The following is a 54684-nucleotide window of genomic DNA, read 5'->3' on the forward strand; positions in this document are numbered from 1 at the left end:
GGGCACTGCGTGTCGATGGCCAAGGCGGTGGAAGAGTTGCGGGTGCTGACCGGCGATTTCGTGTCGCCGGACGAGGCGGTGGCCAATGCCCTGTCTGCGGTGGCGCTGAGGCGCGGCTGCGCCGTGCTGTTCGATGAACAGGCCGGCGCCGATATCTTGCGGATGCCATAGGCGCAATGCCGCAAGCGCTTGGAAGGTCGTGCCTGCGGGGCGACCAATCGGCCGTATCCAGCATTCGACGCCTGCTCGATAAGTTACGCGACGACGGTCATGGTTCCGTTGGCTGCGACCTAAGTGTCACGGCCAATTGGGCCTAAGGTCTGATCAGTATAGGGCGTCAGTCGCGCAAAGGGCCGATCCGCGCCGTGATTTTCATATTCGTCTTATATTTCAATGATTTACAAAATCGTCTCCGGCCTTTTGCAGGCCGACTATCGCGTATCGCAACCACATTTGTCTAAAGTTTACCCAGTCGAATTAGCAAATTCTCATATGACGCTGCTATAGCCGAGTCGGCGGAGGTGGCTATCCCCTCGAGGAGGTATCATGACATCCCGAAAAACTCTTTTGGCGGCGGTTGCCGCGTTTGCACTCCTGGCCTCTCCGGCCTTGGCCGGTGCTGGTGGTAACGGCAACGGTGGTGGCCACGGCCATGGTGGTGGCAATGGCGGCGGCAACGGCAATAACGGCCAATCCGGCAACAGCGGCAAATCCGGCAACAGCGCGTCGCATGGCAAGTCGGCAGCGGCTCATGCCGGCAAGAAAGCTTCGACCGACGACCAGGCTGTCGATGACGTCGAAGTCGCCGCGACGCCCAAGGAAAAGAACATCCACGCCAAGCTTGGCCGGCTGAACTCGCTTCAACGCAACATCAACGCCTATTTGAACTCCAAGAGCAAGAAGTTCGCTGGCATCCAGGCTTTTGTGACGCAGTCGGCAGTAGCCAAGAACGCTCAAGCCGCGGTCGTAGCCGCTGATCAGGCGGTCCTCGACGCCCAGGCCGCGCTCGAAGCGCTAAAAGCGAAAGCGGCTGACCCGCTTACCCCGCCCGACGAGGTCCCGACCCAGGTCGATCTCGATGCCGCGCAGGCCGCGGTGGATGACGCCACTCAGGCGGCACTGGATGCCAAGGCTGCGGCCGTCCAAGCTGCCGCCGACATCCCATCGCTCGATGACGCACTCGCCGATATGGCCAACAAGCCGGTCGACGCCGAGGTCACCGACTGGGCCAACGGCGTGCTTGCCGAGAAGATCGACCAGATGGCCGCCACGCTGGCTCCTCCGGCAACGCCGTAAAGCCGATCGCGGTTAAAACGGCCAATCGAATGACCAAGCCGCTGGGGTTCGCCCCGGCGGCTTTTTTGACGGCACGAGGGAACTGCCAATATCAAGGGAAAAGCGTTACTAACCCCAAGTATGGCATGGAAAATCTTCACCCGCGGATGTAGCCTCTGCAATGCTTGGGTAAACGGCATCGGGGGAGAAACGACATGCCTAGGGTTTCAGAACTTTTTTTCAAAACCGCCATCGTGTTCCTCATATTGGGGATTGCGGCCGGCTTGCAGATGGCCATCTCCGGCGAGCACAGCGCTTTCCCGGCGCATGCGCATATCAACCTGCTGGGCTGGGTGACGAGCGCCATCTTCGGCGGCTACTACGCGCTCAATCCACAAAAGGCGGCGCGCCGCATCGCCATGATCCACTACTGGCTCTACACGATTGGCTTGGTGATCATGCTGCCGGCCCTCTACGTGATGTTGCAGGGAAACCCGGCGCTCGAACCTGTGGTTGCCGGCGGCTCGCTCATCGTCGCCGCTGCCGTTCTGGTCTTTGCTTTCGTGGTCTTCTCGCCCGAAACGGCGCGTTCTGCCGCAGCCGTACCGTCGGCCACTCGCTGACTTGTTCGCATAGGCGATCGCAGTCCGGCCCTCGTCGCCAACAGCGACGGGGGTAGGTCGGCCCGTTGGCCGCAGCCGGTGGTTGCGGGCGCGTGTCGCCGCCTCGGGCCGCCGGCCCTCCCGTATTATTTCGTGACCATTTTACGCTGGAACCTTCCCCAATACTGCGCGTTGCCGCGACTGTATTCGTGCTGCCTTATAAATAGGCAGTCATGGGTACAGCCAAGCGGGCAGAGGGCAAAACCAGGCATGGGTTGGGGGAGGAGCACTACACAATGTCGAAAAGAGAAATCGGAACGTCCGCCTCACTGGGCAGACGCATCGCCGATCTGAAAGCCAGGATGCGAAACGCTAGGATTACCGAATACGAGATGCAGACCTTCCAAAAGGTCGCGGCCATTATGGGGGGTAGCGAAGGGTCCCTACGCATCGATGCCGACGACCTGATCGCGGCGTCCTTCGTCACCGAGGCGCTGGGCGATCCCGCTTCGAACTAAAGGTCCGGTCGCGCGCCCGTCGGCACTCAAGCGCCGGCGGTTGCCGGGCGCCGGCTCGCCGGCCGCCGTCGGAGCGCGCACGCGCGCGCTCAGCGTCGGGCGATTGCTTGTGCGCGCTTGAAGAGGCCGGATGAGCGATCTCAATGGCGCTTGAAATACTGGACTTCGCGTTCGTGTTTCTCGGCCGCCTCGCGGCTGTCGAAGGTGCCGAGGTTGCGTCGCCGTCCGGTCTTTTCATCGACCTTGCGCGAATAGAGGCGATATTTCCCTGATTTGAGTTTTCTGATCATCGGTCTCTCCGTGATCACCAGAGCGCCGCTGAAGCCAAGCCGCCAGGGCGCACTGGCGTGACGAACGAAGGCCCGGCCGCAGCCGGACCCTTCGAAATATCAGTCGCGATGCTCCGGCATCGCCTTGAGCTGGTCCTTGGTCCAGCTGGTGACGGCGTGGACGTCGCCGTCATCGTCGCGCATGAAATCCAGCTGGCTGGTGGCGACCGCAACCGGCTTGGCGCCGATGCCAAGGAAGCCGCCGACGTCGATGACAACCTCGCTGCCATGCAGATGATCGACCGAACCGATCTTCTCATCGTCGGGGCCATAGATGGTCGCGCCTTCGAGTATCTCAGGCGTCAATTCCGTGCTGGCAAGTCGTGCGTGATTGGTGTGATCCATGTCTGGTCTCCTTCGGGGTTGGATGATTTCCTAACCAGCGAACAGACGAAGAGTTCCGGCAAACACCACCAAAGTCCGCGTAGACTGCTTCGAGCCTACACCTCGTCGAAAGGGCCACCGCGCCTCGCGGGGTCGCGACCAATGGCGGCTTCCTCGGCATCGTCGGGCAAGGCTTCGTCGCTGTCCTGATAGGGGTTGTCATCATCTTCCTCGGGCAGGTCGCCTTCCTTCTCGACACCGGTGGTGTCCGGCAGGCTCTCGTCGTCTGCCCCGTCGGGCAGGATCCTTGCGCCACGCAACGCAGCCCAGTCCTGCTGGTGTGGCGTCGGGGCTTCCACTTCGTCGCTTGGTTTTCTACGCGGGTCCATAATTTTCTCCCTGGGTTGGTGCCTTGCGTCGAGAAGGTGGAACTCGCCGCCGGCAAGCAGGTTCCCGAAACCGGTCCACCTTGCTCGGAAACCACTTTGGGAGGACCACGTGAGGGACCACTTGGGGAACCAATTGCTGCTGGGCTGCATTTGCCAAAAGAAGACGATTCCAGACCGGAGACCGGATCATGAAGATCTTTGTTTTCTTGCCGTGCGCGCTGCTGGCACTTGCCGGCGCTGCCGCCGCGCAAGACAGCGGCGAGGGCTCCCCTCCCGCGCCTTGCCAGGCGCAGCCCCAGGATGGCGGCCAGCAGCCGCCCCCCACCGATGACGGCAATGGTAATTCGGCCGACAAGCTCGGTTCCTGCGACGGCGTCCTGCAGCCGCCGCCCAGCGGTGACCAGGGCATGACGCAGCCGCCGCCGGATCAGGGCAAGACGCCGGTGATCAAGCCCGGCGAGGTGCCTGTGCAGCCACCGAAGCAATGATTTCGTTTGAGGTCCCTACAGTGTGGGCCGGCCAGTTCCTGCCTTGGCCAGCCGTAGCGCCGTGACCGGATCAATGCCGGTCCAGGCAATGCCGGTCGCCTCGGCAAAGGCTGCGAAAGCCCGCCGCGCCTGGTCCTTGGTCAAGTGTCCGGCCCGGGCCATTTCGCAGGCCCTCAGCGCCGTTTCGTAAATCTTGCCCCGCCTGGCGTGCGGCCATTCCTGAAGAAAATTCTGCATCTCGGCCAGCGTCGCGATGTCGCGTTTGAAGCCGGCGCCGACGGCAATCGCCACCGGATTTTGCAGCCGCATATCGTCCATTTTGAAGGTCTCCTGAGGGATCGTCCTTCAATGCGAATCATGCCGGTGCGGTTCCGGCAACAATGGCTGGTCGGGCCGATCAATTAGTCTCCACTTACGGAACAAGACCGTACCGGAGGCGTTTGCCTCCAGGAGCCCGCCATCTCGATTTGTGCTGTTTTCGCCTCGTGCGGGAACACGGCGGAGCTCGCCAACAACGACAGGAGACGAAGATGAAAACCGTCCTTATTCCCGCCGTCGCCGGGCTCGCCATGATCGCTGGCCTAGGCGTTGCCGCCGCCGACGAAGTCATCGTCACGCAGCCGGCGCAGCAGCAGGTGATCATCACCCCCGAACAGCGCACGGTCGTGCACCAATACGTGAAGAAACATCCGCTTGCCTCGATCAATCTCCTCGGCGTCGAGCTGAATGTCGGCTCCGCCTTGCCCGACACTGTCGAGCTGCAGGAGGTTCCTGACGTTCAGTACAGATACGCTGTTGTCGACAACCATACAGTGTTGGTCGATCCCAGCACGCGCCGGATTGTCGAGGTGGTCGAGTAACGCTCGACAACCGACCTAACCATTCATCGGTGATACGGCCCTGTCGTTCTTCTCAACAAGGGCGGCAGGGCCGAATGACGAAAGGAGCATTGCCATGTTGCCGCATGTTGAGACCAATGTGGCGGCGTGTTGCGACAAGCTGTTGGCTGAGCGCAGCACCGCGCTGTTGTCGATGAAGGAAGCGATCGATCTGCTGCGGGAACGCACCGGCACGGATCGTTCGGATGCCGACCTGGCCGCGCTGATCACCAAGAAAGCGGCGCTGCTCGGCGTCGCGGTCGTTTCCGATCCGCATTGAAAGCACACTCAAGACGCCGGCTCAAATTTCGGCTAAGGTTTTCGTGGAATCTGGACCAACCGATCGGACCCAACCACGGAGGCTTAAGTGACGGACGACAGACAGGACCGCATTCGCCAGCGGGCACACGAGATCTGGGAACGGGCTGGCCGGCCGGAAGGCGCGCATCAGGAGCATTGGGAACAGGCCACGGCCGAAATCGACGGCGCGGCCGCCAAGCCGAAAAAGGCGGCCAAGAAGGCCGACGCCAAGCCCGTCAAAGCTGCCGCCAAGCCAAAGGCAGCAAAGCCGGCGGCCGCAAAGTCCGGCAAGGCCAAGTCGAAATAGGGCAAGGCTGAACTCGCGCGGCGGAGCCGTCCCTGGCACCCGCCGTTCAGGCGCGCCCAAGCCTCTCAACCTGACGAATTGCGCCGGCAACAGGCAGCGCAATTCGTTGTGTTGACGACAGGGCGAACCGCCCTCATGCCTCCCAGGCATAACTCGACAGCGCAAAGCGGATGCCGGCTTCTGTCATCGTCATCTCGCATTCGGTGATCTGGCGCAGGTGCCGCAGATAGCGCGCCACCGTCTGCGGCAGCCAGCTGGCGCAGGCCTCGACATAGGCGCGGCTGTGAACGAGCGCGCCGGTCGACAACCTCTCGTCCTTCTCGGCAATCACCTTCAGATACTGGCGGATGAAAATGTCGTCGGCGATGTCCTGGCTGGCCATGCGCCAGGCTCCGGCAACGCGTTCGCGCTGGTCGAGCGACAAGGGCGGGGGCGACAGCAGGGGAGGTGACGGCAGCGGGCGGGAGAGATCGGCAAAAGCGGAATGGCTCGCTGTGCTCAAGAAAGTCCCCTCGGTGAAACGACAATCGTACTTTATGTACGAAGTACAGTCAAGTGATTGTTCGTACAATTTGAACGAGTTGAACTTCCGAAACGAGGCGGCCTATGAGGCGCTGGCCAACGGCTCTGTCGACTTCACGCTGGAGGTCTCGACCTGGGAAGGCGTCGATGCCGAATTGAAGGGCATCAGGCAACGCGGCTTCCGCTATGCCGATTATGGTGTGCCCGACGAGCATACCACCGTCATTGCCTCAAGCGATGCCTATCTCCAGGCAAACCCGAAAGCGGCGTCGGCCTTCGTCGAGGCGACGCGGCGCGGCTATCAGTTTGCCGTCGATCATCCGCAAGAAGCCGGCGACCTGCTGATCGCGTCCAACAAGGACGCGCTGACCGACCCGGCGCTGATCCACGCCTCGCTGAAGATGCTGGTCGAGGGGCACTTCCTCAGAAGCGAGGCCGGCGTTATCGGCACAATCGACAAGGCCAAGATCGAGGCGATGGGAGATTATCTCTTCAACGCCGGCATATTGCTCGACGCCGACGGCAAGGCGCTGAAGGAGCGACCGGATTTTGGAGCGTATTTCACGAACGAGTTTCTGGCGTAAGGGCTCGAACTGCTGATCTCCCCCCTTGCGGGGGAGATGGCCGGTAGGCCAGAGGGGGGTGCGAAGGAACGCGACCTTCCTTTCTGGCACCTACTTCCCGCCGAGGCTTGCCGCCGTCTTCCGGTCGGCCTCGGCGCGTTCGCGGTTCCCCTTCGCCTTCCAGGAGGCGCTTCGGGCGTTGTAGAAATCGGCGGATTTCTGATTGAGCGCGATTGCCTGGTCGTAGTCGACGATGGCCTGGTCGTGGTCGCCCTTGTGCGCCCAGGCGAGGCCCAGCGCGTAGTAGGCATCGGCCAACTTCGGGTCGAGGTCCACGGCCTTGTCGTAGTCGGCGATGGCGCGGTCGTCGTCGCCCTTGTTTGACCAGGCTAGACCCCGGCCGTAGTAGGCGTAGGCGCGTTTCGGATCGAGGCCGATAGCCACGTTGAAATCGGCGATGGCGCGGTTGTAGTCGCCTTTGCCGCCCCAGCTCAGGCCACGGTTTTCATAGACCCCGATGAGTGTCGGATCGAGGGCAAAGGCCCGGTTGTAGTCGGCGATGGCGTGATCGAAGGCGCCCTCCGCCGCCCATGCGCCGCCCCGGTTGAGGTATGCGGATGCGTTCTTGGGATCGGCGATGATCGCCAGGTTGTAATCCGCGATGGCCCGGCCATTGTCGCCCTTGTACGACCAGGCAAGGCCTCGGTTGTTGTAGGCAGGGCTGCTTTTCGGGTCGAAGGCGATCGCCTGACCATAATCGGCAATGGCCCGGTCGTAATCGCCTTTCGTGGCCCAGTCGTAGCCTCGGTTATAGTAAGCAGATGCGTATTCAGGATTGAGGCCTATCGCCTGGTCGCTATCGGCGATGGCGCGGTCGAGATCACCTTCCATGGACCAGGCGTAGGCGCGCTTGAAGTAGGCTGTCGCACGCCTGTCAGGAGCGTCGGCCTGGTTATCGATGATTTGCGTGCAGGCTTCGATCCGCCGGCTGGGGTTGGCCGCATTGCCGATGCAGGCCGCATAGGTGAGATTGGCGGCGATCCACATCGCGCCGCGGACGTCCACCGCGACGAGGCCGGTCAGCAGCAGCAACAGCGGCAGGCGCCATTTTCGCACCAGCCGTATCAGCCGGCTTTCGCCCCCGCCTTCCCGGTTCGTCATTTCGCCGGTTCTCCCCCGAAAACCATTGACCTCGGCCGACACCGACGGCTGCTTGCCATGCAAGCAGAAATTGCGGCGTCGAGAAAGAGCAACGTTCAGATTTCGAGGCCGAAGGCAAAGCGGTGCCGCGGCTGTAGCCCCTCACATATCGATCATCGAGCGCTTCACCCGGCCGATGATGGTGATGGCGCCTTCGAGCGCCGGGGGCGGGATGTCCATGTAGGAGGCCGGCTGGAAGGGCGGGTTCTCGTTGGGGCGGTAGCGCTTGTAGGTGGCCTGGCCGCTTTCGTCCGAAATGACGTAGCAGCCATTGGTCACCAGCCGCTTGTCGCGCAGATTGACGAAGATGATCGAATCCGGCGGCGAGATCTTGTTCATCGACGGGCCGTCGACGCGCAGCGCGATCCACTGGCCCTGCTCGAGATCGGTGGTGGGGATGGTCGGATAGTCGCTGAGATTGACCACCATGTCCTGGCTGCCGAGTTCGCCGGCGCTGATCCACGAGACGATGGGCACGTCGACGGTGGCCAGCGACGGCATCGGGATCTGCCGGCCCGCCTCGTCGAAGCCGAAATGGCCGCCTGAAAGGCTGCCGCCCTCGCCATTGAACAAGAGCCAGCCGGGATCGACACCGAACAGGCGGCCATATTTCTCCGCCGCCTTGCGCGACAGCGGCCGGTTGCCGTTCTCGTGGCTGATCAGCGTGTTCTTGTTGATGTCGCGCAATGCCCGCGCGGCGTCGCTCGGCGAGGCATAACCCGCCTCCGCCCGTGCCTGCTGCAATCTGTGCCTCGGTTCCTGCATCGTACAAATTGCCTGAAATTTATCGTCCAATACGTACGATTTCGCTTGCGTACGTTTCGTACATATCGTACGCTTAGCGCATGATCGAACAAACCGCAAGCGTTTCCGCAGGCATCGTCAGCTTTCTCCAATCGTCCGGGCTGTCCTCCTCCCCGGTCCGGACGCAAACCGGGGCTTTTGCCCCGGCTCCGGTCGAACTCCCCCTGTCGACCGGAACGGCCGGAGCCGTTCCTCTCCCGGCTCCGGCCGCCTCTTCGCCTCATGCCGCCGGCTCGCCAGCGGCGGCAACCAGCGGACAGGGCCTCTCCTGCATCCGTACTGAAGACGGCACCGTCATCCTGTTCGACCGGCTGACGGGCAGGGCGGTTTCCGCCCTCACCAAGGCGGCAGCGGAAGCCGCATTGCGGCATCTCGCCGGCTCCTTGCCGGCGGCCCGCACCGCCTGACAACACCGAACCCGACGCTCTGAACCTTTGCCTTGGCCCTCAGGCCGAGCGCCTGCCTTTGCGCGCAAATCAATGGATCCCGACATGACTGCCTATACCGAGACCGAATTGCAGGAGATTGCCGTCTGGCTCAGGGATGGTCTGTCGGCCACCTGTATCGCTGTCCGCTTTACGGCGCTGCGTGGCAGCCCGGTCTCGCGCAACGCCATCATCGGCATCGTCCACCGCAACGCCGGCCTGAAGACCATCGGCTTCGCCAATCCCAAGGGTGGCCGATCCGGTGGGAGACCCAGGAAGAATGCGGGGAAGAGCGCAGCAAGACCGCTCGCAGCCAATGAAAATACAGCCCATGACACGGCCGCGAAGAATCAACCGGGAAAGCCCGCAAGGCCGGCCGGAGTTTCGAAGCCGGCGGAAGCGGTCAGACCAGCCACCAAGCCGGCAACGCAGGCACCGGCCAAGCCGCTGTCACCGATCCGGCCAGTACGCTCGATCCAGGCCGAGGGACGGCTGGTGGTGGATGGCGAGATCTACCGCTTCAAGCTGCCGGCACCGCGCCCCGCCACCATCGGGCGCCAGCCGCATGTCGCCGCCATGCGTTTCATCGACTGCCTGTTCAACCGCTGCCGCGCGCCGCTCGACCTGACATTGGAGGAAGACCCGGAGAAAGACGCGCCCGGCAGCCGACCGGGGCTGGAGATGCTGTGCTGCGGTCTGCGCACAAGGGCGCTGAAAAGCTACTGCGGATATCATCAGGCGCGTTTCCATCGGCCGGTGGCTGAGGTGGTGTGAGCGGCGGCTTTTCAACGCGCAAGCGCCGGTGAACTGCGGTTCTGAGACGACCTCGCAGAACTTGGGTTCCTCGCCCCCGTAACGCGGGGGAGAGGTGGCTCGGCGAAGCCGAGACGGAGAGGGGGACGCCATTCGCGAAGCCAAAACCGGTGAGGGATGATGCCCTTCACTCCAAGTTCATTGAAGAATTCACAACCGCCGCGCTGCCCCTCTCCGTCTCGGCTTCGCCGAGCCACCTCTCCCCACTCCGTGGGGCGAGGAACCCAAGTCTTGCGAAGGCAACAACCCCCACAAGGATCACCCGATGAGCAAGAAAATCGCGCAGAAAGCCAAGCCGCCAAAGGTCCCCAGAGACGAGGCCGAGCAGGTGCGCATACGCCGCGAGATCGGTCATGATTTCGCGTTGAAGGATGATCGCTTCGGCCGCAAGCGGCTCAGCACCGGCACCGAGGAAGCGCGGCGCGTCTACGAGGTTTCCAATGGCGGGTACACCGCGACCGGCGGCGTCGTGCGGCTGCGCAATGTCGATCCGCTCGTCGGCATCACCTCGCTGACGCGCCAGCAGCGCGAGGCCGGCCAACGCTTTCGCGACGATTTCGAGCGTGCTTCGCGCGAGGGGCTGCGGCCGATGCCGTGGGAAGAACGCGTCGACGGCGGCCGCATCAATGGCGGTATCCCCGACCGCGTGCTTAACGCCGGCCGCGCCCATGCCGGCGCTCGTGCCGCATTGGCGCATTGGGAAGTGGCCGACGCGGTGCGCCAGATCTGCCTCGAAGGCCAGTCGGTGAAGTCGCTCGCCGAGCGCATCGGCGAGGGCCGCGACGTGGTGGTGAAGCTGCTGAAGGTCGGGCTCGATCTGCTCGCGGTGCATTATGGGATGATGGGGCGGAAGGCGGGGTAAGGCGACAGTCCGCCAAGGGCAAAGCGGCCGGCCGGCAGATCCCGGCCGGACCGGTTCACGCGATCAGGATCACCGTTCGCAAACGCGGATTTCCTCAACGATCCTGTGATGATGGCGCCAATGCTTGACCAACTCTATGTGGCAGCGGCGATGATGCCTGTGGTACCTGTGGTACCGGTGATACCTGTAGCTGTTATCGTAGGTATCATACTGATAATAGGGCCGAGGAGCGTAGCGGTCGCCGTAGTAATCGCGATATCCGTCGTTGTAGTAATCGTCATAGTAGCCGTTACCGATGCCGATCACGACGCGCCCGCCGGCATTCGCCGGGGCAATCATCGCTGCCGCTGCGGAGATGGCGATAATCGAAGCAAGCAGGAGCTTTCTCATGGCTGCCTCCTGTTCAAGGTTGACCTAATATAACCCCCGGGGCGCGACCTCGTTCCATAGTTTTGCAAGATGTGAACAACCTTGCGCGAGCATTGCGGGATGAGGGTAAGCCAGCGTCACCGCCTGTAGCCATCATCCTCCCTTTTTTGATCCGTTCGCCACCCCAGCCACCAACCCGGCATCTGAACCAGCAAGAGAACGTATAGAAACAGGCACTTGGGGCGGTTCAGTGAATCAATCTCTGAAACTGCTCTACCCGCCTTTCTTCTCCAACTTCGCCGCCTCGCCAACCTCCGGCGCCTTCTCCCACCCGAACACACTGCGCCCGCCAAGCAGATGCGACTGGTCGAACTCGCCGGCGACGATCTCTTTCAAGCTCGGCCCGGTGACGTAGCGCTCCAGCCGCCGCGCTTCGCCATCCAGCCGCTGCAGCGCGCCGAGTTCTTCCTCGCGGCCGAGCTTTGCCTTGCCGACGGCCGATTTCAGCACCGCGATCGTCTCGTCATAGACCTTCAGCGGCACCGGAAAGGGGTGCCGGTCCTTGCCGCCATGGGCGAGCGAGAAGCGCGCCGGATCGGAGAAGCGGCAAGGCGCGCCATGCACCACTTCCGCCACCATGGCCAGGGCCCGCACGGTGCGGGCGCCGACGCCGGGCACCAGCAGCAGTTCGGGAAAATCGGCCGGCCCGCTTTCGATGGCGGCGGAAATGTTGCCGTGCAGCCGATGCATGACGATGTCGCTCTCGCGCACGTCGTGATGCGCCGGCATCACCAGATTGGGCAGCATCGGTTGCGCCGCGGGTTTCGCAGGTGGTGCTTTCGACGGCGGCTCCAGCACGGCAAGCTCGTCCAGAATTCGTTCCGGGCTCATGGTCTTCAGCAAATCGAGCTGTCCAGTTCGCGACGGCTCGGCGCGATGGTCGGTCAGGTTGACGATCTCGCCCTGGGCCTCGCCCTCGATCGCCGCATGCGGCTGGTCGACGAAGCTGGTCAATCCTTCCGACAGCCAGTGGTAGCGGCGCGCCTGGCGGCTGTCGCCGTTCATGCCTTGTTGCACCACCACCCAGCGGCTGTCGTCGGTAACGATGAAGCCGTGCAGGTAGAGGTCGAAGCCATCCTGCACGGCCGCGCTGTCCACCTTGGCGACCAGGCGGCTGGCGGTGGCGAGTGCGGCGCCATCGATGCCGACGCGTTCGCCGATGGCGGTCAGCTCTTGCGGCGTCTTGCGCGAATGCGCGCCGCGCCCGCCGCAGACATGGATGCCGAGCTCGCCCGACATCGGGTTCAGCCCGCGCTTCAGCGCGCCGACAACCGAGGTGGTGATGCCCGAGGAGTGCCAGTCCATGCCCATCACGGCGCCGAAGGACTGGAACCAGAACGGATGCGCCAGCCGCCGCAACAGCTCGTCGCGGCCATAGTGATGGATGATCGCCTCGCACAAAACCGCGCCCAGCCGCGTCATGCGCTCGCCCAGCCATTTCGGAACCCGCCCGCCGTGCAGCGGCAGGTCCGCACTGCCGCTTCGCTGCGTCAAAGTCTTGTTCTCCGTGGCCAGGTGCGCACCGGCTGCGCGCCTGAGATCTAGATGGCATTTGGGTGGAGATTTGCAAGCGTGGTGGGTGCAGCGGCTTTCGCTCGGCTGTCCCGGCTGGCACCCATCCTTGCGATCCCACCAAAACCATTTGAATATGCGCGTCGCCGCCTGGGGGAGCACACGTGGCGCACATCGCTGTGGTCACGCATGAATATGACCGGTTCCAGACGCCATGGCGCCTGCTGCGCCGGCGCGACAGCCCGTACATGCTGTTCGACATCCTGGCCGAGCTCGAGCGGCGCGGCCACCGGGTGAGGCGGCTTTGCGGCCTGTCGCAACCGCCCGATGCCGATCTCGCCATCCTGCATGTCGACGCCACCATCGTGCCGCAAGCCTATGTCGACTATGCCGCCCGCTTTCCGTTCTGTCTGAACCTTGCTGTCTCGGACATTTCCAAGCGCCGTATCAGCCAGGCGCTGCTGCGCGACGGTGACGGCTGGAGCGGGCCGGTCATCGTCAAGAGCAATCTCAATCACCACGGCCTGCCCGAAGCGCGTTTCAATCTGCGCGCCGCGCGCCACGGTCGCCCGATGCCTTTTCCAGGTGCGCGTGAAATGCCTCGCTACGCGGTTTTCGCCGCGCGCGGCGACGTGCCTCCAGAGCTTCTCGAAAGGCCCGATCTGGTGGTGGATAAATTCATGCCGGAAATCGTCGCCGATGGTTTCGGCACCCGTATCTGGGTGTTCTGCGGGACGCGCGAACGCTGTGCGCGCTATGTCTCGCCCAACGCCGTGGTGAAAGCCTCCGAGACGATAAGGCGCGAGCCGGTGCCGGTGCCCGACGAGATGCGCCTTCTGCGCCAAAAACTCGGCTTCGACTACGGCAAGTTCGACTTCGTCATCCACCAGGGCCAGCCAGTGCTGCTCGACGCCAACCCGACGCCCGGCCGCCCGAAAAGCGTGCGCTCGATGCTGGTGGAGGCGGCGGCGAATCTGGCTGATGGGTTCGAGGGGATGATGGGGCGTTGTGTTGTCCCATGGCGCGGATGAGACGACCCGCCGTTTACCGCAGCACTCGAGACGGGCGACCCGCAGATGCTTTTTCGTGTTATGATGCGCTTGCAGTGCACGCAAGCTCGACCTCGGCAAAATGGCAGAGGTCGAAAGTATTTTTGTCTTGGCGCCCCGGCACGGGCTCAACTCCGAAACGCTGGGTGTGCTTATCCGGGGCGAGGAGGTTGTCCATGTCCACGAGTAGTGTCGACCGCCCACTGCAGCCGGGCGACCGGGCGCCGAATATTGTGCTCGATGCGATCTCCCGCGAAGGCAAAATCGCGCTGGACGATTTTCGAGGCCGAAGCCCGTTGTTGATCGGTTTGTTTCGAGGCCTGCACTGTGCCTTCTGTCGGCGCAATGTCGCGGCAATGGCGCAACTCGAGCCGGCCCTGCGTGAGAGAGGCGTCGAATGCCTGGCGGTGGTCAATACGCCGGTCGAGCGGGCGCGGCTCTATTTCCGTTACCATCCGGCACCCGATCTTCTCGCCGCGTCCGACCCAGAGCGGGCCTCACACCGTGCTTTCGGCTTGCGCGAGGTCGGAATGGACAAGGTCATGGGGCTCCGGATCCATCTCCCAGACGAGTTGCCCGAGCCTATGGACCCCATGGCAATGGATGAGTTTCTCAACAAGAAGGAGGGGTATGAGATTACGGAAGCCGATCAGCAAATGATGGCTTCCGCTAAGGAGCTGCTTGTCGGTCAGTTCCTAATCGACCGAGGGGGCATTGTACGCTGGAGCTTCACTGAAGGTCTGGAGGATGGCCCCGATATTACGTTCAAGACACCGAACCCCGAGGAACTGATGTCGGCGGCTTCCCAAGTTGCACATTAACAGGCTGTCAGAGGCTGACGTTCGCGCCTTAGGAACGGCGCCTGCGCTATCCGATCGCGCGAAGGTCGCCTGCGCGAAAACACTCCGCGCATGCCCCCAAACATGACCCATCGAACGCACGTCGAAAAACACTATATGATCGCGCCCTAGGCCAATTTGCCGACGAGCTCCGATGCCGATTTTTTCAGTCAAGCACACGACCGTCTATCGCTATCGCCAGCCCGTGAGCTTTGGCGAGCATCGGGTGATGTGTCGGCCGCGCGACAGTTTCGATCAGCGGCTGCTGGACCATGCTTTGTCCGTGGACCCCGAACCGAAGGCGGTTGGCTGGATCCATGACGTTTTTGGCAACTGCGTTGCAGTGATCGATTTCGAGGGTTCGGCCAAGGAACTCCGTTTCGCCACAGACATCCGGCTCGATCACACGCCGCAGCATGCGCCCGATTTCCGCATCGATGAGACCGCGCTGATTTATCCATTCTCCTACGATCCCGACGAGGCGGCCGACCTCGCTCAGACCATGGAGCGCCATCATCTCGACGACGGCGATGAGGTCGGCAAATGGGCGCGACAGTTCGTCAGTGCCACGGGACACACCGAGACCGGCAAATTGCTGATGACGCTCTGCTACGCCATCCACGAGAGCTTCGTCTATTCCCGGCGGGTCGAAACCGGGACGCAGCCGCCGCTGATGACCTTGCATATGCGCAAAGGCACATGCCGGGACTTTGCGCTTTTCATGATGGAGGCGGTTCGCTCGCTCGGCTTTGCTGCCCGCTTCGTGACCGGCTACGTCTATGTGCCGAGCCGCGACAGTACCGAAATCCGCGGCGGAGGGTCGACGCATGCCTGGTGCCAAGTCTACCTGCCTGGCGCCGGCTGGGTCGAGTTCGATCCCACCAATGGCATTGTCGGCAACCGGGATTTGATCAGGGTGGCCGTGGCCAGGCATCCTCAACAAGCCATACCGCTTTCTGGAAGCTACTCCGGCACCGCCTCGAGTTTCCTGGGGATGACCGTTGAGGTGAAGGTGACGAAGGAAACCGGCGCATAGGCTCCCTCGGCGTGGCCGGCCTGGCGTTCGGCCGCCGACAACGCTGGAGCCGGGTGAGAGGTGTTCCAGCCTGGAGAGCACCTCTCACCCGCATTTGCTCGATCCGGGAGGGGACGGATCGGAGCAATGTGACCTCTCTCTTATGCAGAAAGGTCAGGCTGCCAGCGCCCCCGCTGTTCTCATCTCACCCCCTAAAACAGCGCCTTCTCCACCGCCGGCTCCAGCGTCTCCGCAAACGGTGTCGCCAGATGGTGCTGGTCGCGGTAGGCGATCTTGCCGTTGATGACGACGTGGCAGGTCTTGGCGTTGCAGAACTGGCTGGTCAGGTCGATGTAGCTGGCGCCCGGAATGGCGCGCACGATGTTGCGCTCCATGGCGGCGGCAGCGTCGTTGGCGGCGTCGCTGCGCTTCTGGTCGCACCGCGACGGCTTGTCGCCCCGCCACAGCGCACGCGCCACGCAGGTGTCGACATGATCGTCGTTGAACGGCACGTCGCGGATGACGGCAACCTTCAGCCCGGCCCGGCTGAACGCGGTGAGCGTCGCGTGCAGGCCGGCGCGCCCGTCGGCGTCCTGGCTTTTGGGCGCCTGCATGCCGGCTGACATCTTGTCCAGGCTGGCCAGCGCGATCTCCGAGATCACCACCAGGTTCGGCCGCGCGGCGATGATCTGCCGGACCGATTGCGCGCGCCATTGATCGCATTCGGTGTAGTTCCGCTTCAGCTTTGTCGCCCAGACCGTCAGCCGCGAGGCGCGGCAGCCGGATTTGAGCCAGGTGACGACCTTGGTGTCGTTCTTCTCGGCCGCCTCGATCAGCGGCGTCGACCAGTGGTCGGCATGCGAATCGCCGAACAGCGCAATCGAGCGCCCGGCGTCCTTGTTGCCGAACACGCAGGCCTTCGGCGTCACTGTCTCATAGGAAAGAATACAGCCGGCCGCACGTGCGGTGGAAGGCTGCGCGGCGCTGATGGCAATGCTGCGCTGCTGCGGATCGAGATCGTGGACTACCAGCCTGGCATTGGCATACGCGGCTGCGACGCCGGTGCCGGTTAGGAGGATGGCCGGCACCAGCGCCCGCGCCGCATTGGCCATCAGCCAGCCGTTGCGACGGATCGGGTTTTCGATGAAGTGGTAGGTGAACAGCGACAGGGCCAGCGTCAGCACCATGCAGCCGAGCCGCTGCAGCGGCGAAAGCTCGGGCACCAGCATCGCGGCGTAGACGATCACCGGCCAGTGCCAGAGATAGAGCGAGTAGGAGAGTTTGCCGACCCACTGCAGGGGCGGCAGCGCCAGGACGGCACTGGGGCCATTCCTGACGCCGGCCGCTCCCGCCAGCAGCAACAGCAGGGTGCCAGTCACCGGCATCAACGCCATGAAGCCGGGGAAGGGGGCTTCCTCGCTAAAGCTGAGATAGGCGCCGGCAATCAGCGCCAGGCCGAGCCATGCCATCGGCGCAGTGAGCCGCGGGCGGTCCTGCCAGACTTTTTGCGGCACCATGGTCGCCAACCCGCCGGCGGCGAATTCCCAGGCGCGTAGCGGCGAGAAATAGAAGGCCCAGGGCTGCGAGACCGTGGTGAGCCACGCGCAGGCAGCGAACGACACCAGCCCGGCCAGCCCGACCACCAGGATCGCGCCGCGCCTGCCCGGGCGCAGCCATGCCGCCAGCACAAGCAGCGCCGGCCAGGCGAGATAAAACTGTTCCTCCACCGACAGCGACCAGAAATGGACAAACGGGTTGCTGGCCGCATCGGCCGCGAAATAATCGAACGACCAGCGGATCAGCCACAGATTGATCATGTAGGCCGAGGCGAACATGGCGCCCCTGGAATAGAGCGACTGTTCCTCCGGCGACAGGATGAAGGCGCCGGCCACCAGCGTGGCGAGAATGACGAACAGCGACGCCGGCAACAGCCGCCGGGCGCGCCTGGCATAGAAGCGCCACAGGTTCAGCCGCCCGGTCTCGGCGATTTCGGCGAGCAGATGGCGGGTGATCAGATAGCCCGAAATGACGAAGAAGATGTCGACGCCTATGAAGCCGCCGGGCAGTCCGCGGAGGCCGAAATGGAAGGTGACCACGCCCGCCACCGCCAGTGCACGCAACCCTTCGATATCAGGCCGGAACGATGCTGACACGATCGAAACCTCGTGTAGTTCGTTTAAAACCCACCCTGGCAAAGGGTCGGCCCCATGCGCCGATATCGCAATGCAACAAATCTAACGCAGTGCAACATAAGTCGAGATTCTCCTTCTCCCCGTTCACGGGGAGAAGGTGCCGGCAGGCGGATGAGGGGCAGCGCCGACGCTGTTCCACTATGGCCTGCGCCCTATTTATCCCTTGCGGAATTGGCAGGATGACGAGCGTTCGCGCCGCCCCTCATCTGGCTGCCGCCATCTTCTCCCCGTGAACGGGGAGAAGGATGCTCTCATCGCTACCTTCGCCAATCTCCGACATTTGCGGTCGGCCCTTGCGTTGCTCCTGTCATGCGCATCGGCTATCCAACCGGCAGCCAATGCAGTTCAAACGGAGCCTCCCATGACCAACACCACCATCCTCAAATTCGGCGCCGTCGAGCATGCCGAGGGCGGCGATCTGCCGGGCTGGGTCGTGGTCGAGGGCAGACCGACCATGCAGACCGCCGTGCAGCACACCACCGCCGACGGCAAGGTGATGTCGGGCACCTGGCGGGCCTCGCCCGGCACTTATCATGCCACCTACACCGATTACGAGTTCGTACACATGATCGCAGGCCGCATAATCATCACGCCGGATGGCGGCGAGCCTGTCGAGGTTGGCCCCGGCGATGCCTTTGTGGTCGAAGCTGATTTCAAGGGCACGTGGAAGATCCTCGAGCCAGTGACCAAGCACTTCGTCGTCAAGGTCGCCTGATCCGACGGTTGGCGACGGCTGGACGTTGTGCGCGTCTTGCATCGTATCGCTCCGGCAGGGCGGGAGTACGATGCACAAACGCTTCTTGCGGAACATTAACGCGTCATTCCGCTTGCGGTGGAACCGATCACCGTCCTCGACTGTTGTGTCGCAGGAAGGCGGCCCCATGCCCCTCACGGTTCGGACCACACTCTGCGAAATCCGCGACGACCTCCACGCCTTGCGCAGGACGGTGGCTGCGCGCGGCCAGATTGAAACCATCCAGGCCATTGATGCGCTGATCGGCGTCGCCGAAGGGGAGGCGATACGCGCCATCCGGCGCATCGATCTCGCGGCCTGATTTTTAACGCACACATTTCAACGCACACGATTATCGACGGGAAGAACGATGGACATCAGGGAGATGACGCAGCAGGAATGCACCGCCATGCTGAAGTCGGCCAGGCTCGGCCGCCTGGCCTGCGTCCGGGACAACAGGCCCTACGTGGTGCCGATCCATTTTGCCTTTGGCGACAATTTCATCTTCAGTTTCTCGCTGCCGGGCAAGAAGGTCGAATGGATGCGGGAGAACCCGCATGTCTGCTTGCAGGTCGACGATGTCGGCAGCGTCCATGGCTGGAAGAGCGTCGTTGTCGACGGCCTGTTCGAGGACCTGCCCAAGTCGCCTTCACTCGACGCCACGATTCCCGCCAGAGATCAACAGATCCCTGCGTCCAAACATGACCGGGAATTTGCCTGGTCGCTGCTGCAGAAGCACGCCAATTGGTGGGAGCCGGGAGCATTGAAACCCGGCGAGCAGGCCGGTTCGGGCAGCCATCTGTTCTACCAGATCAGGATCGAGACGATGTCGGGGCGGCAGGCGTCTCGCTAGAGCGTTTCACCGTTTCACGGAAACGGCGAACCGCTATCTCTTTGTTTTTACGCAATTCCCAAGGGAAAGCGCTACGCGCTTTTCCCGGGAAAACCGATCACACTTTTCCTGGAATTGCTCTAGGCCACTGCCGGAGAGGACGATGGGGCACCAGCCGCCGGCGAGCCATCGCAGGATTGGAACGTCTTGGCGCTCGAGCGCGTTTATGTCCATCAGGGAGTATCAAAAACAATGGCCATTCACACGGATTACCGAACGAATAGAGCCGACTATGCGCTTGCAGCAAAGCCGAAGCTGACTGGCACGGTTGCGGCCGAGGCGAAAAAGAAGGCGGTGCGACTTAATGATCAGCTTAACGATCAGCTTAATGATCAGCGTTCCGCCAGACTGTCGGCAAATCCATCGGATACGTCGGACAAGCCTAAACCCAGATCGCGTGGCTAGATTTAGTTGCCAACGCTAAGCCGCGCGCGGTATCCGCGACGTAAATGTCGCCCTGGTCACCGACACGGTAGTGCCGTTGGAGTCGCTGATGACATCCACCCTTGCCTCAAGCTGCTTGACCAGCGCTTCGACGATGGCTGTTCCCAGGCCGGTAGTCGGCGCGGCGCCGACCGGCTTGCCGATGCCATTGTCCGAGACCGTCAGCTTCCAGTCGCTGCCATTGGTCTCGTAGGAGACGTGGATCAGCGCTGCAGCCTTCTCCCGGGGGAAGGCGTATTTGATCGCGTTGAGCACCAGTTCGGTGACGATCAGCCCGAGGCTGACTGCCTTTTGCGAGTCCATCCTGCCGCCTTGAGCGGTGACCTTGACGGCGATCGGCTGGGCGTCGCCGACCATCGACGAGGCTAGGCTGCTGCACAGTTTCGGCAGATAGGAGTCGACATCGATCTCGTCGATGCCGGCCGAGGTGTGGAGATGACGCTGCACTTCGGCCACCGACAGCACGCGCTGATGGGCATCCTTCAGGTGCTGGCGGGTTTCCTCGGAGGTGACCGAGCGCGCCTTCAGGAGCAGGATGCTGGCGATGATCTGCAGGCTGTTGGCAACCCGGTGCTCCATCTCGCGCAGCAGCACGTCCTTCTGTCGCAGCAGGTCTTCGGTACGGCCGAGAAGCTCTGCTTTCTCCTTCTCGATGACGCGGCGCGCCGTTATGTCGTTGAAGGCAAGCAGGATGGTGATGGCCGAACTGTGGTCGTAGAGGACTTTGCGCGCGTTGAGCAGCATCGTGCGCCGGCCGATATTGGGGAAATCATAATCGACCTCGAAGCCGTCCATGGCGGTCTTTTCGGGGATGATCGTCTCCAGCAACACGCGCAGGGCGGGAATATCCCATTGGCCGTCGCCGAGCGCATAAAGCAGGGCGCCATGTGTCTGTTCGGGGTCGACCTTGAAGGTCTGATAGAAGGAGCGGCTGGCCGCCAGCACATGAAACTTTTCGTCTAGCACGAGGAAGGGCTCGACAATCGTATTGACGATCGCCTGCGCCAGCGTCTGCGCATCCTCGATATTCGCGATGGGGTGGAACAAGGCGCAAAGCCGATCTGGAGGCGCAACGCCTCCGCTTGAGGCTTTCATTACACCATTGCCGGGTTGGAGTCGCGAATTGAATCGAGGTGGTCGATCTCCCACCGCCTTGCGCCGTCGCCAGCGTCCCTCTCATCCCGTCGGGAAGAGAGGGACGTAGCGAAGCGAATATCGGTTAAGGGGGCGTCACCTCGTTCGCTTCGAACCGATGCGGATCGAAAAGCTGAGACGATGGCGTTCTGCGGTGCCTGGGTCGAGAGAACGCAGGCCAGGACTGCTGTCGGGTCGCCGGCGCGTTAGCCAAGAGCGAGCGGCGCACTCTGCTGAGTGCATGCCGCCCGTCCGGCGCCGGGCCGTCATTGCTGTTGTAACGAAACCCCCCAGCCCCGTCTCAACCGCCACGGCCATGGCGTGACCCATGGCTTGTATACGCACGCACTCCCGCGGTCTGTCAACGCCCACCCAGAGGGGCGCCGGGAGGTCGATTTTGTGCATCCGGCTGGCTTTCCGGCCAACTGCACGGAGGCCATCCGTGATGGCAAAAATCGTTGTAAGTGGCGGTTTTCCGGGCTTTCTTGTGGCTCCGGAACGGCACCGCCGGCATCACACCGGTCGCGATCTAGGCGCTTGAATCGATTTGCCTTTCCCGGCTGAAACGTTTCAGGAGGCTGGTTTTCAACCTGACTTTTTTTGGGTGTAATTCCCCAACGTCCGTTTTGGGCTTTGCTAGCCGCCCTGGCCGATCCGCCAACCGGCATTGCAATCAGGGATTGCCATCGGCCAATCGGGCCTTTGGCGCCGCTGCGGAGCGTCGGACCATGCCGCTAATGACGTAGGCGGCGGCGCCCAGCGCCGTGATCCAGAAGCTCGTCGGCCAGTCGGTCAGGAAGGCGAGCGACAGGCTGATCCAGGCAATGACAACGGCAAGCGCGATCGAGGCCAGAACGCCGGCGGCGACGCCGCTGGTCAGCCTGAGCGCGGTGGCGGCAGGCGCCACCATCAGCGCGAAGACCAGCAGCACGCCGACGATCTGCACCGCCTCGGAGGTGGCGACGGCGACCAGCACCATGAACAGGGTCGAGACCAGGGTGATCGGCACGCCGCGCGCTTCGGCAAGCTCCGGCTGCAGGCTGGCGAACAGCAGCGGCCGGGCGATCAGCACCAAAGCGATGAGGATCGCCACCGCCAGCACCGCCAGCACGATGACGGTGCGCAGGCTGATGCCCAGCACATTGCCGAACAGCACGTTCGTCGCCTGCGAGGCGAAGGCGGTGTAGAAATGCAGGAACAAGAGGCCAAGGCCGAGCGACAGCGTCAAAACGATGCCGATGGCGACGTCGCGATGCGCGCGCTCGCCGAGCAGGCCGATGCCAATGCCGGCGGCGATGGTGAACACGGTGAGGCCGAAAAACGGCGACAGGCCGATCAGGCCGGCGCCGGTGGCGCCGGGAAAGCCGACATGGGACAGCGCATGGCCGGCAAAGGTCTGGCCCCTGAGGACGAGGAAATAGCCGACCGCGCCGGACACGATGCCGACAATGGTGCAGGCATAGAAGGCGTTGCGCATGAACTCATAGTCAAAGATCGTGGACATGCGCCCCGCTTTCCAGTTCGACATCGTCGGCCATGACGAAGATGCGGCCGGCAACCCGCACCACATTGATGTGCGTGCCATAGAGTTTCGACAGCACCGGGCCGCTGATGACCTCGTCGACGGAGCCGATGGCGGCCTTGCCGTTGCCGAGATAGAGCACGCGGTCGACGGCCCGCAGCAGCGGATTGATCTCGTGCGAGCAGAACAGCACCGCAATGCCGAGCCGCTCGCCGATCTCGTGCACCAGGTCGATGATCGCGCGCTGGTGGCCTGCATCGAGGCTGATCAGCGGTTCGTCGAGCAGAAGCAGCTGCGGGTCGCCGATCAGCGATTGCGCGATCAGGATGCGCTGGCGTTCGCCGCCGGAAAGCTCGGCCAGCGGCCGCCGCGCGAGGTCGGTGGCGCCGATTGCTTCCAGCGCCTTCCACGCGGCTTCCTTCTCGGCGCTGGACGGGACCGGCCAGCCCCAGCGATGCCCGCCGGCGGCACTGAGCACGAAGTCGAGGCCGCTAATGCCGACATCGTTGAGAGCGCGGCGCGCCTGCGGCATGTAGCCGATGTCGGCATTGCCGCGCGTCGGTGGTTTGCCCAGCACCGAGATGGCGCCGCCGGCCGGCTTGATCAGGCCGAGGATAGCGCGCAGCATCGTCGTCTTGCCGGCGCCATTGGCGCCGAGCAGGCCGACAAACGCGCCTTGCGGAATCGAAAAGGAGACGTCGGACAAAACCCGGCGTCCCCCATAGGTCAGGGTGACCTTGTCGAATTCAATTGCGTTCATTCAGTCACGTTTAATGGCAGTCACGTTCATTGGCAGTCACATTCATTGCGTGCGGGCTGCGAGCGCCTTCTGGACGGCGTCGATCTGGCCGCCGAACCAAGTCTGAATCGTCTGTCCCGCCGGTTCGGTCTCGGTGACGCCGATGACGGTGACCTTGTTCTGTTTTGCGATGTCGAGCAACCGTGTCGTTGCCTCGTCGGTCACCTGCGAATTGTAGAACAGGATCTTGGCCGAGCCGTCCTTCAGGCTGTTCTCGAACGCCGCTACCTGTGTGGCGCTCGGCTCCGCATCGTTCATCAAGGCCACCTGGAAATCGTAGTTCAGCATCTTCAGGCCGAGCGCTTCCGCCATGTAGCCGAAGACAGGCTCGGTGGCGGTCACCTCGGTGCCGGCATAGGTTTTCTTGACGTCGGCAATTTCCTTGTCAATGGCCTCGAGCGAGGTCTGGAAGGCCTTGAGGTTGGCCTCGTAATGCACGGCATTGGCGGGATCGCGCCTGGCAAGATCGGCGGTCAGTGTCTTGGCGATGGCCGGCAGGGTCGCCGGGTTGTACCACAGATGCGGATTGTCGCCCGACTTCTTGCCGATCAGGTCGGCGGCGATGATGGTCGTGCGGTCCTTGCTGGTCGAGGCCGACAGCAGCTTGTCCATCCACGGATCGTAGTCGGCGCCGTTGTAGATGATGATCTTGGCGTCGGCGATGGTGCGCGCCGTCGAAGGGCTGGTTTCGAACAGATGCGGATCGTCGTCAGGATTGGCCAGGATGCTGGTGACGGTGACGTTGCTGCCGCCGATCTGGCGGGCGAGGTCGCCATAGAAATTCTCGGCCGCCACGATGGTCAGCTTGTCTTCGGCGCGGGCAGCCGTGCCGGTGAGCAGCGGCACTGCGACGAGCAGCGCGGCGAGAAAGGGAATGGGGCGCATCCTTGGTCTCCTTGCAGTCGGGAAGGCACGTGCCGGAGCGCTGTTCGTGCCGTGTAACTGTATAACAGTAACAATATAACGTTTGCGTCGGAAATACGGCCGATGTCAATGGGCTTTTTGAGCGGCGAAGTTTTTCAGCACGCACAAAAGCGTGAGCGGCCCGCGCCGATCGGGCGAGGGCCGCTCACGCCTTCAAATGATGTCCGAAAGGGCAGGGCTGACGGAGCGACTAACCTCTCGCCAGTACGAAATCGTGCTCGACCTCCCAGAAGGGGCCGGCGAATTCCAGGTCCTTGGCGCGCGCGGGATCGTCGACGCGCTTGAATTTGGCGAGCAGGCTTTCCTTCACGCCGAACACCGCGTCCGAATTGATGTAGGGATCGTCGGGGTCGAAGATATGGGTGGTCAGCGTCTCGAACCCGTCGGCCTTGAGGATGTAGTGCAGATGCGCGGGACGGAAGGGATGGCGTCCGAGCGCATCGAGCAATTTGCCGACCGTGCCGTCAGCCGGGATCGGATAAAATTTCGGCTTCACCGCGCGGAACCAGTACCGGCCGTCGGCGCCGGTGCGGAACACGCCGCGCAGATTGAAGTCGGGCTGGATGCCCTTTTGCTGCACGTCATAAAAACCTTCGTCATTGGCCTGCCAGACGTCGAGCACGGCGTCGGTGATCGGCTTGCCCTCGGTGTCGAGGATGCGGCCATGGATGAACATGTCCTCGCCCTTCTGGTCGAGGCAGATATTGGCGCCCATCGGCAGTTCCGGCGCATCGGCGATGTGGAAGGGACCCAGCACGGTCGACTCCGATGCACCTGACGGCTTGCGGTTGTTGATGGCGTCGACCAGCATCGAGACGCCGAGCACATCCGACAGGAGAATAAACTCCTGCCGCCATTCGGTGGAGAGCTGGCCGGTTTTGGTCAGGAACATGATGGCCTCGAACCATTCGTCCTGCGTCGGCTCGATCTCCTTGACCGCCTCATGCAGTTTGCGCGTGATGACCTCCATCACCGTTTTCAGCCGCGCGTCCTTGGCGTTCTTGTTGCGGCCGGTGACGACCTCGACTGAATTTGCCTCGGTGAAGAAGCCTTTTTCGTGCGCTTCCATATCTCTCACCTGTCCAGAATTGATGTCAGGGCTTTGCGCAGATCGGCCGTTGGGTCGCCGCTGATCGCGTCCTTGCGCCAGCCGACATGCTGGTCCGGCCGCACCAAAAGCACGCCGCTGTCGCGGATTTCGCGGGCGCGCGCCCAGTCGCCGGAAAAATCCTGCCAGGGTTGGCGCGGGCCGATCAGGTGCCCGGTAATGTCGATGCCAAGCTCCTTGCCCACCGCCTTGGCAGCGTCGAGCCAACCCTGGCCGCCAATGCCGGTCAGCACGGTGAACTGGCCGTGCCCCGTCAGGTCGAGCGTGGAAGCCTTGTCGCCCCGATCCGAATGGACCCAGACATGCGGCACCCGCGCGCCCGGCCATGACGTCGGCTGATGGTGCAGTTCGGCGTCCTTCTCGAAGGCCGGTTCCTTCTGGCCGTCGGTGATGATGGCGTTCGAGATATAGCGCTGGTTCATCTCGACGCCATGCGCGTCGAATTCGTAGACCTTGGCGGCAATGGTCTCGCGGATTTTTGCCCGTTGCGCTTCGGCCGCCGGCGTGTTGTCGCAGCGCGCATCCATGTTCGACTGCATCTTCACCGGGTCGATGGAATCGAGCAGGCCGAGCGCCTTGAAGATCGGGCCAAATTCCTCGATCGACTTGTTGGCGCGGGTGACGATCTGTTTGGCGACCGGCGCGCGCTCCTGCGAATAGCTGTCGAGCAATTTTGGGCCGGCCTTGCCCTTGATGACATGAGCGAGCTTCCAGGCGAGGTTGAAGCCGTCCTGGATCGAGGTGTTGGATCCCAGCCCGTTCGACGGCGGGTGGCGATGGATGGCATCGCCCATGCAGAACACGCGGCCCTTGGAGGTCTGCGTGGCGTACATGTTGTTGACCGTCCAGGTCGACACCGACTGGATCTCGATTTCGAGATCGGGATCGCCGACGAGGTCACGCGCCACCTTTTTGGCGAAGGCGTCGTCGACCTTCGGCGCCGGCTGGTTGATGTCATAGCCCCAGACGATCAGCCACTCGTTCCACGGCCGGATCATCCGCACCAGGCCCATGCCGATGCCGCCGACATCGGCGCCCGGCTGCACCACCCAGTAGAGCACCGAGGGCCGGTGGGCGACGTATTTCGACAGGTCCGCCTTGAACAGGATGTTCATCGAGCCGCCGACGCCCATCTTGCCTTCGAAGGGCAGGCCGGCATGTTCGGCGACCAGCGAATTGCCGCCATCGGCGCCGACCAGATACTTTGAGCGGATGGTGACGTCCTTGCCGGTCAGCCGGTCGCGGCAAGTGGTGGTGACGCCGTCGGCATCCTGCACATGCGAGAGATACTCCATCGACATGCGGGCTTGCGTGCCACGCGAGCATGCCGTCTTGAACAGCAGCGGCTCCATGAAAGTCTGCGGCAGATCGTTCATGTGCGCGGGCGAGGAGAGCAGATGCTCGGCGCGCGACAGCGGATGCTTGCCCCAGCTGCGCATGCGGCCGATCTCCTCGCCGGCAAGCGAGGTGCAGAAGACGTTCTCGCCCATCAGATCCTGCTCGGTGGCGTGCATATAGGCCTCGCCCTCGACATCCTTGCCGAGGTCGCGCAGCACCTCCATGGTGCGCTGGTTGGTGATGTGCGCGCGCGGTGTCGCCGCCAGCCAGCGATAGCGGTTGATGACCATATTCTCGACACCATAGGTCGAAAGCAGCGCCGCGGTTGCCGAGCCCGCAGGCCCGGTGCCGATGGTCAGCACGTCGGTAGAAATGTCAGCCATGCGGCCCTCCCTTTTTGCTTGACGGTAGAGGTCCGCCGGTCAATCGGCGGCGAACCGGAAAAAGCTGGATGCCGGTGCGCTCGGCGAACAGGCCCCACAGGCCACGCGGCGCAAACAGCATGATGACGATGCCGATCAGTCCGAGGATCAAGAGATACCAGGAGCCGTAGTCGGCAAGCAGGTTTTGCAGGATGTAGAAGACGATGACGCCGACGATCGGGCCTTCGATGGTGCCGATGCCGCCGATGACGACGATGAAGATGACATACGCCGTCCAGTCGACGACGGAGAAGGCGGCGTCGGGCGAAATGCGAGCCTTCTGTACATAGATCAGCGCGCCGGCGAGCCCGGTGCCGAAAGCCGCCGCCAGATAGACCAGCGTCTTCATGCGGCGCGCATCGACGCCGACCGAGCGCGCCGCCTCCTGGTTGTCGCGCACGGCGGCGAGCCCCAGCCCCTGCTTGGAACGCAGCAGGCGGTAGACGAGCCCGATCGTGGCGATGGCAAGCAGCAGCGCCAGCCAGTAGGTCAGGATGTCGCCCGCACCTGACGATTTGACGCCGAACAATTCGCCGACCAGCTTCAGCGCCGGCATGTCACGGGTCGCCTCGCGCGGCAGCGAGGTGCCGGTGCCGCCGCCCAGCATCTTCCATTGCGCCAGCGCCAGCCGCACCACTTCGGCGATGACCCAGCTGCCGATGGCGAAGTACGCGCCTTGCAGGCGAAACAGGAAGTAGGCGGTCGGGATGGCGAGCAGGGCGCTGGCGATGCCGGCAAGCAGGATCGCGATCAACGGGTCGAGACCGGCGAGGATGACAAGCGCGAACATGGCGTAGGCGCCGAAGCCGACAAAAGCCTGCTGCCCCACCGAGACCAGCCCGGCGTAGCCGGCAAGCAGGTTCCAGTTCTGCGCCAGCACCAGCATGGTGAGGATGAAGAACAGGTCCTGCAGCACGCTACGCGAAGCAAAGAGAGGTGCGGCGAAGGCGACCAGGATGACCAGCGCGGCGATGATGGCGAAGGTCGCCGACGCTTTGGTCCGCGTCTCGACTTTCCAGGATGTGAGCGAAGTGTCGGTCATGGCGTTCAATCCACCGCGCGCGGAAACAATCCGCGCGGCCTGACCAGCAACACCAGCAGGAACGCCAGGTGCCCGGCCAGGATCTGCCATTCCGGGTTGATCGCGGCGCCAAACGTTTGCGCGATGCCTATGACGATGCCGCCGGCGAGCGTGCCCCACAGCGAGCCGAGGCCGCCGATGATCACCGCCTCGAAGGCGTAGATCAGCCGCGCCGGGCCGATGGTCGGATCGAAATTGGCGCGCGTGCCGAGATACAGTGCGGCGATCGTCACCACCACCATGGCGATGCCGGTGGCGGTGGCAAAGATCCGCTTCGGCTGGATGCCCATCAGCCCTGCGGTGACCGGATCGTCCGAGGTGGCGCGAAAGGCGCGGCCTAGCGAGGTGCGGTAGAACAGCTGGTTGAGGCCGACGATCACTGCGATGGCCGAGGCCAGCGTCAACAGTGGCATCACGCCGACATTGATCGGCCCAAGCGCAACCGAAGCCGATTCCAATCCACCGATGGAGATGCGCCGGCTGTCAGCGGAGAAACCTTCGAGCAGGCCGTTCTGGATAACGATAGACAGCCCGAAGGTGACCAGCAGTGGTGGCAGGATGTCTGTACCAAGCGTGCGGTTGAGCAGGAAGAACTGCAGTGCCCAGCCGATGGCGAACATCAGCGGCATCGCCACCAGCGCGGCGACGAAGGGGTTGAGGCCGAGGGCCGAGACCAGCACCAGGATCAGGAAGGCAGCGAGCACGATGAGGTCGCCATGCGCCAGATTGACCAGCCGCATGATGCCGAACACGAGGCTCAAGCCCGCCGCAAACAGCGCGTAGAGGCCGCCAAGCAGAATGCCCTGGATGATTGTGTCGAGCGCGCTGGTCATGGGGTTTGACCCGATGACTTTTTGGCAAGGCCGAGTTCCCGCCCACCCCCCTCTGTCCTGCCGGACATCTCCCCCTCAAGGGGGGAGATTGGCAGTTCCTTCGACAGCGCTTTTCCTGCGACGTTGGTGATTGGCGAAGGCCGCAGTGAAGTCCGATCTCCCCCCTTGAGGGGGAGATGCCCGGCAGGGCAGAGGGGGGTGGCTGGGCGCGGTTTGAACAATCTATCCATCACCGCCCTCAATGCCCAAAATACGCAGCGTGAATATCCTCGCGCGTCAACCCGGCCGGCACCCCAGACAGCGTGATCCGCCCTTCCATCATGCAGTAGACGCGGTCGGCGACTTTCAGTGCCTGGCCGATATCCTGCTCGACGACGACGATCGAAGCGCCGGCTGCGCGGATGCGCGGGAAGGCGGCGTAGATGTCCTTGATCACCACCGGCGCCAGACCGAGGCTGATCTCGTCGCACAGAAGCACGCGCGGGTTGGACATCAGCGCGCGGCCGATCGCCACCATCTGCTGCTGGCCGCCCGACAGCGCCGTGCCCGGATTGGCACGCCGCTCCCTGAGGATCGGGAACAGCTCGTAAACCGTGTCGAGGTTCCAGTGTCCTTTGACCGCACGGCCATAGCGGCCGATGAGCAGATTCTCCTCGACGCTGAGCGACGGAAACAGCTTTCGCCCTTCGGGAACCATGGCGATGCCGCGGGCGACGATGTCGGGCGCGGGCAGGGCGCCGATCTCCGCGCCGTCGAACAGCACGGCGTCCGGCTGGTTCGCCAATATGCCTGATATCGAGCGCATCAGCGTCGTCTTGCCGGCGCCGTTTGCGCCGATGATGGCAATCGTCTCGCCCTGGTCGAGCGCGATGTCGACGCCGAACAGCGCCTGGAAATCGCCGTAGCGCGCAATGAGGTTTTTGGTCTCGAGCAGCGCCATCAGATCTCGATCCCGAGATAGATTTCGCGGACCTCGCGCGATGCCATGACGGCATCCGGCGCGCCCATGCCGATAACCTTGCCGAAATTCAAAACCAGCAGCCGCTCGACCACCGAGTTCAGCGCATGCAGCACATGCTCGATCCAGATGATCGACATGCCGCCTCTGTGGATGCCTCTGATGGTGTCGACCAGCATGCCGCATTCGCCTTCGGTCAGGCCGCCGGCGATCTCATCCAGCAGCAGCAGCCGCGGCTCGGTCGCCAGGGCGCGGGCGAGTTCCAGCCGCTTGCGCTGTAACAGGCTCAAGCCGCCGGCCGGATGGTTGGCGCGGTCGATCAGTCCCGTCTCGACCAGGATCTCGGCACAACGCTCGCTAACCTCGGCTTCGGTCTTCCTTGCGCCGAAGGCGCCGGCGACCAGCAGGTTCTCGAACACGGTGAGTTTCTCGAAGGGTTGCGGGATCTGGAAGGAGCGGCCGACGCCGGCAAAGCAGCGCTGCATCGGCGGCAGTCTTGTCACGTCGCGGCCGTCGAAAATGATGGTGCCGGCATCGGCCGAAATGTTGCCGGTGATCAGGTTGAACAGCGTCGACTTGCCAGCGCCGTTCGGGCCGATAATGCCGAGCGCCTCGCCCTCGCCAAGCTCGAACGAAACCGCGTCGGCGACCGTGAGGGCGCCGAAGCGTTTCGAGACATTGACGAGCGCGAGGATGGCCATGGCTAGGCGATCGCTTCCATCTTGCCGCCGGTCGGGATGTTCGGCGCGGTCTTGTTGTCGGTGATGACGAGATCGTAGCCGCCGCCGTCCTTCAGCCGCCACTGGCCGCCGACCAGCGGCGTCTTGGCGATGTTCTTGGCGGCGAAGGGCGGCAGATTGGCGCCGTCCCAGGCAATCGGCCCGACCAGCGTGTTGAGCTTGGTCGCGGCGATCGCCGCCGCCACCTTGTCGCCGTCGTCGGGCTCACCGGCCCGCTTCATCACATCGACAGCAATCTCGAACAGCGCATGAACAAAGCCGATCGGCTGCGTCCATTGCCGGCCGGTGGCCTTGGTGAAGCCCTCGGCGACCTGCGCCGAGCTTTCGCCGGTCAGCGACGATTTGAACGGATGGTTCGGCGTCCACCAGACTTCCGACGACAGGTTGTGGCCGGACTTGCCGAGCGCTTCGACCGATTGCGGGAACAGGATCGCCTTGCCGATCGATGCCACCTTTGGCGTGAAACCCTGCTGCTTGGCCTGGTTCCAGAAGGTGGTGAAATCGGGCGGGATCATCACGCCGGTGATGATCTCGCAGGAGGCACCCTTGAAGGCGTTGATCTGCGCCGAGAAATCATCGGTCAGGTTCTGATAGCGGCCGGTATCGGTCAGCCCGTAGCCGCCCTTGGCCAGCACCGGCGGGAAGCCGACAGTGCCGTCGCCCCAGGCGTTGCCATCGCCATCATTGGGGAACAGGCCACCGACTTGTCTGTTGGTCTCGACCTGCGCCCACATGTTGGTGAAGACCGCGATGACGTCCTCCAGCCCCCAGAAGAAATGGTAGGCATAGTTGAACGGTTTCCACGAAGCGGGATCGCCGGGATTGCCTTGCTGGCCGATGAACCAGGGCTGCCACGGCGCGACCGTCGACAGGCACGGCACTTCTTCTGCCTCGCATGTGGTGGCGACCGGGTTGGTGGTCTCCGGCGTTGAGGCGACAAGCATCAGATTGACCTTGTCGTTGACGATCAGTTCCTTGGCGACTTCGGCTGCCCGGTTCGGGTTCGACTGGCTGTCCTTGACCACGACCTCGTAGTTGAGGCCGGCCGCCTTGGTGGCGGCGAGAAAGCCATCGATGATGAATTTGTCGGCCTCGGCGAAAGCCGCCAGCGGGCCGGATTGCGGGCTGACATAGCCGAGCTTGATCGGCGCGTTCTGGGCGATCGCCGGCATCGGCAAGCCGCCGGCAATGAGGCCGGTGGCGGCGGTGTTGCGGATGAATTCGCGTCTGGTAATCATAACTATTCCTCCCTTGTTGCCGTCAGTTCTGCGGACGTCTTCCCTCCCACGCGTCCTGCAACAGGGCGCGGATTGCGGCGCGGTCGAAAGGCCGCGGATTCCAGTACGGATTTTTGGTCGCGATCTCGGCGGCACGGTCGAGATCGTCCAGCTTGAGGCCGAGCTCTCTAAGCGTCAGCGGCGCGCCGACGGACTTCGCGAAATCATGCAGGCCGCCGCCGGCGCTGCCGCCAAAAATATCGGCGACCGGCTTCAGCAATTCCGGCACGGCGACGGCGTTGAAGCCGATCGTGTGCGGCAGCATCACCGCATGGGTCTCGGCATGCGGCATGTCGAAGGAGCCGCCGAGCGTGTGGCAGATCTTGTGATGCAGCGCCATGCCGACGGTGCCGAGCACCGTGCCGCACAGCCAGGCGCCGTAGAGCGCGTCGCCGCGTGCCTCAAGATTTCTGGGCTCCTTGATCAGTACCGGCAGCGCCGTCTTCAGCGCGCGCAGCCCTTCGGTCGCCATCAAGGTCGAGATCGGATTGCGGTCTTGCGCGTAGAGCGCCTCGGCCGCATGCGCCATGGCGTTGAGGCCGGAGGTGACGCTCATCGCCACCGGCAGGCCGACGGTCAGTTCCGGATCGTAGATCACCACTTCCGGCAGGATTTTCGCATCGCGCACGGTGGTCTTTTCACCATGCTCGGTCTGGCCGAGGATCGGCGTCACTTCCGAGCCGGCATAGGTGGTCGGGATGACGATCTGCGGCAGGTCGATGCGGTACGCGATGGCCTTGCCCAACCCCGTGGTCGAACCGCCGCCGAGCGCGACGACGCAGTCGGCGTTCACCTCGCGTGCCTTCACCATCGCCGCCTCGGTCACTTCGACCGGCGTGTGCATGGCCGCGCCCGAGAAGACGGCTGCCGCCAGTGATCCGATCTGCTTCGCCAGCGCTTCGCCGTCGGCCGCCTGGTGCGGCGTCGACAGGACAAGCGCACGTTTGCAGCCGAGCTTCTCGATCCAGGTGCCGACCTCGGCCGACGCGCCATTGCCGAAGACGATATGCGCCGGACTGCCGGAATAGGTGAAGGAACGTGTCATGCCGCCCGGCTCCCCTTGCGCGCCATCGCCAGAACGAAGTTGAAATCGAGCGACCAGTAGCCTCGTTTGCCGGCAGCCTGCTTGAAGTCGCCAATGAGCTCCGGCTTGACGCCAAACAACGCATCCTCGGCGAGGCGTGGATCGCCGCACTCGAACACTTGCGTGGTCAATGTCTCGAAGCCATCGGCGCGGATGAGGAAGTGGATATGCGCAGGACGGCTGAGCGGGTAGTTCAACTGACCGAGCATCTGTCCGACCGGGCCATCGTCCGGCACGCCGTAGCCTGCGGGTTTTACGGTGCGGTAATGGAAGCGGCCTTCCTTGTCGGTGGTGAAGACGCCGCGCAGATTGTTCTCCGGCTGCAGATCGGGCTGCTGGTTCTCGTAAAACCCTTGCGCATTGGCCTGCCAGGTCTCGACCGTCGCGCCGGCGATCGGCAGCCCGTCAAGATCAGTCACTCGTCCCGTCACGGTCAGTGGTTTGCCGACGCCGTCGAGCGAAATGTCGGCGCCGAGCGCCAGCCTTGGCGCGTCGGCGCGATAGAAGGGGCCACGCCCTGTGTTGGGCGTCGCGCCATTCGGCCGTCGTGAGTTGATCTCCTCGACCAGCGCCGTGACGCCGAGCAGGTCCGACAGCAGCACCCATTCCTGCCGTTTGTCGTCGCTGGCATGGCCGATCTCGGTGAGGAAGGCGATGGCTTGGCGCCAATCGGCCGCAGTCGGCCGGGTTTCCCGAACGATCTGGTGGAGATGGTCGACAACGGTGGCGAGGAAACGCGGCAACGGTCCGGCCTTCGCCTTGAGCAGGCGCTGGGCAACAATCTCGGCCGAATTGGCCTCGCTGAACGACGGAATGCCGGACATGTTCCTCCCCGGTGTCATCTCGGGAAGGACATTAACGCAGGCCAAAGACAAAGATGATGATTTCTTCCCCGTTTAATATATCATATCGTTATGAAGCTCGATGAAAGGCATTTGATCCAGCTGGCCGCCGTGGTGCAGGCCGGTGGCGTCACCGAGGGCGCGGCGCTCATCGGCCTGTCGCAGCCGGCCGTCTCGCGCACGCTGTCGATGCTGGAGAAGCGGCTGGGCGAGCCGCTGTTCCTGAAAGGGCGCCGGCCCTTGCAGCCGACACCGCTCGGCCGCGCGCTCGCCGACCATGGCCAGGTGATGCTGACGGCTTCGCGCAAGGCCTCTGACATCGCCGCCAATTTCAGCCAGGGCCGCTCGGGCGTGGTGCGGGTCGGCGGCACGCCGTTCTTCATGGATGCGCTGATCTCCGGCATGATCGCCGACTTCCAGAACGCCTATCCGGATGTGCGCGTCGACCAGAGCTATGGCTATCTCTCCGACCTGCGCGCCGCCATCAATGCCGACCGCATCGACCTTGCCGTCTGCCCAATCGACATTCTCGAAGAGGGGTCGGGCATGGAGTTTCGCGAGATCCTGCCGGGCCGCAACGTCGTCGCCTGCCGCGCCACGCATCCGCTGTTGCTGCGGCGCAAGCTGAAAACCGGCGACCTGCTCGACTATCCCTGGATCGCGCCGCCGCCGGGCAGCCCGCTGCTGGAGGATCTGCGCAGCCTGCTTCTGTCGCTCGGCGCCACCGAGATCAAAATCCGCTATTCCGGGGGATCGCTAACCAGCGCCATCAACTACATGAAGGAGACCGACGCGCTGACCGTCCTGCCGCACAGCGTGGTCTTTGCCTTTCGCAAGGAAAAATCGATCACCGCACTGCCCGTCGCCATTCCGCATCCCGATCGTGCGCTCGGCCTGCTCAGGCGCGCCGACACGCCGCGCGCCCCTGCCGTCGACGCTTTCGCCAAGCACATCCGCCAGAGCTTCGACAATTTGAAACACCTCATCAAGCGCCACGAACAGGCGGTCGTCTGGGGCGCCTGAAGTCTCCTGCATACTCGCAAACGCGTCGCCTCGACCGCAAAAATGTCAAAAAAGTATCAGTGAGGTGGACACACCGTGGTGGCGGCGGCAAGGATTGCCGCCTAAGCTTTGATCACTGCAGAGAGCGGCAAACGCGGCCTGCGGGAGAGGGCACTGCAACTGGTCGCATGACCGGACCGGCGCCGGGAGGAACTGACATGAATCCGGACTTGGAAGTCGTCCAGATCAGACGTGGCGAGTCGTTCAAGGCCTGGGCCCACGGCTATCCCTTTCACACCGTGCGCTGGCACTTCCATCCCGAATATGAAATCCACCATGTCGTCGCCACCACCGGCCACTATTTCGTCGGCGACTTCATCGGCGAATTCGAGCCGGGCAACCTCGTGCTCACCGGCCCGAACCTGCCGCACAACTGGGTCAGCGACGTGCCGGCCGGCACCAGCGTGCCGCTGCGCGGCCGCGTCGTCCAGTTCTCGCAAGAGTTCATCGCCGATGCCACGACGGCGCTGCCCGAACTTGCCGGTTGTGAAAACATTCTCGAGCTCAGCCGCCGCGGCGCGCTGTTTTCCAATATCACCGCTGAGCTTGCCGCACCCGTGCTGGCCGAACTGGTCGAGGCGCAAGGCGTGCGCCGCATCGCGCTGTTCATGGAGCTAATCGATATCCTGAGCCGCGCGACAGATGTGCGGACGCTGACCAGCGCCAGCTATCTGCCCGATCCCTCCGGCTTCATGTCGGCCGGCGTCAACATGGCGCTTGCCTATATCAACGCCAACCTGACCGAGCCGTTCAGCGAGAGCGATCTGGCGGCGATTGCCGGCCGCAGCCCGAGCGCGTTTTCGCGCAGCTTCCGCCGTCACACCGGCATGGCGCTGGTGCAGTATGTCAACCGGCTGCGCATCAATCTCGCCTGTCAGTTGCTGATGAGCGAGGCCGATATGCCGATCACCGAAATCTGCTTTGCCGCCGGCTACAACAACATCTCGAATTTCAACCGCCAGTTCCTGACGCAGAAAGGCATGTCGCCTTCGCGCTTCAGGGCCTTGCTGGCGGAAAACATCAGCGCGGAGATTGCCGCCTAACAGGGAGGACCGGGAGGAGCTTTAGACATTTTGGGAAGAAAGGACGCGGGGCGTGCGTTGGAGGTGCCCCGTGCTGGAGATCGCTTGTCCTGAAATCCAGCGATATCAAGAGGATACGGTGCACGGATCAAGTGCGTCGTCATTCCTCGCAACAGTTCGACTTGCAGTCAAGGCCCGGCGCGCCATGTGGTGACCAGGCTTCGTGAAACAATTGAAACGGAGATATCAGAATGATCAGATTTGCTTCGACGGGTGCACTCACCCTTTCGCTCCTCACCGGCACTGCCGCTTTCGCCGCACCGGTCACCGACGCCACGGTCGCCTTCCTCATGCCCGACCAGGCCTCGACCCGCTACGAGCAGCACGACTATCCCGGCTTTGCCGCCGAGATGAAAAAGCTCTGCCCCGGCTGCAAGGTAATCTACCAGAATGCCGATGCAGACGCCTCGCGCCAGCAACAGCAGTTCAATTCCGTGATCTCGCAGGGCGCCAAGGCGATCGTGCTCGACCCGGTCGACTCGACCGCCGCCGCCTCGCTGGTCAAGCTGGCGCAGAGCCAGGGCGTCAAGGTCATCGCCTATGACCGCCCGATTCCGACAGCACCTGCCGACTTCTACGTCTCGTTCAACAATGAAGGCATCGGCAAGGCCATCGCCGACTCGCTGGTCGAACATCTCAAGGCGCTGAAGGTCGATCCGGCCAGCGGCGGCCTGCTGCAGATCAACGGTTCGCCGACCGACGCGGCCGCCGGCCTGATCAAGAAGGGCATTCATTCCAGCCTCGACAACAGCGGCTATAAGATTCTGGCCGAATACGACACGCCGGAATGGGCGCCGCCGAAGGCACAGCAATGGGCAAGCGGCCAGATCACCCGCTTCTCCACCCAGATCGTCGGCGTCGTTGCGGCCAATGACGGCACCGGCGGCGGCGCCATTGCCGCCTTCAAGGCCGCCGGCGTCGATCCGGTGCCGCCGGTCACCGGCAATGACGCGACCATTGCCGCATTGCAGCTGATCATCGCCGGCGACCAGTACAACACCATCTCCAAGCCTAGCGAGATCGTGGCCGCCGCTGCCGCCAACGTCGCCGTGAAGCTTCTTTCGGGCGAGACGCCGAAGGCCGAAATGACCCTCTACGACACCCCCTCGCAGCTGTTCACGCCAGCGGTGGTGACGCAGGAAAACCTCAAGGCCGAGATCATCGACAAGAAGATCAACACCGCCGAAGAGCTCTGCGTCGACCGCTATGCCGAAGGCTGCAAGAAGCTCGGCATCACCAACTGATCGGACTATCCTGACCCTGACTTCCGACCGCCTTTGCGGCGGCCGGAAGTCCGCAGTCACTCTTGACCGGTCATCCGGAAAGGTTTGCCACTATGTCTGACATCTCTGATGGACCGGTTTCGGCAGGTGAGCTGGTGCTCAGCCTGCGCGGCATCTCGAAGAATTTCGGCGCCGTTTCCGCACTTACCGATATCGACCTCGACGTTCATGCCGGCGAGGTGGTGGCGCTGGTCGGCGACAATGGCGCCGGCAAGTCGACGCTGGTCAAGATTCTGGCCGGCGTCCATCAGCCGACGTCGGGCACCATCAATTTCCGCGGCAAGCAGGTGACCATGCCCGACCCGAGTGCTGCGCTGACGCTCGGCATCGCCACCGTCTTCCAGGATCTGGCGCTGTGCGAAAACCTCGACGTCGTCGCCAACATTTTTCTCGGCAAGGAGCTCAACCCGCTGCGGCTGGACGAGGTGGCGATGGAGATCCGCGCCTGGACACTGCTCAACGAATTGTCGGCGCGTATTCCGAGCGTGCGCGAAGCGGTCGCTTCGCTGTCCGGCGGCCAGCGCCAGACAGTGGCGATCGCCCGCTCGCTGCTGCTCGATCCAAAAGTCATCCTGCTTGATGAGCCGACCGCCGCTCTTGGCGTCGCCCAGACGGCGGAGGTGCTGAACCTCATCGACCGGGTGCGCGAACGCGGCCTCGGCGTGCTGATGATAAGCCACAATATGGAGGACGTGCGCGCCGTCGCCGACCGCATCGTCGTGCTGAGGCTTGGCCGCAACAACGGCGTCTTCGAACCCGACGCCTCCAACCAGGAACTGGTCAGCGCCATCACCGGCGCCGCCAACAATGCGGTGTCGCGCCGCGCCGAACGGCGCAGGGCAGCACAGGCGCAATCACAGGAGCAGCGGCCATGAGCGCAGAGCCCAAGCAGGACATCTCCTCGTCGACGGCGCTCGACCGTAGCGACGTGCGTGTCAAGCACCAGGCCGGCGTCGGTGGCGCGATCAGCGCCTTCTTCGACCGCGTCCGCTCCGGCGACCTCGGCTCGCTGCCGGTGATCGTCGGCCTGGTCATCATCTGGAGCGTGTTCACCGCTCTCAATCCGGTGTTCGTGTCCTCCAGCAACCTCGTCAATCTCTTGTTCGATTGCTCCACCGTCGGTGTCATCGCGCTCGGCATCGTCTGCGTGCTGATGGTCGGCGAGATCGACCTGTCGGTCGGCTCGATCAGCGGCTTTGCCTCGGCCATGGTCGGCACGCTGTGGGTCAACCAGGGCTGGCCGGTGGCGCTCGCGATTGTCGCGGCACTCGCTGTCGGCGGCTTCATCGGCGCGCTCTATGCCTTGCTGTTCAATCGGCTCGGCATGCCGAGTTTCGTCTCGACGCTCGCCGGCCTGCTCGCCGTGCTCGGCCTGCAGCTCTACATCCTGGGCTCCACCGGCTCGATCAATCTGCCCTATGGCTCGAACCTGGTGAATTTCGGCCAGCTGCTGGTCATGCCGGACTGGCTGTCCTATGCGCTGGCCGCAGTGCCCGGCATCGTCATGCTGATTACCGGCCTGCGCACCGTCAGCCGCCGCCGCGCCGTCAACCTGTCGGCGCCGTCGGTCGGCGGCCTCATCGTGCGCGTCGCCGCTTTGACCATCCTGCTCGAGCTGATCGTCGGCTATCTCAACCAGGCGCGCGGCATACCGTGGATGTTCGGTCTGTTCGTCGGCCTGGTGGTGGCGATGAACTATGCGCTGACCCGCACCCAATGGGGCCGCTCGATGACCGCCGTCGGCGGCAACCGCGAAGCGGCGCGCCGCGCCGGCATCAAGGTGCGCTCGATCTATCTCAGCGCCTTCGTCATGTGCTCGATGTTCGCCGCCCTTGGCGGCGTGCTGTCGGCCGCGCGGCTGGCCTCGGCCAGCCAACAGGCCGGCACCGGCGACGTCAACCTCAACGCCATCGCCGCGGCGGTCATCGGCGGCACCAGCCTGTTCGGCGGCCGCGGCCGCGCGTATTCCGCGCTGCTCGGCATCATCGTCATCCAATCGATCGCCAGCGGGCTGACCTTGCTCGATCTGTCGTCGTCGCTTCGCTACATGATCACCGGCGCCGTTCTGGCGATCGCTGTCATCGTCGACTCCCTGGCACGCCGCTCGCGGGTTTCCCACGGCCGCGCCTGAACGCAATCATAACTCGAGGATAAGATGGCTCAGGATTTGAGTGGAAAAGTCGCGGCGATCACCGGCGCAGCGTCGGGCATCGGCCTGGAATGCGCGAAAGCGCTGATTGCCGCCGGCGTTCGCGTCGTGCTCGTCGACCGCGCCGAGGATGCGTTGAAGAGCGCGTGCGCCGAACTCGGTCCCAACGCCATCCCGCTGGTGATCGATCTGATGAAGCCGGCCAGCGTCGCCACCATGATGCCTGAGATTCTCGACAAGGCCGGCCAGCTCGATATCTTCCACGCCAATGCCGGCGCCTATGTCGGTGGCCCGGTGCTCGACGGCGACCCCGATGTGTGGGACCGCGTGCTGAACCTCAACATCAATGCGGTGTTCCGCTCCGTGCACGCCGTGCTGCCGCATATGGTCGAGCGCAAGACCGGCGACATCATTGTCACCTCATCGATCGCCGGGCTGGTGCCGGTGGTCTGGGAGCCGATCTACACCGCCTCCAAACATGCCGTGCAGGCCTTCGTCCACACCGTGCGCCGGCAGGTCGCCCCGCACGGCCTGCGTGTCGGCGCGGTACAGCCGGGGCCGGTGGTGACAGCGCTGATCAGCGACTGGCCGAAGGATAAGCTTGATGATGAACTGGCCAAGGGCGGCCTGATTCAGCCGGTCGAGGTCGCCGAAGCCGTGATGTTCATGCTGACGCGGCCAAGGAACGTCACGATCCGCGATCTGGTGATCCTGCCGCAGAGCAATGATTTGTGAGGCAGTAGGGATTAGGCAGTAGGGAATAGGAAACCCTTGCGGCTCGCCGCCAACGGCTGATCCTCTCCTACTGCCTACTGCCTACTGCCTACTGCCTACTGCCTACTGCCTACTGCCTACTGCCTACTGCCTACTGCCTACTGCCTACTGCCCTACTGCCTAACCCTTCGAGGTTCCCTATGCCTTCCCATTTCCTCGGCATCGACGTCGGCACCGGCAGCGCCAGGGCAGGGGTGTTCGACAGCGCCGGCACCATGCTTGCCTCGGCCAAGCGCGACATCGCTTTGTTCCTCGAACCTGGTGAAATCGCGGAGCAGTCGAGCGAGGATATCTGGCGGGCTGTCTGCGCCAGCGTGCGCGAGGCTGTGACGAAGTCGGGGCTTGCCGGGCGCGACATTGCCGGCATCGGCTTCGACGCCACCTGTTCGCTGGTCGTGGTCGGCAAGGGCGGTGTACCGCTGGCGATCGGCGGCTCGGGCGACAGCGAGCGCAACATCATCGTCTGGATGGATCACCGCGCGCTTGACCAGGCGCAGCGCATCAATGCCGGCAAGCACGCCGTGCTCGATTATGTCGGCGGCACGATCTCGCCGGAGATGGAAACGCCGAAGCTGCTGTGGCTGCGCGAGAACCTGCCCGCCACTTTCGATGCGGCTGAACACTTCTTCGACCTCACTGATTATCTGACCTGGCGCTCGACCGGCAGCCTGGCCCGCTCGATCTGCACGCTGACCTGCAAATGGACCTATCTCGGCCATGAGAGGCGCTGGGATGAAGCCTATTTCCGCGCCATTGGCCTCGGCGTGCTCGCTGACGAAGCCTTTGCCCGCATCGGCACTGAAGTGGTCGAAGGCGGCACCGCGCTGGCGCAGGGCCTGACCGAAGCCGCCGCGGCCGATCTCGGCCTGCTGCCGGGAACGCCGGTCGCTGCTGGTCTCATCGATGCCCATGCCGGCGGCGTCGGCACGGTTGGCGGGCAGGGCTCCGTCGGCACGCTGCAATCGCGCATGGCCTATGTCTTCGGCACCTCGGCCTGCACCATGGCCAGCACCAGCGAACCGGCTTTCGTGCCGGGCATCTGGGGTCCATATTTCTCCTCGATGGTGCCGGGCCTGTGGCTCAACGAAGGCGGCCAGTCGGCGGCGGGCGCAGCGATCGACCATCTCGTCGGTTTGCATCCGGCCGCAGCAGAAGGGGCGGCGAAGGCCAAGGCGGACGGGCTCAGTCTCGCAGCATGGCTCGGTCGGCAGGCGGCAACGCAGTCCGTTGACCTGTCTTCGGCAGCGCGCCTTGCCGACGGGCTGCATGTCGTGCCGGAGTTTCTCGGTAACCGGTCGCCCTTCGCCGATCCCGAGGCCAAGGCGCTCATCGCCGGGCTCGGCATGGACACGTCACTCGACAGCCTCGTCGCGCTCTACGTCGCGGGCCTGCTGGGCATCGGCTATGGTGTGCGCCAGATCCTGGCGGCCATGGCCAACAAAGGCATTGCCATCGACACCATCGTCGTCAGCGGCGGCGCGGCGCAAAGCGAACTGGTGCGCCAGCTGCTGGCCGACACGACAGGACTGACCGTCGCCGGCTCGACCTCGCCCGAACCGGTCCTGCTCGGCTCGGCTATGTTGGGTGCGGTGGCGGCGCAAAAATATCCCGACGTGATTGCGGCGATGACCGGCATGTCGGGCATCGGCGAAATCTATCGCCCCGCCAGCGGCGATCTCATGCCCTGGCATGACAAGCGCTTCGCCGCTTTCGAGCTGCTGCAGCAGGCAGGCCGCGCCATCCGCGACTGACGATTGGGCGAGGGCGACAGCTGGGGCTCAATGCGTCTGCGCCGCGCCCGCCAGCTGGTCCGCATCGGTAAGCGTTTGCAGAAAGGCGACGATGTCGTCTATTTCAGGATCGGTCAGCGCCGGCCTGTTGGCGTGCTTTTGATCGAAAGGTGGATCCTGGTTGAGGTTTGGCCAGTAAACCTTTGGCAGGTCGTCGTATTTCTTGATCGTGCCGTCGGCGTTCTTCGGATACCAGCGGCCGGGATCGCTGTCGCGGCTTGCGTAAAAGGCGACCGCGTCGCGCAGCGTGTGGAAATAGCCATTGTGGAAGAAGCTCTTCTTCAGCGCCACGTTGCGCAGCGTCGGCGTGCGGAACAGGCCGCAATACTCCGCCCGACCCTTTAGGTCGGTCCGCAGCGGACCGCACAGGCCGAGGTCGAAATAGGTCGGATCGGCATTGGCCGGGATGGCCGGATTGCGCGGCACGCCGATGCCGAGGAAACCGAAATCGGTGAACTGCGGCGGCTCGCCGTCATTGGCCGGTTCGCTGATATGGCAGCTGGCGCAATTGCCCTTGGTCTCGTCCTCGAACAAAGCGCGCCCGAGTAATTCCTGCGCGGTCAGCGTCGCCTTGCCGGCAAGGAAAGCGTCGTAGCGGCTGGAGTAGGGGTAGAAGTCGGCAGCGCTCTGCTCGAACGTGCCCAGCGCCTCGACGGCGGCGTCGAAAGCATCGTCCGGATGGTCGAAGACTTGGTCCCCGAAGATCGCCTTGAACTCGCCGGCATAGGCCGCCTTGCGCAAAGCGGCGGCAACGGCGTCGCCATCCTCGTTGGCCATCTCGAATGGCGACAGCAGGGGGATCCGCGCCTGGTCTTTGCCGTGGTCGGCGCGGCCGTCCCAGGTCAGGCCGCCGGTGGCGCCATTGTCGACGCTTTCATCGCCTTCGTCCTCGGAATCATAGAAATGCTCGCTGAAGGCCGGGACCGCCTGGAGATAGCGCAGCGACGGCACCGCGCGCAGTCCCGGCTGGCGCATGTCGGGTCCGCCCATCTCGACCGGTCCGGCCGATGCCGGGCCAAAAGCATTATGCGGATCATGGCAGGACGAGCAGGCCTGCAGGCCCGACGCCGACAGCGACGGATCGAAGAACATCTTGCGGCCGAGTGCGGTCAGCGCCGCTGCCCTGGCATAGGCGTCGCTGCGCGACATCGGTCCGGGATGGACGCCGTCGGCATCAGCCGTGTTTGCCGGTGTGAGCACGGCAAGACCAAGCAGCGATGCCGCGCCGATTGCGATCGCCCGTTTTGTCCAGTGTCGCGCCGTCATCTCGTTCGGTCCGGTTTTATCAGGGCTTAGAACCGCACTGCTACGGATTGATGACCGCTCTGCCTGCTCACGCAACCGTGTTCGCCGCAACGGAAAACGTCACAAAGGTGACAAGGCGGTGGCCCTAATTTGGCGCGCCGCGCGAAAAGGCCCATCTTGCCGTGCTGCTCCTCCAGCCATTGTTCCAAGCCACGAGGTTTTCCATCATGACGAGGCTCAAGCTCCTTACTTCCCTGTATCTAGCCGGCTCAGCCCTTGCTCCCTTGGCCGCGGCAGGCGCCGTTCATGCCGCGCCCGCCGGCTACGACAAGATCGATACGGTGGTCGTCATCTATGCCGAGAACCGCAGCTTCGATAACCTCTATGGCGGCTTTCCCGGCGCCAACGGCCTGTCGAATGTGACGGCCGGCCAGGCGCGCCAGCTCGACCGCGACGGCCAGCCGCTGACAGAGCTCCCGCCGGCCTGGGGCGGACTCACCGGCAAGGGTGTCACGCCGGCGGTGACGGAAGCCCAGACCGCGCATCTCGCCAATGCCGTCTTCGCCATCGACGATCCCAAGGGTTTTAACGAGAACACCGGGGTCATCACCCACGATCTCTGGCATCGCTTTTACCAGGAGCAGATGCAGATCGACGGTGGCAAGAATGATAAATTCGTCGCCTGGGCCGATTCCGGCGGCCTCGTCATGGGCCACTATGACGGCTCGGTGTTGCCGATGTGGGCGGTCGGCAAGAAATACGTGCTTGCCGACAATTTCTTCCAGGGCGCCTTCGGCGGCTCCTTCCTCAACCATTTCATGCTCGCCTGCGCCTGCGTGCCGGTCTATCCCAATGCCGACACCAGCCCGGTGAAAGGCCAGATCGCGGTCGTCGACGCCGACGGCAAGACGCTCAAGATCGCCGACAATTCGCCGCCGTCGGCGCTCGGTGGCGTACCGAAATTCGTCAGCGACGGCGCCATCACCCCCGATTTCTACGCCGTCAACACCATGCAGCCGCCCTATCAGCCGAGCAACAACAAGCCGGTGGCAGGCGGCGACCAGGCGATGGCCGACCCGGCTCAGCCGACCACTTTGCCACCGCAGCACGACATCACCGTTGGCGACCTGCTGTCGCTGAAGGGCGTCGACTGGGCCTGGTATGCGGGCGCCTGGCAGGCCACGCTCGACGGCAAGAATGCGACGCCGGTGCCGAACTTCCAGTTCCACCACCAGCCCTTCAACTATTTCGCGGCTTACGCGCCAGGCACGGCTGCGCGTGCCGAGCACCTCAGGGATGGCGGCCTTGGCGGCACCGAGTTCATCAAGGCGATCGACGACGGCAAGCTGCCTGCTGTCTCCTTCTACAAGCCGCAGGGCAACCTCAACGAGCACAGCGGCTATGCCGACGTCACGTCGGGCGACCAGCATCTGGCCGATGTCGTTTCGCATCTCGAGAAAAGCCCGCAATGGCCGCATATGCTGGTCGTCGTTACCTATGACGAGAATGGCGGCTTCTGGGATCATGTCGCGCCGCCCAAGGCGGATCGCTGGGGCCCGGGCAACCGCATACCGGCCTTCATCATCTCGCCCTATGCGAGGGCGGGCATGGTCGATCACACACAATACGACACAACGTCGATCCTGCGCTTCATTACCGCGCGCTACGATCTGCCGGTGCTGCCCGGGATCGTCGCCCGCGACAAGGCGCTGCGCAACAACGATCAGCCGCCGATGGGTGATCTAAGCGCGGCACTGGACCTTAGCCGGTAACCGACCCGTTCTTTCACACCGTCCAGAAATAGCGGACGATGTGAAAGAACACCGGGGCGGCGAAGACCAGGCTGTCGGCGCGGTCCATCATGCCGCCATGGCCTTCGATCAAATGGCCCCAGTCCTTGACGCCCTGGTCGCGCTTGATGGCCGATGCGACCAGCCCGCCGAGAAATCCCATCAGGCAGGCGATGAAGGCGACGCCTGCCGCCGCCAGCGGCGAGAACGGCGTCAGGAACGACAAAAGCGCACCGAGCAGGCTCGACGCCACCAGCCCGCCGATCAGCCCTTCCCAGGTCTTTGACGGCGAGACGGAGGGCGACAGCAGATGCCGGCCGAACAGCTTGCCGAAAATGTATTGCAGCACGTCGCTGCCTTGCACGGTGATGATCAGGAAGGCGATGAGCAGAAGATTGCGGCCTTCGAAGCCGGGCACGTTCAGCGTCAGCAGCGCCGGCACGTGGCTGACGCAGTAGACCGAGATCATGACCGCCCATTGCTGCGCGGATACGCGCTCGAGGAAGCGCTCGGTGTCGCCGTTGAGCGCGGTGATCGCCGGCATCAACAGGAAACAGTAGACCGGGATGAAGATGGTGAAGAGCCCGTACCAGGCGGTCCACACCAGCCAGTACTGGTAGGGAATGATGATGCCGAACATGCCGAGCAGCACCCAGTGGTCGCTGCGCCGGCTGTGCGTCAGCGTCACGAATTCGCGCAGCGCCGCAAACGAGATCAGCGCAAACAGGATGGTCATGCCGGTGCGGCCGAAGAAGAAGGCGACCGTGATCGCCACCACCATCACCCACCAGGCGTTGATGCGCTGGTTGAGGTTGACGAGCGTCGAGGGCAGCGGCTTCGGCGCCCGCCACGACAGGATGCCGGCGACAATGCTGGCCGTGGTCAGTACCGCGACCAGGCCAACCAGCAGGATGACGGTTTCATGCATCGGCGGCAGTGTCATGCGACGTCTCTGATCATGATCTAATCTTTTCTTGGAGCATGATCTTTTCCAAAAACCGGTACCCACTTTTTGGGATCATGCTCTAGTCGTCCCGATCGGGGCGGGGGTCGAGCGACAGCAGCGTCTGGCGCGCGCGCTCGAGGAAGGCGCGGCGTTCTTCGCCCGGTGCTATCGCCACCGGCGGACCGAAGACGACGCGGCACAAAAGCGGCACCGGCAGGAACTGGCCCTTGGGCAGCACGCGCGACATGTTCTCGATCCAGCACGGGATGAGTTCGACGTCGGGCCGCGCCATCGACAGATTGTAGAGGCCGGAGCGGAACGGCAGCAGATCCGCCTCCGTCGTGTTGCGGGTGCCCTCAGGAAACAGGATCAGCGAATGTCCCTGGTCGAGCACCGACAGCATGATCGAGATCGGGTGCTGGGTTTCGTCGGTCCACTGCCGGTGGATGAGCACGGAAGACAGCATGTCCTCGGCAATGAAACGGCGCAGCCGCGACTTTCCCCAATATTCGGCCGCCGCGATCGCATGGGTGCGGGCGCGCACCTTTTCGCTCAGGCAGGCCGACAACAGGATGAAGTCGCCATGGCTGGCATGGTTGGCGAAGTAGATGCGCTGGCGCTCTGACGGCTGGCTGCCGTTCCAGATTGGCCGCACCCCGGTCACCACCCAGGCCGCCGCCGACAGGCCGACCGAGGTCACCGTCTGCAGCAAGGTGAAGGTGTTGGCACGCAGGTGAAGTTTTGTCATGGTTCAAACAAATGCCGCCACAAGGGATGCCGCCGCAAACACGGCGAGTGCCAGGCGCTGTCTTGTCAGCAGGCGACGCGTGCCTGCTATGCGATGATCGAGCGAGCGGCCGCCGGCAGCGGTGGGTTTCAGACGCATGCGCGCCAGCACATCGTCGACCACGGCGCCGCCGGCAGCCTCGGTGGCGTGGCTTGCAATCAGTCGGAACAGCAGCGCGTCGAACAAAAGCAAGGCCGAAAGAGCCAGCGTGGCTACGGCACTCGCCGCCGCAATCAACCAGGCCGCTGCCGACAGCGCTGTCGTCTGCGGGGCGGCCGCCAGGCCGATGATCGGCGCTGCCATAACGCCGGCCACCACCAGCAGGATCGGCCACATCGCCTGCACCATCAGCCCGGCGGCGAACGCCTCGGCCTTCTCGGGAAAATTCTCGCCGTTCATGCCGTTTCGTCCAGCGCGCCATGAAGATGCACCGGCCGGCCCGATGCGGCGAGCCGTTTGCGCGCCTGTGCGGCTGTGTGCGAGCGGCCGGTCACAACCAGCCAGTCGGCGACGATGGCCGCACTGCGCTGGAAGCCGAGCGCGCAGCAGACCAGCACGGTGCCGCGCCGGCGCGCCAGCTCGATCGCCGCCACCGCCCGCTCCAGCCTGTCATGCGGCGGCTCCACGAGGTCGAGCATGGCATAGCTGAGCCAGCGGCTGGTCACGCCACCAGGCCGTTCCAGCTCGCCGGCAAGGTCGATCACGGTGCCGAAACGGTTGGCCTCCACTGCGCTCGGAAAGCGGCCGAAGAAAACACCGTCGGTGATCTCTGCTTGTGGCGCGAGTTCACGGGTCCATGCCCAGACATTGACTTTTGCGCCGAGCCGGTAGGGCAGAAGGAGAATACGGCTGGCCAGCGAGACAGTGCCGTCGGCTGCCTTCTGGAACACTTTGGCGCCGGCCCCGGCATAGGCGAAGGCAACGATGGCCAGCGCCAGCGCCGGCCACAACGGGATGAGCGAGACGGCCGAGGCGAACGCGCCCGCGGCGGCAGCGGCGAGGGCAAGCGCGGCACCGAGCGCATAATATCCCGCCAGTCGCCGCGACTTCGGGTCGGAGGTCAGCCGAAAACCCCAGAAGGGCAGTTCGCCCTTGGCCGGAAACAGCCACAGCGCAAACAGGCCGAGCAGCGCGCCGGTTGGAATGTCGATGAAATGATGCTGCCAGGTCGTCAGCACCGAGGCGCCGATGAGAAAGCACCAGATATGCCAGACGGGCCTGAGCAAGCTTCCCAGACGGTGGTGTATCAGGGCATGGCGCCAGTGATCCCAGATGATCACCAGAAGCGCGATGTGCAGGGATGGCGCCTGGTTGAACGGTTTGTCGAAACCGCCGAGGACCGCAAACAGGAAGCCTGGGAAGCCGCTGGTTGCCGGCCGCACGAAGGTCGCCGTTAGCGGAAACAGGATGAAGCAGGTGACGGCAATGATCTGTGCCGTGAGATAGCGGCCGGCGAGCCGGTCGACGCCGCGCCTGGTCGTGTTGAGCAGCAGCGACAGGCCATAGAACAGATTGATCGACCAGTAGGGCACAATCGTCCAGGCGACGAACGGGATGGCGTGTTCCCAGGCATAGACGATGCTGCCGACATGGTCGCGCCGCGACGCCAGCCAGTTGGCGAAGCCATAGGTCGAATAGAAGAACGGAGCCAGCAGCGCCAGCCAAAGGGCGGCCCTCAGCACGATACCGGAATAGGGTTCCCGCGCCGGAGCAGGAGCAGGGTCAGTGACAGCCAGGACCATGGCCTCAGACGCGCCTTGCGACTGAAACGGTGAAGATGCCCCATTGGTCGATGCGCTGGTCGATCTTCTCGAAACCGGCCGCTGTCACCAGCTGGTCCATCTCGCCTTGCGTGCGCCGCCGCATCACCCAGGCCTGGCCGCCGCGATGCGAGGTCAGGCTGCGCGCGATCATTTCCAGCTGCGGATGCCAGGGCTGGTTGGTGTAGATCAGCAGGCTGCCGGGCTGCATGGCGCTGGCCAGTCCGCCGAGCGAGCGGGAAATCATCTGGTTGTCGGCGAACAACTCGTAGAGGCCGGAGACGATGGCGAGATCCGGCGCCGGCTTCAGCGAGGCCAGCATTTTTGCATCGAAGGCGTCGGCCTTGCGGAAAGAGACGCTGGTCGGCAAATCCCGGTCGGCGATCAGTTTCGAGCCCAGCCCGACATTAATGTCAGAATAATCCTGCAGCCGCACACTGGCCGGCGGCTCGGCGCATTTGGCGATGGCATCGAGCACGTAGCGGCCATGGCCGGCGGCAATGTCGACAATGTTGACGGGACGCCCGGCTGCCTTGAGCGCAGCGACAGCGTTGCCGATCAATTCTTCCAGATGCAGCTTGCGCTGGCGGATGCCGCGCCAGCCGATGGCGTCGAGGAAGGTGCGGTCGATCATGCGGCCGATGAAGCCGGTGCCGCGCGCCTCGTTCTCATAGACATAGTCGAGCGTCGAGCCGGAATCGAAGCCGGTGGCAATACCCGTCTTCATGCCCGAAGACAGCCAGGCGCCCATGCGGATCGAGGCGCGGCTCATCGCCCAGTAGAGGCCTTTTGGCGACAGCAGCGCCAGCGGTGAGGCCAGCTTCTCGGCTTCGTCACGGGTATAGCCGGAGCGATCGGCCGAGGTCAGGTCGATCGGCTTTTCCGGCGCCGCGAACTGCTTTTCGAGGAACGGCCGGATCAGGTCGAGCGCCTGCTTACGATCGCGTTCGCCCAGCGTGTCGTGGAAGAAGCCGGGCAGCACATGCCGCTCCTTGGCGCTGCTGCCGAGATTGACGAAGAAGTCGTGCTGCGGCCCATGGCGCACCACCCAGTCGCTGCCCGAGATCAACAGTTGGGCCGGCACGGTGATGGCGCGGGCGTCCGAGACGATGCGGGCGGCGTGGTCATAGAGTTCGACCAGGATGTTGGAAGCGATCGGCCTTGTGATCAACGGATCGGCGTCGAAGGAAGCGATGCGCTCGGCATCATGCGTCAGGAATTTCGCCTTGACGTAGGAATTGACGAAGAAGCGGCCCTTGAGCTTCTGCCACAGCGCAATGCCCTCCTTGGCGAAGGGCACGTAGAGCTTTACCGAAAAGGCCGGCGAAGCAACCACCAGCGCGCGGATGTCGGGTGCATAATCATGCACCCAGGCGGCGGCGAGAACCGCGCCGAAGGATTGCGCGATCAGCGCGACATCGCGCCGGTCAAAACCATCCCGGCCGATCTCGCGCACCAGGCAGTCGATGTCGCGCACCAGTGCGGCAAAGGACGGCGCATAGCCGCGCTCGCCGGCCGAGCGGCCATTGCCGCGCGCGTCCCAGGCGTAGAAGGCATGGTCGGGCATGGCGAGTTCGTCGACCAGATGCGCCATGCGGCCGCCATGCTCGTGGCCGCGATGGAACAGCAGGATCGCGCCTTTGGGCGTCTGCCCGACGGCCGGCCAGTAGCGGTAGAAAATCTCGGTGCCGTCATGGCTCTTGAAGGTGCGCTCCTGCGCGATGCGCTCAAGGCTTGCCGGTGCTGCGGCGGTGACGGTCTGGTGGATCATGGTTCCCCTCTGGCGGTCGGGCTGCTGACGCTTCTGCATCAGGCGTCGCCCGCTCTAAGGCCGCTGCGTATCCGGTTGATGGCGGTTACGAGAGACAGTGTAGCCATGACCGGAAACACAAAGGGTGTGATCGCCTCGACCCACAGGCCGCAGGCAATGAGGAAGCCGATGACGCCCAGCACCAGCGCCCGGTCGCTTTTGCCGAACGGCCCGGCATAGTTGCGCCCGCTGCCGGCGGCGACGCCGAGCACCCCGGCGTACTCGACAAGCATGGCGGCGATGGCGAAAGCCACGACGCCCCAGGCCGGGAACAGGCTGGCAAAGGCCAGAATCAGAGCCAGGTCGGAGACGACGTCGCAAAGTTCGTTGAGATACATGCCGAGTTTCGACGCCTGCGCATGTTCCCTGGCCAGCATGCCGTCAATGGCGTTGAGCGCCATGCGCACGAACAGCACCACCGGCATCAAGAGGAAAATCGCACGATGGTCGGCAAAGACGGCAACCACCAGGCCGGTGGCGATGGAGAGCACGGCGGCGAGAAGCGTGATCTGGTTGGCGGTGACGCCGGCATCAGCCAGCCGGTCGGCAAGCGGCCGCAACCTGGCCTGAAAAGCCGGTTTCAGTGCATAGAGCGTAGGCATATGCGATCCCCCGACCGCGGCTCATGACAGTGTCGGCGAGATTGGTCAATCGGCGGGCAAGACGCAAGGGGAGTTCTGCCCGGCATAGCCGGCAAAAAGAATGGCGGGCCGAACCGTTGTTCGTACCTGTCACCGGCGTTGACAAGCAGCCTGCCGTTCCGCTTCATCGCCGCCATGACCTACGACCGTGCTTGGCTCGAAGCAGCCTTCCGCGCAAAATCCCGGGCGAAGCTGCTCTTCTTCTGGGGACACCAGCCGTCCAAGGACGGACGCATCACCACGTCCTGCCTCAGCCAGTGGTGGCCGGCGCCGTTCAGCGTCGATGGCTTGACCTACCCGACAGCCGAACACTGGATGATGGCCGGCAAGGCGCGCCTGTTCGGCGACGGGCAGGTTGCAACGCAGATCCTCGGCGCAGGCAGCCCGAGGCAGGCCAAGCAGCTTGGACGGCAGGTCAGCGGCTTCGACGCGGCGCGCTGGGATGCGGAGAAATACCGCATCGTCACCGAGGGGAGCTTTGAGAAATTCCGCCAGCACAAGGCGCTCGGCGCGTTTCTGCTGTCGACCGGCGATCAGGTCCTGGTCGAAGCGAGCCCCGTCGACCGGATCTGGGGTATCGGCCTTGCTGCCGATGACGAGCGTGCCGCAAACCCGCTATTGTGGCGCGGCGAAAATCTGCTGGGCTTCGCCCTGATGGAGGCACGCGACCGGCTGCGCGGATGAGGGCAGGGCGTCAGTCGGCATCGCCGGCAGAGCTTTTGCCGCACTGCGCCAGCACCTTGCCGATAGCCCCGCTCGAGCCCGTCAGCGGAAAGCTGTTTTCGCCATATTTGTCGGCCGAAACCGTGACGTCGCCCTTGCCCCGCAACAAAGCGAGCAGCGGGTCGGTCGGGCCTGACAATTCCAGCGTGAAGTAATTGTACATCTCCTCGAGCTGAAGCGTCTTCGTTATGCTCTTGTCGGCGGTCTTGAAGGTGAAGGAAGCGCTGTTACCCGGCTCCAGCTGCTGGCCCGCGTCGCCGAGATCGTAGCTCAGCACCGGCTTGTCGAAACAGACCAGCATCAGATGCGCATCGGCCTTCGGCCCGCCGCACACCGAGGCCGTCAGCACGCTGCCGCCTTCGTCCTCCTCCATCTTGGCGCTCCAGTTGCAGGACGCGGCAAAGGCCGGCTGCGCGGCTTGCAACGCGGCCAGAACGGAACTTGCCAAGATGAACTTCGCCAATGCGCTTCTCATGATTGCCCCTCCCGCGCCATCGCGGCATCTGCGGCCCGGAACAACGGATGCCGTGGCGCTGGGCCGATAATTGGCGAAAACGGCTGCGCGCGCAATCTCCCCCACCTGGGGGGAGATTGACAGTTGCGCTGGGCTTCGCCAACCGCCGCTAATCCCCCTCATGGACTTCGCCAAAATACAACCCATATTGAATCCATGGAGCTTTGAGCGTGAAACGCGCGCATGTGGCCCTTCTTGCCGCGGCTTTCGTGGCCGCCTTGGTCGTTTGCCTCTCTTCCGCAACCGGAGAGGCGGGCGGCCGGGAAAGGGTTGCGTTGAACGTCGAGATAGACGGCGCCATCGGTCCGGCGAGCGCCAGGCAGCTCAAGGAAGCGTTGGCGGTCGCCACAGGGCGAAACGCCGAGGTCGTCATCCTGCAGATCGACACGCCCGGCGGACTGGTCACCTCGATGCGCGAGATGATCGCCGACATCCTTGCCTCGCCGGTTCCGGTCATCGGCTATGTCGCGCCGGCAGGCGGCCATGCGGCCAGCGCCGGTACCTACATTCTCTACGCAACCCATGTGGCGGCCATGGCGCCCGGCACCAATCTGGGGGCGGCAACGCCGATCGAACTCGGCGGGCCGCTGCCATCTCTTCCCGGTCCCGGCGGCGACAAGGACACCGGCAAGGACCGGAAGAACGCCACCGGACCACCGCCGTCGGGCGACGCAATGATGGCCAAGGTGACAAATGACGCGGTTGCTTTGATCCGCTCGCTGGCCGAACTGCGCGGGCGCAATGCCGACTGGGGCGAAAAGGCGGTGCGCGAGGCGGCAAGCCTCTCGGCCAATGCGGCGCTGCAGGAACATGTCATCGACCTCGTCGCCCGCGACACCACCGAACTGCTGCAACTGGCCGACGGGCGGACGGTCGAGGTGTCAGGCAAGAAGCAGGTACTGGCGACGAAAGGGCTGCCGGTCGAAACGCTCGATCCCGGCTGGTTCATCCGGCTTCTCGCCGTCATCACCGATTCGAACATCGCCATCGTCCTGATGCTGGTCGGCGTCTACGGTATCGTCTTCGAGTTCACCAGCCCGGGCGCCGTCGCGCCAGGCGTGATCGGCACGATCTGCCTCGTCCTCGGGCTCTATGCGCTCAATCTGCTGCCGATCAACTATACCGGCCTTGCCTTGATGCTGCTCGGCATCGCCTTCCTCATCGTCGAGGCCTTCAATCCCACCGTGGTGCTTGGGCTAGGAGGCGTGAGCGCCTTTCTGCTGGGGGCAGCCATGCTGCTCAAGATCGAGGGTCCCGGCTTCGAGATGTCGTGGGCCATTCTCGGCGCCGCCGCTGCTTTGACGCTTGGCCTTGCGCTGTTGACCGGCAGCTATCTGTGGGCGGCACGCAGGAGCCTTCCGCGCGTCGGCGCGCAGGCCATGCACGGACTGCCGGCCCAGATCCTCGACTGGTCGCAAGGCGAGGGCCATGTGCTGGCCCAGGGCGAGCGCTGGCGGGCGAAGGCCGACGAACCGCTCGCACCGGGCGACAGCGTCGAGGTGGCCGAGGTCAAGGACCTCGTGCTGATGGTACGGCGCCGGAGATGAGTCTTTGTTTTGAGCATGTCCCCAACCGCTGCACATTTTTGGGCGACATGCTCTGATGATGGAGCAAGGCAATGAGCATCGGTTATGTGGCCTATCTCGTTCTGGCGCTTGTCGTGGTCATGTTCCTGTCCGCGGCCATTCGCATCCTGAGGGAATACCAGCGCGGCGTGGTCTTCACGCTCGGCCGCTTCACCGGGGTCAAGGGTCCCGGCCTCATCATCCTGGTCCCCTTCGTCCAGCAGATGGTGAAGGTCGACCTGCGGGTGGTGGTCCAGGATGTGCCGCCGCAGGACGTGATCTCGCGTGACAACGTCTCGGTCAAGGTGAACGCGGTGCTCTATTTCCGCATCGTCGACGCCGAGCGGGCGATCATTCAGGTCGAGGACTTCATGGCCGCGACCAACCAGCTGGCGCAGACCACACTGCGCTCGGTGCTCGGCAAGCACGAACTCGATGAAATGCTGGCCGAACGGGACAAGCTCAACAGCGATATCCAGGAGATCCTCGATCAGCGCACCGATGCCTGGGGCATCAAGGTGTCCAATGTCGAGATCAAGCACGTCGACTTGAACGAAAGCATGATCCGCGCCATCGCCAAGCAGGCCGAAGCCGAGCGACTGCGGCGCGCCAAGGTGATCAATGCCGATGGCGAACAGCAGGCCGCGGCGAAACTGGTCGAGGCGGGCCGGATGCTGGCGGCCGAGCCGCAGGCCATGCAGCTGCGCTATTTCGAGGCTTTGCACGACATCGCCGGCGAGCGCTCGTCCACAGTGGTGTTCCCGCTGCCGGTGGATCTGCTCAGCCAGTTCATGAAGGGGGCGGGTGGGGCAAAGTAAAAAACCAGCGGGGCCTAGTTGCACAGCCGTCGCAAAATCGCCGCTCTTGCCGGGAATCGTACGGCCGGCAGCTGAGTGGCCCCGCGGGGAGAGAGGCCATGATGAGACTACCGATCATGGCGGGCCTCGTTCTGGCAGGTTCTCCGGCGTGGGCGGGCGATATACCCTATGCGCCTTCG

The 54684-nt window shown here is 63.8% G+C and carries 61 protein-coding genes and 1 pseudogene (2 of these 62 running past the window's edge); 31 read left to right on the forward strand and 31 right to left on the reverse strand.

Going from position 1 to position 54684, the window contains the following annotated elements:
* The 4 genes from AC1DYC_RS01130 to AC1DYC_RS01145 form a co-directional block, all read left to right on the forward strand.
* Positions 1-171 carry the 3' portion of a hypothetical protein gene (locus AC1DYC_RS01130; RefSeq protein WP_477310331.1) on the forward strand. The gene continues 66 nt to the left of window position 1, outside the view, so only the last 171 of its 237 coding nucleotides appear in the window; its start codon lies beyond the left edge, outside the window; the stop codon is at positions 169-171.
* A 375-nt stretch (positions 172-546) separates the two neighbouring features.
* Positions 547-1296: a hypothetical protein gene (locus AC1DYC_RS01135; RefSeq protein ID WP_477403248.1), complete on the forward strand. Its 750-nt coding sequence runs from the start codon at positions 547-549 to the stop codon at positions 1294-1296.
* A gap of 194 nt (positions 1297-1490) precedes the next feature.
* Positions 1491-1898, forward strand: coding sequence for a hypothetical protein (locus AC1DYC_RS01140; protein ID WP_477310327.1), 408 nt, complete (start codon positions 1491-1493; stop codon positions 1896-1898).
* Positions 1899-2173: 275 nt separating this feature from the next.
* Positions 2174-2395, forward strand: a complete 222-nt coding sequence (locus AC1DYC_RS01145; RefSeq protein ID WP_477310325.1) for a hypothetical protein — start codon at positions 2174-2176, stop codon at positions 2393-2395.
* A gap of 140 nt (positions 2396-2535) precedes the next feature.
* Here the strand turns inward: AC1DYC_RS01145 and AC1DYC_RS01150 are convergent, their stop codons facing one another.
* The 3 genes from AC1DYC_RS01150 to AC1DYC_RS01160 all read right to left on the reverse strand — a co-directional run bounded on the left by AC1DYC_RS01150 (position 2536) and on the right by AC1DYC_RS01160 (position 3437).
* Entirely contained in the window at positions 2536-2685 is a 150-nt protein-coding gene (locus tag AC1DYC_RS01150) for a hypothetical protein (RefSeq protein ID WP_142870100.1), read from the reverse strand.
* A gap of 99 nt (positions 2686-2784) precedes the next feature.
* The gene (locus AC1DYC_RS01155; RefSeq protein WP_477403250.1) at positions 2785-3069 is read right to left on the reverse strand and encodes a PRC-barrel domain containing protein; all 285 of its coding nucleotides are present in this window, start codon (positions 3067-3069) and stop codon (positions 2785-2787) included.
* A 95-nt stretch (positions 3070-3164) separates the two neighbouring features.
* Positions 3165-3437 (reverse strand): hypothetical protein, encoded by a 273-nt coding sequence (locus AC1DYC_RS01160; protein WP_477403251.1) that lies wholly within the window; start codon positions 3435-3437, stop codon positions 3165-3167.
* 188 nt (positions 3438-3625) lie between these two features.
* On the opposite strand from AC1DYC_RS01160, the gene AC1DYC_RS01165 reads away from it, so the two are divergent.
* Positions 3626-3925: a hypothetical protein gene (locus AC1DYC_RS01165; RefSeq protein ID WP_477403253.1), complete on the forward strand. Its 300-nt coding sequence runs from the start codon at positions 3626-3628 to the stop codon at positions 3923-3925.
* A gap of 15 nt (positions 3926-3940) precedes the next feature.
* Here the strand turns inward: AC1DYC_RS01165 and AC1DYC_RS01170 are convergent, their stop codons facing one another.
* On the reverse strand, positions 3941-4243 hold the full coding sequence (locus tag AC1DYC_RS01170; RefSeq protein WP_477403255.1) for a DUF982 domain-containing protein: 303 nt from the start codon (positions 4241-4243) through the stop codon (positions 3941-3943).
* A gap of 212 nt (positions 4244-4455) precedes the next feature.
* Here AC1DYC_RS01170 and AC1DYC_RS01175 point away from each other — a divergent pair, with 212 nt between their 5' ends.
* From AC1DYC_RS01175 to AC1DYC_RS01185, 3 genes are all read left to right on the forward strand, one after another.
* Entirely contained in the window at positions 4456-4785 is a 330-nt protein-coding gene (locus tag AC1DYC_RS01175; protein WP_477403257.1) for a DUF1236 domain-containing protein, read from the forward strand.
* A 94-nt stretch (positions 4786-4879) separates the two neighbouring features.
* Complete coding sequence (locus tag AC1DYC_RS01180; protein ID WP_477310315.1) at positions 4880-5083, forward strand: hypothetical protein; 204 nt, start codon at positions 4880-4882, stop codon at positions 5081-5083.
* Between the two features lie 87 nt (positions 5084-5170).
* Positions 5171-5410 (forward strand): DUF2934 domain-containing protein, encoded by a 240-nt coding sequence (locus AC1DYC_RS01185; RefSeq protein ID WP_477403259.1) that lies wholly within the window; start codon positions 5171-5173, stop codon positions 5408-5410.
* 133 nt (positions 5411-5543) lie between these two features.
* Here AC1DYC_RS01185 and AC1DYC_RS01190 read toward each other — a convergent pair whose 3' ends face one another.
* Positions 5544-5912: a hypothetical protein gene (locus tag AC1DYC_RS01190; RefSeq protein WP_477403261.1), complete on the reverse strand. Its 369-nt coding sequence runs from the start codon at positions 5910-5912 to the stop codon at positions 5544-5546.
* 97 nt (positions 5913-6009) lie between these two features.
* On the opposite strand from AC1DYC_RS01190, the pseudogene AC1DYC_RS01195 reads away from it, so the two are divergent.
* Positions 6010-6516, forward strand: a pseudogene (locus tag AC1DYC_RS01195) (ABC transporter substrate-binding protein); the annotation flags it as partial.
* A 90-nt stretch (positions 6517-6606) separates the two neighbouring features.
* Here AC1DYC_RS01195 and AC1DYC_RS01200 read toward each other — a convergent pair.
* On the reverse strand, positions 6607-7719 hold the full coding sequence (locus AC1DYC_RS01200; RefSeq protein ID WP_477403263.1) for a tetratricopeptide repeat protein: 1113 nt from the start codon (positions 7717-7719) through the stop codon (positions 6607-6609).
* Between the two features lie 78 nt (positions 7720-7797).
* Positions 7798-8460 (reverse strand): LexA family transcriptional regulator, encoded by a 663-nt coding sequence (locus tag AC1DYC_RS01205; protein WP_455859542.1) that lies wholly within the window; start codon positions 8458-8460, stop codon positions 7798-7800.
* Positions 8461-8540: 80 nt separating this feature from the next.
* Between AC1DYC_RS01205 and AC1DYC_RS01210 the strand changes: the two genes are divergently transcribed.
* From AC1DYC_RS01210 to AC1DYC_RS01220, 3 genes are all read left to right on the forward strand, one after another.
* Complete coding sequence (locus AC1DYC_RS01210) at positions 8541-8906, forward strand: hypothetical protein (protein WP_477403265.1); 366 nt, start codon at positions 8541-8543, stop codon at positions 8904-8906.
* 84 nt (positions 8907-8990) lie between these two features.
* Entirely contained in the window at positions 8991-9698 is a 708-nt protein-coding gene (locus AC1DYC_RS01215) for a GcrA cell cycle regulator (protein WP_477403267.1), read from the forward strand.
* Positions 9699-10002: 304 nt separating this feature from the next.
* On the forward strand, positions 10003-10599 hold the full coding sequence (locus AC1DYC_RS01220) for a DUF6456 domain-containing protein (protein ID WP_477403269.1): 597 nt from the start codon (positions 10003-10005) through the stop codon (positions 10597-10599).
* Positions 10600-10668: 69 nt separating this feature from the next.
* Here the strand turns inward: AC1DYC_RS01220 and AC1DYC_RS01225 are convergent, their stop codons facing one another.
* Both AC1DYC_RS01225 and AC1DYC_RS01230 read right to left on the reverse strand, forming a co-directional pair.
* Complete coding sequence (locus tag AC1DYC_RS01225) at positions 10669-10989, reverse strand: hypothetical protein (RefSeq protein ID WP_477403271.1); 321 nt, start codon at positions 10987-10989, stop codon at positions 10669-10671.
* A gap of 252 nt (positions 10990-11241) precedes the next feature.
* On the reverse strand, positions 11242-12522 hold the full coding sequence (locus AC1DYC_RS01230) for a DUF763 domain-containing protein (protein ID WP_477403273.1): 1281 nt from the start codon (positions 12520-12522) through the stop codon (positions 11242-11244).
* A 182-nt stretch (positions 12523-12704) separates the two neighbouring features.
* Here AC1DYC_RS01230 and AC1DYC_RS01235 point away from each other — a divergent pair, with 182 nt between their 5' ends.
* From AC1DYC_RS01235 to AC1DYC_RS01245, 3 genes are all read left to right on the forward strand, one after another.
* Positions 12705-13571 (forward strand): ATP-grasp domain-containing protein, encoded by an 867-nt coding sequence (locus AC1DYC_RS01235; RefSeq protein ID WP_477403275.1) that lies wholly within the window; start codon positions 12705-12707, stop codon positions 13569-13571.
* 194 nt (positions 13572-13765) lie between these two features.
* Positions 13766-14410: a peroxiredoxin-like family protein gene (locus tag AC1DYC_RS01240; protein ID WP_477403277.1), complete on the forward strand. Its 645-nt coding sequence runs from the start codon at positions 13766-13768 to the stop codon at positions 14408-14410.
* A gap of 172 nt (positions 14411-14582) precedes the next feature.
* Entirely contained in the window at positions 14583-15464 is an 882-nt protein-coding gene (locus AC1DYC_RS01245) for a transglutaminase family protein (RefSeq protein WP_477403279.1), read from the forward strand.
* Positions 15465-15655: 191 nt separating this feature from the next.
* Here AC1DYC_RS01245 and AC1DYC_RS01250 read toward each other — a convergent pair whose 3' ends face one another.
* The gene (locus AC1DYC_RS01250) at positions 15656-17596 is read right to left on the reverse strand and encodes an acyltransferase family protein (protein WP_477403281.1); all 1941 of its coding nucleotides are present in this window, start codon (positions 17594-17596) and stop codon (positions 15656-15658) included.
* 400 nt (positions 17597-17996) lie between these two features.
* On the opposite strand from AC1DYC_RS01250, the gene AC1DYC_RS01255 reads away from it, so the two are divergent.
* The 4 genes from AC1DYC_RS01255 (at position 17997) to AC1DYC_RS01270 (ending at position 19665) form a co-directional block, all read left to right on the forward strand.
* Positions 17997-18350, forward strand: coding sequence for a cupin domain-containing protein (locus AC1DYC_RS01255; protein WP_477403283.1), 354 nt, complete (start codon positions 17997-17999; stop codon positions 18348-18350).
* Positions 18351-18516: 166 nt separating this feature from the next.
* Positions 18517-18690: a hypothetical protein gene (locus tag AC1DYC_RS01260; protein WP_477311040.1), complete on the forward strand. Its 174-nt coding sequence runs from the start codon at positions 18517-18519 to the stop codon at positions 18688-18690.
* Positions 18691-18738: 48 nt separating this feature from the next.
* Entirely contained in the window at positions 18739-19221 is a 483-nt protein-coding gene (locus AC1DYC_RS01265) for a pyridoxamine 5'-phosphate oxidase family protein (protein ID WP_477403285.1), read from the forward strand.
* A gap of 186 nt (positions 19222-19407) precedes the next feature.
* On the forward strand, positions 19408-19665 hold the full coding sequence (locus AC1DYC_RS01270; RefSeq protein WP_477403287.1) for a hypothetical protein: 258 nt from the start codon (positions 19408-19410) through the stop codon (positions 19663-19665).
* Between the two features lie 15 nt (positions 19666-19680).
* Here AC1DYC_RS01270 and AC1DYC_RS01275 read toward each other — a convergent pair whose 3' ends face one another.
* From AC1DYC_RS01275 to AC1DYC_RS01335, 13 genes are all read right to left on the reverse strand, one after another.
* Positions 19681-20751: a sensor histidine kinase gene (locus tag AC1DYC_RS01275; RefSeq protein ID WP_477403289.1), complete on the reverse strand. Its 1071-nt coding sequence runs from the start codon at positions 20749-20751 to the stop codon at positions 19681-19683.
* Positions 20752-21511: 760 nt separating this feature from the next.
* Entirely contained in the window at positions 21512-22342 is an 831-nt protein-coding gene (locus tag AC1DYC_RS01280; protein ID WP_477403291.1) for a metal ABC transporter permease, read from the reverse strand.
* Positions 22326-23120, reverse strand: a complete 795-nt coding sequence (locus AC1DYC_RS01285; protein ID WP_477403293.1) for a metal ABC transporter ATP-binding protein — start codon at positions 23118-23120, stop codon at positions 22326-22328. Before AC1DYC_RS01285 ends, AC1DYC_RS01280 begins: the two co-directional genes overlap by 17 nt.
* A gap of 42 nt (positions 23121-23162) precedes the next feature.
* Positions 23163-24044: a metal ABC transporter solute-binding protein, Zn/Mn family gene (locus tag AC1DYC_RS01290; protein WP_477403295.1), complete on the reverse strand. Its 882-nt coding sequence runs from the start codon at positions 24042-24044 to the stop codon at positions 23163-23165.
* Positions 24045-24273: 229 nt separating this feature from the next.
* Positions 24274-25152 carry an intradiol ring-cleavage dioxygenase gene (locus AC1DYC_RS01295; RefSeq protein WP_477310248.1) on the reverse strand — a complete coding sequence of 293 codons (879 nt, stop codon included), beginning with the start codon at positions 25150-25152 and terminating at the stop codon, positions 24274-24276.
* A gap of 5 nt (positions 25153-25157) precedes the next feature.
* Positions 25158-26912, reverse strand: a complete 1755-nt coding sequence (locus AC1DYC_RS01300; protein ID WP_477403297.1) for an FAD-dependent oxidoreductase — start codon at positions 26910-26912, stop codon at positions 25158-25160.
* Positions 26905-27993 (reverse strand): branched-chain amino acid ABC transporter permease, encoded by a 1089-nt coding sequence (locus AC1DYC_RS01305; RefSeq protein WP_477403299.1) that lies wholly within the window; start codon positions 27991-27993, stop codon positions 26905-26907. Before AC1DYC_RS01305 ends, AC1DYC_RS01300 begins: the two co-directional genes overlap by 8 nt.
* Before the next feature lie 5 nt (positions 27994-27998).
* Positions 27999-28865 (reverse strand): branched-chain amino acid ABC transporter permease, encoded by an 867-nt coding sequence (locus tag AC1DYC_RS01310; RefSeq protein ID WP_477403301.1) that lies wholly within the window; start codon positions 28863-28865, stop codon positions 27999-28001.
* Positions 28866-29103: 238 nt separating this feature from the next.
* Positions 29104-29805, reverse strand: a complete 702-nt coding sequence (locus AC1DYC_RS01315) for an ABC transporter ATP-binding protein (RefSeq protein WP_477403303.1) — start codon at positions 29803-29805, stop codon at positions 29104-29106.
* Positions 29805-30524, reverse strand: coding sequence for an ABC transporter ATP-binding protein (locus AC1DYC_RS01320; RefSeq protein WP_477403305.1), 720 nt, complete (start codon positions 30522-30524; stop codon positions 29805-29807). The genes AC1DYC_RS01315 and AC1DYC_RS01320 overlap by 1 nt, the downstream gene beginning before the upstream one ends.
* Before the next feature lie 2 nt (positions 30525-30526).
* Positions 30527-31801 carry an ABC transporter substrate-binding protein gene (locus AC1DYC_RS01325; protein ID WP_477403307.1) on the reverse strand — a complete coding sequence of 425 codons (1275 nt, stop codon included), beginning with the start codon at positions 31799-31801 and terminating at the stop codon, positions 30527-30529.
* A gap of 22 nt (positions 31802-31823) precedes the next feature.
* Positions 31824-32885: a maleylacetate reductase gene (locus AC1DYC_RS01330; protein WP_477403309.1), complete on the reverse strand. Its 1062-nt coding sequence runs from the start codon at positions 32883-32885 to the stop codon at positions 31824-31826.
* The gene (locus tag AC1DYC_RS01335) at positions 32882-33766 is read right to left on the reverse strand and encodes a dioxygenase family protein (protein WP_477403311.1); all 885 of its coding nucleotides are present in this window, start codon (positions 33764-33766) and stop codon (positions 32882-32884) included. Before AC1DYC_RS01335 ends, AC1DYC_RS01330 begins: the two co-directional genes overlap by 4 nt.
* Positions 33767-33838: 72 nt before the next feature.
* On the opposite strand from AC1DYC_RS01335, the gene AC1DYC_RS01340 reads away from it, so the two are divergent.
* From AC1DYC_RS01340 to AC1DYC_RS01370, 7 genes are all read left to right on the forward strand, one after another.
* Entirely contained in the window at positions 33839-34789 is a 951-nt protein-coding gene (locus AC1DYC_RS01340; RefSeq protein ID WP_477403313.1) for a LysR family transcriptional regulator, read from the forward strand.
* Between the two features lie 197 nt (positions 34790-34986).
* Positions 34987-35871 (forward strand): helix-turn-helix domain-containing protein, encoded by an 885-nt coding sequence (locus AC1DYC_RS01345; protein ID WP_477403315.1) that lies wholly within the window; start codon positions 34987-34989, stop codon positions 35869-35871.
* Positions 35872-36101: 230 nt separating this feature from the next.
* Positions 36102-37154 (forward strand): ABC transporter substrate-binding protein, encoded by a 1053-nt coding sequence (locus AC1DYC_RS01350; RefSeq protein ID WP_477403317.1) that lies wholly within the window; start codon positions 36102-36104, stop codon positions 37152-37154.
* Between the two features lie 92 nt (positions 37155-37246).
* Positions 37247-38068 carry an ATP-binding cassette domain-containing protein gene (locus tag AC1DYC_RS01355; protein ID WP_477403319.1) on the forward strand — a complete coding sequence of 274 codons (822 nt, stop codon included), beginning with the start codon at positions 37247-37249 and terminating at the stop codon, positions 38066-38068.
* On the forward strand, positions 38065-39324 hold the full coding sequence (locus AC1DYC_RS01360) for a sugar ABC transporter permease (protein ID WP_477403320.1): 1260 nt from the start codon (positions 38065-38067) through the stop codon (positions 39322-39324). Before AC1DYC_RS01355 ends, AC1DYC_RS01360 begins: the two co-directional genes overlap by 4 nt.
* Positions 39325-39348: 24 nt before the next feature.
* The gene (locus tag AC1DYC_RS01365) at positions 39349-40077 is read left to right on the forward strand and encodes an SDR family oxidoreductase (RefSeq protein WP_477403322.1); all 729 of its coding nucleotides are present in this window, start codon (positions 39349-39351) and stop codon (positions 40075-40077) included.
* A 179-nt stretch (positions 40078-40256) separates the two neighbouring features.
* Positions 40257-41867: an FGGY-family carbohydrate kinase gene (locus AC1DYC_RS01370; protein ID WP_477403324.1), complete on the forward strand. Its 1611-nt coding sequence runs from the start codon at positions 40257-40259 to the stop codon at positions 41865-41867.
* A gap of 27 nt (positions 41868-41894) precedes the next feature.
* Here AC1DYC_RS01370 and AC1DYC_RS01375 read toward each other — a convergent pair whose 3' ends face one another.
* Positions 41895-43172 carry a cytochrome-c peroxidase gene (locus tag AC1DYC_RS01375; RefSeq protein ID WP_477403326.1) on the reverse strand — a complete coding sequence of 426 codons (1278 nt, stop codon included), beginning with the start codon at positions 43170-43172 and terminating at the stop codon, positions 41895-41897.
* Positions 43173-43378: 206 nt separating this feature from the next.
* Here AC1DYC_RS01375 and AC1DYC_RS01380 point away from each other — a divergent pair, with 206 nt between their 5' ends.
* Positions 43379-44923, forward strand: a complete 1545-nt coding sequence (locus tag AC1DYC_RS01380; protein WP_477403328.1) for an acid phosphatase — start codon at positions 43379-43381, stop codon at positions 44921-44923.
* 13 nt (positions 44924-44936) lie between these two features.
* On the opposite strand, the gene AC1DYC_RS01385 is transcribed toward AC1DYC_RS01380, so the two are convergent.
* The 6 genes from AC1DYC_RS01385 to AC1DYC_RS01410 form a co-directional block, all read right to left on the reverse strand.
* Positions 44937-45869 carry a phosphatidate cytidylyltransferase gene (locus tag AC1DYC_RS01385; protein WP_477408112.1) on the reverse strand — a complete coding sequence of 311 codons (933 nt, stop codon included), beginning with the start codon at positions 45867-45869 and terminating at the stop codon, positions 44937-44939.
* A gap of 97 nt (positions 45870-45966) precedes the next feature.
* Entirely contained in the window at positions 45967-46635 is a 669-nt protein-coding gene (locus tag AC1DYC_RS01390; protein WP_477281879.1) for a lysophospholipid acyltransferase family protein, read from the reverse strand.
* Positions 46636-46638: 3 nt separating this feature from the next.
* The gene (locus AC1DYC_RS01395; RefSeq protein ID WP_477403330.1) at positions 46639-47073 is read right to left on the reverse strand and encodes a hypothetical protein; all 435 of its coding nucleotides are present in this window, start codon (positions 47071-47073) and stop codon (positions 46639-46641) included.
* Positions 47070-48416, reverse strand: coding sequence for a phosphatase PAP2/dual specificity phosphatase family protein (locus AC1DYC_RS01400; RefSeq protein WP_477403332.1), 1347 nt, complete (start codon positions 48414-48416; stop codon positions 47070-47072). Before AC1DYC_RS01400 ends, AC1DYC_RS01395 begins: the two co-directional genes overlap by 4 nt.
* Positions 48417-48420: 4 nt before the next feature.
* Complete coding sequence (locus tag AC1DYC_RS01405) at positions 48421-50202, reverse strand: bifunctional alpha/beta hydrolase/class I SAM-dependent methyltransferase (protein ID WP_477408114.1); 1782 nt, start codon at positions 50200-50202, stop codon at positions 48421-48423.
* A gap of 41 nt (positions 50203-50243) precedes the next feature.
* Positions 50244-50846, reverse strand: a complete 603-nt coding sequence (locus tag AC1DYC_RS01410) for a CDP-alcohol phosphatidyltransferase family protein (RefSeq protein ID WP_477403334.1) — start codon at positions 50844-50846, stop codon at positions 50244-50246.
* 138 nt (positions 50847-50984) lie between these two features.
* On the opposite strand from AC1DYC_RS01410, the gene AC1DYC_RS01415 reads away from it, so the two are divergent.
* The gene (locus tag AC1DYC_RS01415; RefSeq protein WP_477403336.1) at positions 50985-51569 is read left to right on the forward strand and encodes an NADAR family protein; all 585 of its coding nucleotides are present in this window, start codon (positions 50985-50987) and stop codon (positions 51567-51569) included.
* A gap of 10 nt (positions 51570-51579) precedes the next feature.
* Here AC1DYC_RS01415 and AC1DYC_RS01420 read toward each other — a convergent pair whose 3' ends face one another.
* Positions 51580-52083 carry a hypothetical protein gene (locus AC1DYC_RS01420; protein WP_477403338.1) on the reverse strand — a complete coding sequence of 168 codons (504 nt, stop codon included), beginning with the start codon at positions 52081-52083 and terminating at the stop codon, positions 51580-51582.
* Positions 52084-52292: 209 nt separating this feature from the next.
* Here AC1DYC_RS01420 and AC1DYC_RS01425 point away from each other — a divergent pair, with 209 nt between their 5' ends.
* The 3 genes from AC1DYC_RS01425 to AC1DYC_RS01435 form a co-directional block, all read left to right on the forward strand.
* Complete coding sequence (locus AC1DYC_RS01425; RefSeq protein ID WP_477403340.1) at positions 52293-53669, forward strand: NfeD family protein; 1377 nt, start codon at positions 52293-52295, stop codon at positions 53667-53669.
* A 71-nt stretch (positions 53670-53740) separates the two neighbouring features.
* Complete coding sequence (locus AC1DYC_RS01430) at positions 53741-54505, forward strand: slipin family protein (RefSeq protein WP_477403342.1); 765 nt, start codon at positions 53741-53743, stop codon at positions 54503-54505.
* 98 nt (positions 54506-54603) lie between these two features.
* Positions 54604-54684 carry the 5' portion of a hypothetical protein gene (locus AC1DYC_RS01435; protein WP_477403344.1) on the forward strand. Its footprint extends 1044 nt past the window's final position, so the window shows 81 of its 1125 coding nt (coding positions 1-81); it begins with the start codon at positions 54604-54606; the stop codon falls past the right edge of the window.

It is taken from the genome of Mesorhizobium sp. P2_E7 (genome assembly GCF_056403855.1).

Bases quoted from the DNA above. Each gene is read 5' to 3' on its own strand.
- AC1DYC_RS01135 (WP_477403248.1), top strand. From the start codon at position 547: ATGACATCCCGAAAAACTCTTTTGGCGGCGGTTGCCGCGTTTGCACTC.
- AC1DYC_RS01140 (WP_477310327.1), top strand. From the start codon at position 1,491: ATGCCTAGGGTTTCAGAACTTTTTTTCAAAACCGCCATCGTGTTCCTC.
- AC1DYC_RS01145 (WP_477310325.1), top strand. From the start codon at position 2,174: ATGTCGAAAAGAGAAATCGGAACGTCCGCCTCACTGGGCAGACGCATC.
- AC1DYC_RS01150 (WP_142870100.1), bottom strand. From the start codon at position 2,685: ATGATCAGAAAACTCAAATCAGGGAAATATCGCCTCTATTCGCGCAAG.
- AC1DYC_RS01155 (WP_477403250.1), bottom strand. From the start codon at position 3,069: ATGGATCACACCAATCACGCACGACTTGCCAGCACGGAATTGACGCCT.
- AC1DYC_RS01160 (WP_477403251.1), bottom strand. From the start codon at position 3,437: ATGGACCCGCGTAGAAAACCAAGCGACGAAGTGGAAGCCCCGACGCCA.
- AC1DYC_RS01165 (WP_477403253.1), top strand. From the start codon at position 3,626: ATGAAGATCTTTGTTTTCTTGCCGTGCGCGCTGCTGGCACTTGCCGGC.
- AC1DYC_RS01170 (WP_477403255.1), bottom strand. From the start codon at position 4,243: ATGGACGATATGCGGCTGCAAAATCCGGTGGCGATTGCCGTCGGCGCC.
- AC1DYC_RS01175 (WP_477403257.1), top strand. From the start codon at position 4,456: ATGAAAACCGTCCTTATTCCCGCCGTCGCCGGGCTCGCCATGATCGCT.
- AC1DYC_RS01180 (WP_477310315.1), top strand. From the start codon at position 4,880: ATGTTGCCGCATGTTGAGACCAATGTGGCGGCGTGTTGCGACAAGCTG.
- AC1DYC_RS01205 (WP_455859542.1), bottom strand. From the start codon at position 8,460: ATGCAGGAACCGAGGCACAGATTGCAGCAGGCACGGGCGGAGGCGGGT.
- AC1DYC_RS01210 (WP_477403265.1), top strand. From the start codon at position 8,541: ATGATCGAACAAACCGCAAGCGTTTCCGCAGGCATCGTCAGCTTTCTC.
- AC1DYC_RS01215 (WP_477403267.1), top strand. From the start codon at position 8,991: ATGACTGCCTATACCGAGACCGAATTGCAGGAGATTGCCGTCTGGCTC.
- AC1DYC_RS01220 (WP_477403269.1), top strand. From the start codon at position 10,003: ATGAGCAAGAAAATCGCGCAGAAAGCCAAGCCGCCAAAGGTCCCCAGA.
- AC1DYC_RS01225 (WP_477403271.1), bottom strand. From the start codon at position 10,989: ATGAGAAAGCTCCTGCTTGCTTCGATTATCGCCATCTCCGCAGCGGCA.
- AC1DYC_RS01240 (WP_477403277.1), top strand. From the start codon at position 13,766: ATGTCCACGAGTAGTGTCGACCGCCCACTGCAGCCGGGCGACCGGGCG.
- AC1DYC_RS01245 (WP_477403279.1), top strand. From the start codon at position 14,583: ATGCCGATTTTTTCAGTCAAGCACACGACCGTCTATCGCTATCGCCAG.
- AC1DYC_RS01255 (WP_477403283.1), top strand. From the start codon at position 17,997: ATGACCAACACCACCATCCTCAAATTCGGCGCCGTCGAGCATGCCGAG.
- AC1DYC_RS01260 (WP_477311040.1), top strand. From the start codon at position 18,517: ATGCCCCTCACGGTTCGGACCACACTCTGCGAAATCCGCGACGACCTC.
- AC1DYC_RS01265 (WP_477403285.1), top strand. From the start codon at position 18,739: ATGGACATCAGGGAGATGACGCAGCAGGAATGCACCGCCATGCTGAAG.
- AC1DYC_RS01280 (WP_477403291.1), bottom strand. From the start codon at position 22,342: ATGTCCACGATCTTTGACTATGAGTTCATGCGCAACGCCTTCTATGCC.
- AC1DYC_RS01285 (WP_477403293.1), bottom strand. From the start codon at position 23,120: ATGAACGCAATTGAATTCGACAAGGTCACCCTGACCTATGGGGGACGC.
- AC1DYC_RS01290 (WP_477403295.1), bottom strand. From the start codon at position 24,044: ATGCGCCCCATTCCCTTTCTCGCCGCGCTGCTCGTCGCAGTGCCGCTG.
- AC1DYC_RS01295 (WP_477310248.1), bottom strand. From the start codon at position 25,152: ATGGAAGCGCACGAAAAAGGCTTCTTCACCGAGGCAAATTCAGTCGAG.
- AC1DYC_RS01300 (WP_477403297.1), bottom strand. From the start codon at position 26,912: ATGGCTGACATTTCTACCGACGTGCTGACCATCGGCACCGGGCCTGCG.
- AC1DYC_RS01305 (WP_477403299.1), bottom strand. From the start codon at position 27,993: ATGACCGACACTTCGCTCACATCCTGGAAAGTCGAGACGCGGACCAAA.
- AC1DYC_RS01310 (WP_477403301.1), bottom strand. From the start codon at position 28,865: ATGACCAGCGCGCTCGACACAATCATCCAGGGCATTCTGCTTGGCGGC.
- AC1DYC_RS01315 (WP_477403303.1), bottom strand. From the start codon at position 29,805: ATGGCGCTGCTCGAGACCAAAAACCTCATTGCGCGCTACGGCGATTTC.
- AC1DYC_RS01320 (WP_477403305.1), bottom strand. From the start codon at position 30,524: ATGGCCATCCTCGCGCTCGTCAATGTCTCGAAACGCTTCGGCGCCCTC.
- AC1DYC_RS01325 (WP_477403307.1), bottom strand. From the start codon at position 31,801: ATGATTACCAGACGCGAATTCATCCGCAACACCGCCGCCACCGGCCTC.
- AC1DYC_RS01330 (WP_477403309.1), bottom strand. From the start codon at position 32,885: ATGACACGTTCCTTCACCTATTCCGGCAGTCCGGCGCATATCGTCTTC.
- AC1DYC_RS01335 (WP_477403311.1), bottom strand. From the start codon at position 33,766: ATGACACCGGGGAGGAACATGTCCGGCATTCCGTCGTTCAGCGAGGCC.
- AC1DYC_RS01340 (WP_477403313.1), top strand. From the start codon at position 33,839: ATGAAGCTCGATGAAAGGCATTTGATCCAGCTGGCCGCCGTGGTGCAG.
- AC1DYC_RS01345 (WP_477403315.1), top strand. From the start codon at position 34,987: ATGAATCCGGACTTGGAAGTCGTCCAGATCAGACGTGGCGAGTCGTTC.
- AC1DYC_RS01350 (WP_477403317.1), top strand. From the start codon at position 36,102: ATGATCAGATTTGCTTCGACGGGTGCACTCACCCTTTCGCTCCTCACC.
- AC1DYC_RS01355 (WP_477403319.1), top strand. From the start codon at position 37,247: ATGTCTGACATCTCTGATGGACCGGTTTCGGCAGGTGAGCTGGTGCTC.
- AC1DYC_RS01360 (WP_477403320.1), top strand. From the start codon at position 38,065: ATGAGCGCAGAGCCCAAGCAGGACATCTCCTCGTCGACGGCGCTCGAC.
- AC1DYC_RS01365 (WP_477403322.1), top strand. From the start codon at position 39,349: ATGGCTCAGGATTTGAGTGGAAAAGTCGCGGCGATCACCGGCGCAGCG.
- AC1DYC_RS01370 (WP_477403324.1), top strand. From the start codon at position 40,257: ATGCCTTCCCATTTCCTCGGCATCGACGTCGGCACCGGCAGCGCCAGG.
- AC1DYC_RS01375 (WP_477403326.1), bottom strand. From the start codon at position 43,172: ATGACGGCGCGACACTGGACAAAACGGGCGATCGCAATCGGCGCGGCA.
- AC1DYC_RS01380 (WP_477403328.1), top strand. From the start codon at position 43,379: ATGACGAGGCTCAAGCTCCTTACTTCCCTGTATCTAGCCGGCTCAGCC.
- AC1DYC_RS01385 (WP_477408112.1), bottom strand. From the start codon at position 45,869: ATGCATGAAACCGTCATCCTGCTGGTTGGCCTGGTCGCGGTACTGACC.
- AC1DYC_RS01390 (WP_477281879.1), bottom strand. From the start codon at position 46,635: ATGACAAAACTTCACCTGCGTGCCAACACCTTCACCTTGCTGCAGACG.
- AC1DYC_RS01395 (WP_477403330.1), bottom strand. From the start codon at position 47,073: ATGAACGGCGAGAATTTTCCCGAGAAGGCCGAGGCGTTCGCCGCCGGG.
- AC1DYC_RS01400 (WP_477403332.1), bottom strand. From the start codon at position 48,416: ATGGTCCTGGCTGTCACTGACCCTGCTCCTGCTCCGGCGCGGGAACCC.
- AC1DYC_RS01410 (WP_477403334.1), bottom strand. From the start codon at position 50,846: ATGCCTACGCTCTATGCACTGAAACCGGCTTTTCAGGCCAGGTTGCGG.
- AC1DYC_RS01420 (WP_477403338.1), bottom strand. From the start codon at position 52,083: ATGAGAAGCGCATTGGCGAAGTTCATCTTGGCAAGTTCCGTTCTGGCC.
- AC1DYC_RS01430 (WP_477403342.1), top strand. From the start codon at position 53,741: ATGAGCATCGGTTATGTGGCCTATCTCGTTCTGGCGCTTGTCGTGGTC.